The organism is Silvimonas sp. JCM 19000 (assembly GCF_054652575.1).
Window position 1 is genome coordinate 1 of sequence record NZ_BAAIHC010000011.1, and the last position, 56318, is coordinate 56318.

The window sequence follows — 56318 nt, forward strand, 5'->3', positions numbered from 1 at the left end:
GTGCATCTGCCAGAGACTGGTACCGCCAGGGCTTCCACTTTGCTGGTCGGATGCCGCACGTTATCCGGTTACCGCAACGGTCCTGGTGCCAGGCAACCCTTCGAGTTCGCGTAGCCCATACGCCGTCCCCGCTGACAGTCGACAAAAAGCCCCTGCTAGCAGGGGCTTTCAAGCGCACAACATCACGACATGCGACGCTCAGTGTCGGCCATGTCCTTTCAAAGGCTCGTCTCGCAGACCCCACGCCAACACAAAGCCAACGGCGGCCACACATGCGGCGATATAAAACACGCTGTGCAGTGAAGCGCCGAAGGCGTGCAGGTATTGCGCATGCGCAGCAGGCGAAAGTGAATTCAATGCGGCGACCGCGCGCGGTGCGGGCATGCCCTGCGGAAACACATCGGCGAGGCGGCTGTTCAGGCCATGCGTAAACAGCGCGCCGAACAGTGATACGCCCAAGGAGCCGCCGATCATGCGAAACAGGGTCACGCCCGAAGTCGCCACGCCCAGTTGCCTGATGTCGACCGTGTTCTGTACCGCCAGCACCAATACTTGCATCACCATCCCCAGCCCTATGCCCAATAGGCCCGCATAGAGATAGAGCACATTTAAAGGGCTGCTGTCCTGCAATTGCGCCAGCAGCAACATGCCGATGGCGGCAATCAAACTGCCCGCAATGGGAAAGAAGCGATAGCGTCCAATCTTGCTGATTACTCGTCCGCTGATCATCGACGCGAGCAACAGCCCACCCATCAGCGGCAACAATTGCATACCGGCTTCAGAGGGCGTGGAGCCTTTGACCACTTGTAAATAGAGCGGCAAATACGTGACCGAGCCAAACAGTGCTGCACCGATCAGAAAGCCCAATGCACTACATATGACAAAGGTCCGCATGCGGAACAGGCTTAGCGGCATGATCGGCTCGGCCGCCGTGCGTTCTTCATTGATAAACCCGAGCGCGGACATCACACCGACAAACAGGTAGAGCCAGAGCTGGGCGGAAGTCCACGGCAAGCTGGTGCCCGCTTCGGTGGTAAACATGATGAAACAGGTGAGGGCGAGCGCCAGAAAGCCGGCGCCCCAGTAATCGATCTCATGCTTTACACGGGCCACATGCGGCTTGAACACGGCGGCGATCACCGCCAAAGCCAGCAGGCCGAGTGGCAGGTTGATGTAGAACACCCAGCGCCAGGAAAAGTGCTCAACAAAAAAGCCGCCAATCAATGGGCCAATGACGGTTGCGACCCCGAAGATGCCGCCAAACAGACCTTGATAGCGTCCGCGCTCCGCCGGTGGGATGACATCGCCAACCACGGCCATGCTGATCACCATCAGACCACCACCGCCCATGCCTTGCAGCGCGCGGGTCAAAATAAGCTGCGTCATGTTTTGCGACAATCCGCATAGTGCCGAGCCGAGCAGGAACAGCACGATGGCGGTCTGTAGCACAATCTTGCGGCCAAACAGATCGCCCAGCTTGCCGTATAAAGGGACGACGATGGTCGAGCTGAGCAAGTAAGCCGTGACGACCCAGGATAATGATTGAAAGCCGCCCAAGTCGCTTACGATAGTGGGCAAAGACGTCGACACGATGGTCTGGTCGAGCGCCGAGAGCAGCATGACCAGCATCAGCGCGCTCATAAGCACCCAGATGGGCGGGTGGCCAGCGTGCTGTGCCGCTGGGGTCAGGGGGTCTGAAGTTCTGCTGTTCATACAAAGGGCTACCTAATTAATTAACGACGCAATTAATATATGCCTTTGCCCGATATGTCAATTGGATAGAGGCAGCTGTTAATATCCGTCACTCATACTGGAGACACCGTGCAGGACCAGCCCACCAAACCCGCGCGCCGTCCGGGGCGTCCCGCTGCGGCGGCGGGGCAAGAAAACCAGCGAGACCGCCTGCTGGATATCGCTTTGTCGATTTGCGCCAAATATGGCGCGGCCGAGACGACGATTGCCGCTGTGGCTCGCGCCGCCAATATGACGCCAGCGGCCGCGCACTATTACTTCAAGACACGTGAGCAGCTGCTCGACACGCTGCTGGCCGAGCGCTTTATGCCGGTGCGTGCCACCTTCGATGATGTCTTTGAGGCCCATCCCGACGAGCCGTTTACGGTGATCCAGCTGCTGGTTGAGCGCCTGATGAATATCAACTCGCGCTACCCGTGGTTTGGCACCTTCTGGCTGCGCGAGATGATCAGTGAAGACGATATGTTCAAGCAGCGTGTGCAATTGCGGCTGGGGCGCAAACCGCATATCCAGATGCTGGATACCATCAAGCGTTGGCAGCGTGACGGGCTGATCAATGCGCAGATCGAGCCCGTATTGCTGTTCACCACCTTGATCGGCCTGACCGTGCTGCCGTTATCGGCCTCGGCCAAATGGCAGGACGATCCGCTGCGAGCACATCTGGGGCCGCAGCAGATTGCCGACCATGCGCTGGCTTTGTTGCTACGGGGATTGCAGCCGCAGTAATGGCGCCGCTTTGTTACGGCGCGGTTGGCGCGGTGCGATGCAAGCACCAAGCCTGGGCAAGACGGCAAATCTGAAACATTCGCGGCTGACAATAGTCAACACAGACATTTGCTTGGCGCTGCACTATCGTAATTGCGGATATGCAATTTGATGGAATGCCACTGCTGCGCGACGGCCCGCTTTTGCCTTTTCAGGAGATAACCCATGCCCCCCGAATTTGCCCGTTTGAACGCTGCCTACCAGTTGTGGCAAGAAGCTGGCGCAACCTTGCATACCGCGCTGGTCAGCGCGTATAGCGATCCGACCTCGCCCGCGTTGCAAACGCTTGATGAGCTCACCGCCAATGTGGATCTGGCGCATGCCGATTTCACCGCGCTGGCGCGCTCACTGCTCAGCGGTCGGGCCGAGGCACCGTTCGACTGGATTACGGCTCGCCCGCGCTAATGCCCAGGCATTGTGGCCGCCCGCTTTGCACCAAAGTCCGGACCTGCGCGGCGCATTTCAGTGCGTCCGCGTCGGCCAGTGGTTGATGTTTAACATCTTGTGATGTCGTTCACCTCCCGCCCATTACAGTGGTCGTTGTCTCCAGAACACCGCACCACTGACCTGCTTCGACAGCCCTAAGCTTTCTACCGTTATCCTCTAATGCCGCGCCGATTCCTGCGTGCGCGCTCGCCGGTCTGGCCCTTTACATCAATGGTTTCTGGCTCGATTGCGGATGTAGCCGCGCGCGGCCGACTAGATCGACGCAAGGGGCTTGCTCGCAAGAGTCGTCTGTGATTTCATGGCTTCAGCCTTACGCCTTAATGACTAATTAAGTTTTTTCGGGTAATCTGCGTTGCGATGCAGCATGCGATAGTTGTCACCTGAGACTAAGCCCGTCTCCGATTATTGATAGATTTATGCGCGTGCCGCAGGTTCATAAGGCTTAAACCTTGTTCAAAACAGTACCGATCAAACCGGTCCGGGGTGCAAACATGGCGTTCTATCCAGTCTTTTTGTCAGTGGTTTGCGTAATGCGCAACCAGGCTGATATGCAAGAAAAGCTGATCACCGAGGTGGCTGACGCCATTGCTCCCCTCGTGAGTGATTACGAATTGATTATTGTCGACAACGCATCCAGCGATGATAGCGTCGGCACGCTCAAGCGGCTGACCAGCGAGAGCGGGCTGCCCAATCTGCAGGTCTATGCGCTGACCAAAGAAGTTGATCTGGCCACTGCGGCGTGGGTCGGTCTGGAAAACGCCCTGGGCGATTATGTGGTGGTCATCAACCCGCTGCTCGATGACATCCACTTTGTCAGCAATATGCTGGAACACGCGGTCACTGGCGCGGATGTGGTGTTTGCCAATAACGAGCAGAAGCCGACTGAAAACCTGACTTATCAGGCCGCCTTCACCGCGTTTAACGGCATCTACAAATACTTCAATGGCCTCGATCTGGTCAAAGAAGCGCCGCAATACCGGGTGCTGAGCAAGCGCGTGGTCAACTTTATTCTGCAACACCCGCAGCCTGGCATCAGCTATCGCCATCTGCCCGCCACCGGTGGCTTTGCCAAGGCGCGCCTGACTTACAGCTCGGCGCCCAAGCTGCAACATCTGATCCATGGCGGCGGCAGTTTTGATCGCGGCATGCGCTTGCTGGTGGCGACCACCCGCGCGCCCATGCGCTTTGTTACCGCGCTGTCGCTGTTCGGCGCGTTTGCCAACATCATTTATTCGCTCTATGTGGTGGCCATTGGGCTGTTCAAGAGCAATGTGGCGCCGGGTTGGGTCAGTTTGTCGCTGCAACAATCAGGCATGTTCTTCTTGATCTCGCTGGTGCTGTTGGTCCTGGGCGAATACATCCTGAATATGGTGAGCGTTGCCAACGAAGGGCCGCTGTATCACGTGGGCCAGGAGTTCACCAGCGCGCGTATGACCCGTCGCGAAAAGCTGAATATTGAAGAAGTGGCGGCCAAGCCGGCCACCACCGCCTTTACTGCAACCGGAGCGGCAGTGTGATGATGCAAGCCGCCCCGACCGCAAACCATCTCAACTACGATGCGTTGATCATCGGCGGTGGCTTTTATGGTTGCGCCATCGCGATCTACCTCGCGCGGCAGCGCGGGCTCAAGAACATCTTGCTGGTAGAGCGTGAGGGCGCGCTGATGCAACGCGCGTCTTATAACAACCAGGCGCGCGTGCACAACGGTTATCACTATCCGCGTAGTTTCACCACGGCGTATCGCAGCCGTATCAACCTGCCGCAATTTGTGCGCGATTGGCCGTTGGCGGTAAAGAAGGATTTCACCAAGCTTTATCCGATTGCGCGGCGCAATTCCAAGGTAACCGCGCGCCAGTTCGAGCGCTTCTGTCATGAAATCGGCGCCAGCCTGGAACCGGCCGATGTCTCGCTCAAGCAATTGTTTGAACCGCGCTTGATTGAAGAAGTATTCCTGGCAGAGGAATACGCCTTCGACAGCACCACGATTGCCAAATGGGCCGCCGAAGAACTGGCCGACTGCGATATCCAGGTGCTGTTCAACACCTTTGCCAGCGGCATGGTGTCGGTGCCGAATGATCGTGTGATGGTGACGCTGGATGGCCCTGACGAAACCCAGCAAGCCATCACCGCGCGTTATGTCTTCAACTGCACCTACAGCGGCCTGAACCAGATTGGTGGTGAGTACCCGGGCACGGTAACGCGGCTGAAGCATGAAGTAGCCGAGATGGCCCTGATGCGCACGCCGCCGCAGTTAACCAACCTGGGCGTCACCGTCATGGACGGCCCGTTCTTTTCGATGATGCCGTTTCCGGCGCGCGGCCTGCATACGCTGTCGCACGTGCGCTATACGCCGCATCTGAACTGGCCCGACGCCAAGGGCACCAATCCCTACGAACGGCTGGATCAATATCCGCGCGATACCCGCGTGGAACGCATGGTGCGCGATGTCGAGCGGTATATGCCCGCGGTTGCCGATGCCGAATACGTAGATTCCTTGTTCGAGATCAAGACTGTACTGGTCAAGAACGAAGGCGATGACGGCCGCCCGATCTTGTTTGAAAAGCATGCCACCTTCCCCAGCTGCTACTCGGTGCTGGGCGGCAAGCTCGATAACATTTTTGACGTGCTGGAGAAGCTTGATGCCGAAGCCTTCCAATAACGTCGATCCCAAACCGTGGCTGTTCGCGCTGTTTGTGCTCAGCGTATTGCTGATGGCATTTCTGAATCTGCGCGGCACCGGCAGCGTGGAAGATCCGTTTTTGCAGGGCGAATATTTTGCTTCGTCGGCCAGCTTGCTGGCTGCCACGCCGGCAGGCTTTGAGCCGCTGACCATCCACGGCGCGCTCGATTATCTGCCCGCCATGGCGATGCGCGCGGTGTGGGGCCCGACCGATTATTTTGTACCGACGCTGTTGTTGTACAAATTGCTCAAGCTGTTGGCCGGCGCCTTTTTGTTTGTGGTGGCCTATGAAGTTTCGCGCGGCAAGCCGCACCAGGCGTTGTTGGTGCTGGCGGTGGGGGTCATCGCCACGCAACTGGTGGGTTATCGTGATTTGCTCTGGCTGGCCTCGCTCTATATCTGGTTGCTGCTGACCGGGCGCCGCTTGGGTTCCGTGCCGCAGACCTTGTTGCTGATTGCGTTTGGCGCGCTGGTTGGGCTGGGCATGTTCTGGTCGTATGACCGCGGCCTGACCACCATCGTCGCGCTGGGCGGATCCACCTTGTGGCTGGTGGTGCGGGACAAGCGTTTTGCGATTGCGCTGGTGGTGTTTGCCGCCGTGGTGGCCGGCTTGAGTCTGTCGTTTCAGACCTGTTCGCTGGAAAACTACGCCGCCAATATCAAAGTGTTGATGGATACCTCGGCGCAGTGGAGCTACGGCATGCAGCGCTGGCCGGTCATCCTGACGGCGTTGGCGGCACTGGTGAATATCGCCGCGCTCACGGCACTGATTTTTACCGCGCGGCATTCGGTGCGTTTTGCCACGCGACCGCATGCAGGGCCCTTGGTGTTGGGCCTGGTGTTGGCTGCGTTGATGATGTTCAAGATCGGCATCAACCGCGCCGATGCTGACCATATTTACTGGAGCATGTGGGTGCCGGCGCTGATCGCCTTGCTGATTTATGGCCGCGACTTTGCGTTTCCGATGTATTTGCGCGTGGCCACGCTGGTGCTGGTGTTGCTCGCCATCCCCTGCGCGGTCAAGTTTCATCATCCGTGCTTTGTGCTGGTCACCGGCCTGTTGGCGCTGGCCGTTGCCACCAAAGCGCCGACCTTTACCGCAGTGCGCTGGGCATTTTTGTTGCTGGTACTGGCCACGCTGGGCCTGACGCTGTATACCGCAGCGCAGAACTATCGTGCCGGCCAGTATGCCTGGGTGGAAAAGCCCACTGCCTGGGGTGATAACGCGGCAGCCTCGCCCGAAGGCGTGCGCTGGGCGGCCGAGCAAGTGCTGGCCAGCCAGTCGAGCTGTTTGCTTGATCTATCCAATAACGGCGTGATCAACGGCCTGACCCGCCTGCCCAGCTGTACCCGGTTTACCTATCTGGTGTATGCCGGTCCGGCCAATGAAAACGAATTGATCGACGCCGTACGCAGCAGCGCGCCCAAGGCGGTGGTGTATTCCACTACCGAGCCGTCGTATACCGTCGACGGCCGCAGCATGCGCGAACGATTTCCGCAGCTTGATGCTTATCTGGTTACGCAATATCCCGTAGAGAAGTGCAACAAGGGTTATTGCATCCGTTATCAAAGGGGTTGAAATGGACGAACGCAATCAGAACGCCGCACTGATCGGCAGCAGTGGTTTTGTGGGCCAGACGCTGAGCAAACAAGCTCACTTCAGCCATCATTTCCGCTCCACCAATATTGGCAATATCGATGGCGGCACGTTTGATACCGTGGTCTGCTCGGCCGCGCCGGCGCAAAAATGGATCGCCAACCGCGAGCCCGCCGCCGACCGAAAAAATATCGATGGCTTGATCGCACATCTATCGACCATCCAATGCAAGACCTTCATCCTGATCAGCACGGTGGACGTGTTCAAGACCCCGGTCGGCATTGATGAAGACACGCCGGTAGACGAAAACGATCTGCACGCCTACGGCCTGAACCGTCGCTATCTGGAGAAATTTGTCGAAAGCCATTTCGACAATTATCTGATCGTGCGCCTGCCCGGCCTGGTCGGCCCTGGCCTGCGCAAGAACGTCATTTTCGACTTTCTGAACGATAACAATCTGCACGCCATCGATAGCCGCGGCTCGTTCTGCTTTTACCCGATGATCAACCTTTGGTATGACATCCAGACCGCCCTCAAGGCCGGTCTGAAGCTGGTGCATCTGACTGCCGCGCCGGTGACGGTGGCGGAAGTGTCGCTGGACGGTTTCGGCAAGCCGTTCGAGCAGAACCTGGGCAATGCGGCCGCCAGCTACGACATGCAGACGCGTTACGCCGATGTCTTCGGCGGCACCGGCCGCTATCAATACAGCCGCCGCGAATCGATCCAGGCCGTGCGCGCTTATGCGCAATCCGAGCCGGTGACCATCAAGGCCGAGGCCGCAGCATGAGACTGGCTATTTCCAATATCGCGTGGGACGTCAACGAAGACAACGATCTGGCCAGCCTGCTGCAGCGTTATCAGGTGGACGCCATCGACTTTGCGCCGGGTAAATATTTTCCCAAACCCGCCGAGGCGACTGACGCCGAGATCCGCAAGGTCAAAGCCTGGTGGGCCGAGCGCGGTATCGAAATGACCGGCATGCAATCGCTGCTGTTTGGCACCACCGGGCTGAACGTATTTGGCGACGCGGCCTCGCAAGACGCGATGCTGGCGCATTTGCGCGGCGTCTGTCATATCGGCGGCGTGTCGGGTGCCACCCGGCTGGTATTTGGCTCGCCCAAAAACCGTGACCGCAGCGGCCTGAGCGACGCAGAAACCCGCAGCCGCGCGGTCGAGTTCTTTAATCGCCTGGGCGATATCGCCGCCAGCGAAGGCGTGCTGATCTGCCTGGAGCCAAACCCGCCGCTGTATGGCGCCAACTTTATGACCACCAGCGACGAAACCGCCGAGGTGGTGCGTGCCGTTAACCATGCCGCCGTCAAAATGCAGCTGGATACCGGTGCCGTTACGCTTAATCAGGAAAACGTGGCCGATGTGGTCAGCCGCCATATCGACGTGATCGGTCATATCCACGCCAGCGAACCCAGCCTGGTGCCGTTGGGCGATGGCGGTACGCAACACGACGCGGTGTACGCCGCACTCCAGACCGTGCGCCCCGATGCGCTGGTCAGTATTGAAATGGTGGCCACGCAAAACGAGCCGCATTTGACCGCGATTGAACGCGCCCTCGGCGTGGCCGACCGCAGTTATCGCCCGGGGAGGGCCGCGTAAATGAAATGGTTGATTCTGATTCTGGGCATTCTGACCAATGCTTCGGCCAGCGTGCTGATCAAGATGGCCATGCTGCCGCCCCGGCAGTTTCCATCGCCGTCCAACCCGCAAGCCGCGCTCAGTAACTGGCCGTTCTGGCTGGGCCTGGGTCTGTATGGCACCGCCTTCTTGCTGTACGCCGCCGCGCTGGCGCGCTTGCCGCTGAATATTGCGCACCCGGTACTCACCTCGGGGGCGGTTGCCGCCGTCGCCGTGTTGTCGGTGCTGGTGTTTCGCGAGCAGTTTTACTGGACCACGATCACCGGCGTTGTGCTGGTGATTGCGGGTGTCGGCTTTATCACGGCCGGTGTGGCCTGATCGTAGAAGAGAGAAAACCCATGACCACCGCCATCGCCACCACGCCGCTTGCCGCCAGTAAAAACTGGCAGGTACCGGCCTACAAAACGCAGTTCTGGCTGGAACGCCAGCATAAATACTGCATCGTTATTCCGGTCATCAACGAAGGCCAACGCATCATCAGCCTGCTGACCCGCATGTCGCAGCTCAAGCTGGAACAACAGGCCGACGTCATCATCGTCGACGGCGGCAGCACCGACGGCTCGATGGAACACACGCGGCTGCAAACGCTGGGCGTGCGTGGCCTGATCCTCAAGACCGCAGGCGGCAAACTCAGCTCGCAGCTGCGTTGCGCCTATGCCTTTGTGCTGGAACAAGGCTATGAAGGCGTCGTCACCATCGACGGCAACGACAAAGATGACCCGGAAGCCATCCCGCGCTTTATCAAGGCGCTGGATGACGGCATCGACTTTGTGCAGGCGTCGCGCTTTCTGAATGGCGGCGTGGCAGAAAACACCCCGGCATCGCGCGACTTTGCCATCCGCTTTATCCACGCCCCGGCGCTAAGCATCGCCTCCGGTTTCCACTGGACCGACACCACGCAGGGCTTTCGCGCCTATAGCCGCAAGATGATGGTGGATGAGCGTATCGCCATGTTCCGCGACATCTTCACCACCTACGAACTGCTGGCCTATCTGTCTTATCGCGCGCCCAAGCTCGGCTACAAATGCGTGGAATTGCCGACCATCCGCCGTTATCCCAAGGGCGAAGTGCCCACCAAGATCAGCAGCGTGCGCGGCAATCTGAGTGTGCTGGGCGTGTTGTTCAGCGCTTGCCTCGGCCGCTACAACCCCTGATCCCACCCCGCTGGATGCACGCGCTTGCGCCGCCGAGAGCGGGCGCAAATGCAAAGGCCGCAATGCGCATGCATCGCGGCCTTTGTTTTGGTGCGCCTGGCTTAGTCCGCCGGTGGCATGTGCCACAAGCTGCGGTCGTCGCTCAGATTGGTCATGTCGTACAGCGAGTATTGGCGCGCCAGTTTGGCGCCCCCATCGCGGGTGACCGGATTCCAGCGCAGCAGACCGACATCGCCGCCCGAGCGCGCCATCATCGCGTCGAACGGGATGGTCAGGTAGATGCCTTTATCAAAACTGCCTTCGCCAAAGGTCTGGGCCGAGACGTTGGTTTTGGTGGCGTACACGCCAATGACCACGCCATTACGGAAGTGACGGGTCACTTCCAGGGTTACGCCTTTGTCCTTGGCCAGATACTGGCCCACGCTGATATTGGCCTGCACCCCTTGCCAGCGGGTATCCCAATACGCGGTCAGGTGACCGGTGAAGGTCTGGTAATCGCGCATCGAAAAATCCTGATCAAAACCGCGTTGCTTGACGGCATTCAGGTCGACCCCGATCGCCAGGGGGCTGCCATGAGGGCGATACAGCCATTCACCGCCGACACCGGCAAACATGCTTTCCAGCAAGCCGCCATACACGCTGTAGTAGTTGTCGCTGCCCAGCTGACCCACTTTGGTGGCTTGCAGATAGGGCATGGTCACGCGCGATGAGGTCACGTATTCCCGCACATTGGTGCGCACGCGCGGCATATTGCTGGGGGCGTCGTATTTGAACTTGTCGTAGTTATCCAGCAAGCCCACGTTGAGATCGCCCACCACCCACAAGCTGGGGGTAAAGCGGAATTCGACCTGGGCGTTGGCTGATAACTGATACAGCATGAAGGCATCGGGCCCGCCCAGCGACTGGTGCCAGGTGGGGCCGATCGAGTAATCAAAGCGTTTGGGCGTTTGCTCGAACACGCTGGGCAGGCTGCGATCCAGCGCGGCCGGCGCCGGTTCGACACTGGCCAGCGCGGGCACATGCTGGCTGGGCAAACGCGCACGGGTGTGGTCATTCAGCCAGATGGCGCGATCGATGCGGTAGTCCGTGGCCATCAGGCCGTGGCGTAGCGGCAGCAGGTGGAAATGCGTCACCGTGGCCGGGGCGTCCCGGTTGAGGATTTTAACGATGCGATCGATGCCATCTTGCAGGTAGAAGGCGTCGAGATCATCAAACTCAACCAGCAAGACCTGGCCTTGCAGGCGGATGTTCTGCACATGCCAGTGCGTCAGCAACTCGATATCGTCGCGGGTTTGTTTCCAGTCGACGACGGGCGGGGCTGCTGCGGCCGGGGCGGGGCTTGCGTCTGGCGGTGCCGCCACTGCCGGGGCCGGATGTTGCGCCATCGTGGTGGTGATGATGGGCGCTGCCGAAACCGGCGCATTGGGCAGGTCGGTGGCCGGATACACCTGCAGCGTGGGCGCCACTGGATCAAACACTTTGGGCATGGCGGCGTTTTTAAGATTGCCATGCAGGGCCAGCCCCAACATCACGCGTTCGCCGCGCTCATAGGCCACCGTCAGGTCCAGTCCGCCGTTAATGCGATACACCGCGCCGACATTGAGCGGCGAGCGGGTGGGAAACACATCGCCAAACGGCTCGTGTTTGTAATCGTTGCCGTCATATTCGAGCTTGAGGATCAGCGGCGTCCACGGCGTTTGATATTGCACGCCGCCAAACAAGCTGGTCGGGCCACGAAAATACGATTTGGTACTCAGCTCGCCGCCGGTATCCACCGTGCTGGCCGAGCGCGTATCAAACTTGCTGCTGATCAGCGAGAACGGGTTTTTCAGATTGCCGCGCGCGCCCACATAGCCCCAGCCCAGGCCCAGACTCCAGTCCAGATCGCCGGTGCGTTTGCTCGCCACCACATATTCGCCCGAGAACAAACCCGTGCCACCCAGATCGCGCACGCCCACAGACAAATCCGGGGTATACACCGTCTCTTTGAACAGGCGGATTTTGGCGTCGATGCTTTTATCTTTGTACGTCTGATTGCCGCTAAGCGCGACCGAGCCATACAGATGATCGCTCACGTCGGTATAGCGGAAGCCAAACTCCAGCCAGTCCAGCGGCTGCAAGGTAAAGTTGACGCGCGTGTACGGCTGGATATGCGTCACGCTGAGCGAGCCTTCGCCCGCCTGGTTCATGCGTGCCGTCGGCGTTTGCAAAATCCCGACATTGCCCCAGTCGCTACCGGTCACGGGGAAGGCCGTATCGTGCTGCGGCAAACCGGTCCAGAACGCAGTCGCCAACGGCGGCGCGGCCACATCGGGCGCGGGCAGGGCTTTGAAGTCAGCGTCAACGCCGGACACGCCCTGCTGGGCAAAAAACGTGACGATACGTTGCGACAACTCGTCGGGCCAGCCATCGCCGCGATCCGGCGCCCAGATCCAGCTGCCGGGTGCGGGCGGGTCTTGCGCTTCGCGGTTCCACAGTGCCACGCCGTAACTGAGCACCTGGCCGTCCGGCTGCGCGATCCATGCGGTATCGGGTCGCGCCCTGGCGTTACAGGCCACGATGTAATCCCGCACTTGTGCGCCCGGCACATGCGGCAGCCGACATAAGGTGCCGTCGGCGCGGATCACGGTAACGGTATCGGGACGCTCGGGGATGACCACGCGATCGCCGCGTTCCAGATAGGGGTCGGCGTTGCGGTTGGTCTGCAGCCAGTGTGGATCGGTGCTTTTGACGAGCACGCGGCCGGTCGGTGGGCGATCAAGAATCAAGCGCAGCAGCCGGTCGTGCGCGCCACGGCGGGCCGGGTCGGCGCTCTGGCGGTCGCCGACGTCGGCGCGGATGTCCCAGATCAGACGTTGCCATTGCCCGGCCTGGTCCAGGGCTTCGCGCTGCGAAAACCACGCCAGCCCCGGCGTGTACAGCTTGCCCGGTGCCGAGCCCAGCAGCGGCATGCCATTGCGTTGCGCCAGCACCAGCCAGTCGCTGAGATACAGCGGTTGCGATACATGATCATCCACGGCCGCCAGCGCATGCACGGGCAGCAAAGTGGCCAATAGCCATACGGGCCAGGCATGGCGCAGGCGCAGCGAGGCAGAAATCTGGTTCGACATCTTGGAAGTTACCGGTGTCAGGATGGCCAACGCTGCCAACTGATACAGAAAGTGTTGCTGAGACATTGTTCGCCGTAGACCACGCTGGCCTGGCCGTGCTCAAAGGCAACGGCGTAGCGCGCAGCGGGCAGGGCGGCCGGGCCGCTGGAGGTTTCGGCAAACCAGTGCAGATCGGGGATGGGCTTGCCCGCCAGCGGGCTATCGGCGGGGGCAAGCACCGGCGCAATGCGCAGCGTATCGCTCAGGCTGTATTGATAGCCGGGCATGACGTCGCGTTGTCGGGTCAGGGTTTGCGGCGCAGTCAGGCTGGCCCACGCCGGTTGTGCCGACAGGCGCACGGCACGCCATTCCACCGGCATATTGGTGGCGCCGATCAAGCGCCCGTTTTGCAGGCGCAGCGTCTCTTTGCCGCCGCCGGCATACCAGGTCTCGACCGGGCCGGACGGGTCGTTATCGACATAACCCAGCATCAGCACCGTGGCACGCTGGCCCACGGCGACGCGTAAATAGCGAAAGCGCGGATCCAGCGCCACCTTGTCGACACTGGACAAGCCGGACGGCCGGATCAGGCGCACTGCATCGGCCAGGGTCTGGCCGGTACTGGTGCAGCTGCACAGCGGCACGGCGCAGGCCAGGCAAAGCAAACGGGAAAATCGGACAAACATGGCGTTCTTTAATCTTTTCTGCCCACGCAAACGGGGGGCTTACATGTACAAAGGGCTCCTCCAGGGAGCCCTTTGTGGCACAGCGCAATCCCGCAGGAAGGCTTAGCGGGAGCCGGTGGTACCGGTGGTGCCGCTGGTACCGGTCGTGCCGGTGGTACCGCTGGAGGTATTGTTCGAGCCGTTGTTGCTCGACGACGAGTTGGAAGCAGCCACAGCGGCCACAACCACCACGCCCACGCCGATAGCGGCCAGCGTGCCCACGCTCAGGCCAGCAATGCCAGCAGTGCCAGCGGCACCGGAAGCGCCAGCGGCGGCCGAAGTGGCCGGCGTGGTTTGCGCAGGCGCAGCAGCTTCTTCAGCGGCAGAAGCGAAAGCGGGGAAAGCGATCGAGGCAGCGATCAGTGCGGTCAGAAACGATTTGATCATTTTTATCGGGTCCTTTTTAAAATTATCTTTATTGCGGGTGTTCATGCTGCAATGTTTACGTTACTCATTTGTAAGCGTAAGTATCAGCTGAAAGTATATTGAAAAACTTTTGTTGAGACTAGCCTCACACATCGCACCCTCTATCAGTGTTGGCTATCGAATACAGATGAGGCGCAAAGCCGCCTGGCGCGCCATCTGCGGCAGCGTGCCTGGCCGGTTTAACGCAAACGGAAATCGGCAATCAGCGTGCTCAGCTCGGAAGAAATCTGATTGATTTCCGCCACCGCAGCGGGAATCCCTGCAATACGCTTACTGGTTTCGCCGGTGCCCGCCGCAATGCGTTCGATATTGCCCGCCAACTGATTGCTGGCAACAGCTTGCTCGCGCAGGGCCTCCGACATGGACGCGATGTGCTGCACCAGCTCGCGGCTGCTGCTGCGCACTTCGGCCATGCCACTGCCCGCCTGGGTGGCGAGGGCGTTTACCGTCTGGATGCGCTCGGCGTTCTGGCGGATCTCGGCGACCGCCGCCGCGGTGGCTTTTTCGGTTGTGCTGATCATGCCGGTGATTTCGACGGTGGAATTGGCGGTCTTTTCGGCCAGTTTGCGTACCTCGTCGGCCACCACGGCAAAGCCGCGCCCATGCTCACCCGCGCGGGCGGCTTCAATGGCGGCGTTGAGCGCTAACAGATTAGTTTGCTCGGCTATGCCTTTGATGACCTGGGCGATGCCAGCGATGCGCTGGGCGTTAGTGTCGAGTTGCTGCATATAGGTGGCGGCGGCCTGCACGCTGGCGTTGACGGCATCAAAGCGATCGATCACGGCTTCGACGCTGCCGGCCCCGGCCTGGGCGTGTTCGCCCGCGGCGCGTGCCAATGTATCGGTTTCACTGGCACTGCTGGAAATGTGGTTGATGGAGACCGTCATCTGCTCCACCGTCGCCGCCATCGAAGCGCTGGCATTGCTTTGTTCGGCCGCCGCATCGGCCACGGCCACCGCCACACTGGACAAACCCTGACCCGCGCTTTGCAAAGTGGTGGCCGCTGCGGTCAGCCGCGTCACCCAGTCGTGCAATTGCTGCCGCATCTCGGCCATGGATGCCAGCAGACTACGGGTATCGCCCGCGCGTACGGGCACCTGCACCGCCAGGTTGCCCGCCGCCACTTGCCGCGCAATCGACGCCGCGTGCGCTGGCTCGCCACCCAGTTGCCGAAAAATCGCGCCGCCGGTAAGCCATAGCAACACCCCCAGCACCGCCAGCGCCACCACGCTGATCAACACGCTCTGCAACACCATCTGCCGACGCGCCCCATCAAAATGCTGATCGGCCGCGATCGCATCATCGACCAACGATTTGGCGACCACATCCAGATTTTTTTGCAACTCGTCGCGTATGCCATCGATATCGTTATCCACGCTGCGGATAGCGGCAAAATCCATCGGCTCGGCCGCCAGCAAAGGGCGGTAGCGTTTTTCATAGGTATCGATATAACGGTCGAGCGCCGCCTGCGCCTGTTGCGCCGCCTGTTGCGCTGCGGGGGTAATGGCGTAACTGGCGGCTTGCTGCAGGGTTTTGCTGGCGTTGGTTTTGGCGGCAGCCCAGTCCCGATCCGAATCGGCCATGTTGTGGTTGATCACGGCGTCGGCAATGATCTGATACAGATCGGCACCCAGCCCGGCGCTGCGCTGGACAAAGCCGGCATGGGCGGCGGCGTCGTTGCCTTCATCCTGTAGCGCGCCCAGCCGCTGCAGGCCGTACAGATTGTCGGCAATGAAAACCAGACAGACCGCCAGCATCAGGCAGGCGATCAGGATCAAACGATTACGCAAAGTCATGCCGGGCATCCTGTGGGGCGGCGCGCCTGCAGCCTATTGGGGCGGGGCGCCGGGCGTTGTTCTGCACCTAAGCATAGTGGGCGGCCTCGCAGAATGCCCGCGCCCGGCAGAACCCCGCGTACACCGCGCAAAAAAAATATTTTGCAAAGTGTTGTCATATCCGGCGCGCTGCGCCGACTCAGTCTGTAGCGAGGCCATTTTTGCTTTCGCGCAACCCTTGTACCCACAGACTGGAGATCACCATGAACAAGCAATTACTCGCCGCATCCGCCCTCGCCGCCATCCTCGGCAGCGCACTGTCCGCCCCGGTATTGGCCGCCGATATGGAGAAGTGTTACGGCGTGGCCAAAGCCGGCCAGAACGACTGCAAGGGCAACGACCATGCCTGCGCGGGCCAGGCCAGCAAAGACAATGACAAAGCCGAGTTCAAGGCCGTACCGGCGGGCACCTGCGCCAAAATGGGCGGCAGCCTCAAGGCCGGTTAAGCGCGCAGTGCAGCGGCCGGTATCAGGCTGGCCGCTGCGCGCCGCGTTGCTTGGGAGCACACGTGATGCATCAATCTGATTTATTGACCGGCCTGGGCCTGCGTTCGCCGCATGTGGCCGACGTGCTACGCCTGCGGCCTGCGGTGGGCTGGTGGGAAGTGCATAGCGAAAACTACTTTGGCGGCGGCGCGCCGATTGCCGCGTTGGAGCAAATCCGCGCGCAGTATCCGGTCAGCCTGCATGGTGTCGGGCTGGGGCTGGGCAGTGTCGACCCACTGGATGCGCAGCATCTGGCGCAATTAGGCGAGCTGGTCCGGCGCATCGAGCCGGTGCGCGTCTCCGAGCATCTGGCGTGGAATCGCCACGCCGGGCAGTTCTTTCCCGATTTGCTGCCGGTGCCGCGTTTGCACGGCGCACTGGACTTGCTGTGCCAGCGCATCGACCAGGTGCAGCAGGCCTTGGGGCGCACGATTTTGCTGGAGAACGTTTCCACGTATATCGAGATGCGTGATGCGGTGTGCAGCGAGGCCGAATTGCTGGCGCAAGTCGCGCGGCGCACCGGCTGTGGCGTGCTGCTGGATCTGAACAATCTGCGGGTGAATGCGCTCAACCTGGGATTGGACCCGCAAGAGGAGATGGCGGCGTTGCCGCGCGACGTGGTCGGCGAAATCCATGTGGCCGGTTATGAAATGGTGGACGGTTGCGCCATCGATACCCACGGCGCGCCGGTCAGTGCCGAAGTGATGGCGCTGTTGCGAGTGGCTTTGCAGCGCTTTGGCCCGCAACCGGTATTGCTGGAACGCGATAGCAATCTGCCGCCCTTGGCCGCGTTGCTGGGCGAATATGCCGCAATCCAGGCGGTGGTGGCCGAGGCGCACATGGAGCCGCAGCCATGTTGAGTTACGCCGCCGCCCTCGCCGAATTGGCCTATGCCTTTAACGATGCTGGATTTGTGCCTGCCGGCGTCAGCACGGCCAGCGCGCCGCGGCTGGATGTCTATCGCAACAATGTGCGGCTCAATCGCATTAACGCCCTGCGCGCGACCTTTGCCCAGGTGGCGGAGCTGGTCGGCGCTGAGTTCTTTAACGGCATGGCGCGCGCGTATGTGCGGGCCACGCCGGCCACTTCGGCCAATCTGCATGACGACGGCGCGCAGCTGGCGGCGTTTATTGCCACGTTTGAACCTGCGCGTAGCGTGCCGTATCTGGCCGATGTGGCACGGGTGGATTGGGCTTTGCATCGGGCATGGCATGCGCCCGATTGCGCGCCATTTGCCGTGGCGCAGCTGCAAACGCTGACGCCGGAACAGTTTGCGCAGCAGCGGGTGCGCTTTGCGCCAGCGGTAGCGCTGGTGGCATCGCCCGAGTGGCCGATCGCCGATTTGCTGGCGATGCATCAAGGCGGCGCCATGGCTGATCCGGATGCAGGGGGCCAGGCCGTGTTGATCTGGCGGGCGGGCACGCAGGTGCAGCACCGCGCGCTGGGCCCGGCGCACGCGGCCGTGGTCCGCTCCTTGCAACAGGGCGCGCCGCTGCACGTGGTGCTGCCTGCGTTGCAGGCCGACGCGACCTTGTTGCCGCTGTTATTTACCGATGGTTTGATTAGCGCGCTGGAGACCGATGATGCTTGCGCTCCGTTTTAACTGGCTGGCGTGGTTATACGCCCGCTTCGAACTCTGTTGTGTCGCGTTGCAACCGGCGTTTGCGCTGGGGGTGCGGCTGTATCTGGCGCGGGTGTTCTGGTTGTCCGGGCTGACCAAATTGCGCAGCTGGGATAGCACCTTGTATTTGTTTACCAGCGAATATCACGTGCCCATCCTGCCGCCCGCGGTCGCTGCGGTGATGGGCGCGGGCGGCGAATTGCTGTTGCCCTTGCTGCTGCTGACGGGGTGGGCAGGGCGCTTTGGCGCCACCGGCTTGCTGATTTTGAATTGCGTGGCGGTGATTTCATATCCAGGCCTGGAAGCGATCCAGATCAAGGATCATGTGCTGTGGGGTATCTTGCTGGTTTATCTGATGGTGCATGGCATGGGCGCGTGGTCGGTGGACGGCTGGTGCATGCGGCGCCGTCTGCGCGTACGGGGGCCAGGCACGCAGTGACCACGCAGTTATCTTGGCAACAAGACCACCATTATCTGACCGGGCTGCGGCGCGACTTGCTGCGCTTTGCCCGGCTGCAATTACGCGATGCCGTGGCGGCCGAAGACGCGGTGCAAGAGGCGCTGACGGCCGCGTACAGCGCGCCACAGCAGTTTGGCGGGCAATCGCAACACAAGACGTGGGTGTTTGGCATTCTGCGGCACAAGCTGGTGGATACGCTGCGCGCACGCTATCGCACCATCAACTTGTCGGCGCTGGAGGCCGAGATTGAAGGCGAGGCGCTGCTCGACGATTTGTTGTTTAAGGCCAATGATCATTGGGCCGCCGACACGCGCCCGCGGCCGTGGCCCAAGCCGGAAACCGCGCTGGCGCAAAAGCAGTTCTGGCTGTTGTTTGAGCTTTGCCTGAACAACCTGCCGGAAAGCACCGGCCGCGTGTTCATGATGCGCGAGTTTCTCGGGCTGGAAACCGATGAGATTTGTGTGGAGCTGGCGGTGTCAGCCAATCATTGCAGCGTGCTGCTGTACCGGGCGCGGCTCAAGCTGCGCACCTGTCTGACCGAGAAGGGCTACGACGGCGAGGATTGCGATGAGTACGTGTAAAAAGATCAGCCGGCTGCTGTCGGACGCGCTGGACCGACCCTTACACACCGGCGAGTGGCTGGAGGTGCAGGCGCACTTGCCGATCTGCCGTGGCTGCCGCGGTTACAAGCAGCAGATCAGCGTGCTGCGCGCCGCCGCGCAGCGGGTACGCGGCGAAGAGCCCGAGCCGCGCTGATCAGTTGCCCGGCTTGATCTTCTCGCTGCCCGACAGCACAAAATGCTCACCATGGATGGTGGAGAACATCGATTCCAGATGCTTGAGCGCCGCCCATTCATTGCGGTTGGCGCCGTCTTTTTCGGGCAGTTGTTCCAGGCAGTGCGCCAGCGAACGCGTGATCAGGTTGATCTCGTAGCGTGTCAGATGTGCGAGTTCCATGGCCGTCCCCAGTCGTGAAAAATCGGATTAAAGCCGACCATACGGCGCACTGTTCCAGTCTGTCTGTCGGTGCGCCGTACTTGTTACGTAGGGAATGGCGCGAGCGGTGGCTTGCTACAGCAAGCTCAATCCTGCAGTTGCTGCAGCAGATACAGCCGCTGGTAGATGCCGTGCTCGATGGCCATCAATTCATCGTGGCTGCCCGCCTCGGCGATATGGCCGTGGTTCAGCACGATAATGCGGTCGGCATCGCGGATGGTGGACAAGCGATGCGCAATCGAAATCAGCGTGACCTTGCCTTTAAGCGCATCCAGCGCGCGCTGCACAATCTGCTCGGTTTCGCTGTCGATATGCGAGGTGGCTTCGTCCAGCAACAGTATGCGCGGCTGGCCGGCCAGCGCGCGCGCGATGGCAATCAGCTGCTTTTGCCCGCTGGACAAGCGCGTGCCGCTTTCGCCCATATCGGTGTCGTAACCGTTTTCCAGCGACAGGATCAGCTCGTGCACATTGGCCGCGCGGGCGGCAGTTTCGATTTGTTCTTGCGACAAACCGCGACCCATGTCGATGTTTTCGCGCGCGCTGGCCGCCAGCAAAAACGGGTCTTGCGGCACCAGCCCCACGCCCGCGCGAAACGCTTCGTCGCTGATGGTCTGCAACGCAATATCGTCGATCGAAATCTGCCCGGCTTGCGGCGTATAAAAACGCAGCAACAGCGATAGCAGCGTGGATTTGCCGCTACCGGTGTGGCCGACGATGCCGTAAAACGCCCCGGCCGGCACATGCAGGCTCAGGTCGTGCAGGATGGTTTGCTGGGTGTTGTAGCCAAAGCGCAGATGATTGAAATTGACCTCGCCGCGCTGGATACGCACATCGCCGCCCGATACCGTGCCGCGCGGTTCTTTCAGCAAATGATTGACGCGCGCGGCCGCCACCACCGCCTGCTGCAACTGGCTGAACTGCAGCATGATCTGGATCAGCGGCTCCACCACGCGCGCGATATAACTGACAAAGGCATACAACACGCCGATTTCCAGCGCGCCAAAGGCCTGCACGCCAAAGCAATAGATCACCAGGGCCAGCACCAGCACATTCATCAGATCTAGCGCCGGGCGCAACAGCCAGGCATTGGCCGACAGCTCTTGCAGGCGCGCGCGGTAATGCGCCTGGTTGATATTGCGAAAGCGGCCGGAGAAGCGTGCTTCGGCATTGGCCGCTTGCAACACACTCATGCCCGCAATCGATTCGGCCACCTGGGCGTTGATCTCGCTGCGCAGCTCGCGCGCTTGCGCCACCGAGGGCGCGCTCCAGCGCTGATACAACCAGATGATCAACACCACGGCCGGAAACAGCATCAGCACGATGCTCATCAAACGCCAGTCCAGCCACGCCATTGCCAACATGGCGCCGACTATCACAATGCAGCTGTCCAGCATCACGAACAACACCTGCACATACAGCGCTTTAACCGATTCGGTGTCGTTGGTGACGCGGCTGACCAGTTGCCCGGTGATGGCTTTGTCAAAGAACGCCATCGGCAGACGGATGACGTGGCTATACACGTCCTCCCGCAGCCGTTTGACCGAGCGCATGGCCACCCCCGCCATCCGCGTCAGTTGCAGATAACGCAGGATGCTGGCGGCGTAGACACAGGCCAGGCAGCCCGCCAGCAGCAAGGCGATGGCGGTCGGGTCATAGCGATGCGGCAACAGGTAGTTGTCGATAAAGTGTTTGCCGAGCAATGGGGACAAGGCTTCGAGCAAGGCGGCAGCGGCCAGCCAGGCCGTACCTATATATAAGTGGCGACGGTCAGGGCGGGCGGCCTGGTTGAGCAAGCTGACCGCATCGCGACGTTCATTGCGCGCAGCCGTGACCGGCGCTGCGGCTGCGGTCTTAGAGTTCATCGAGGCTGGCCTCCAGTTGTTGATAGCGCCACTGGCTGGCGTACCAACGATTGTTTTCGACGAGCTGGCTATGTACGCCATGCTCGGTAATGCGGCCTTCGCGCAGCACGGCAATCTGGTCGGCATCGGCCACGGCAGACAAGCGATGGCTCACGATAATCACGGTGCGGCCCTGGCGCGCGGCGCGCAGATGCGACAGGATTTGCGCCTCGGTCTGGGTATCCACGGCCGACAAGGCATCGTCCAGCAACAGCAGCGGCGTATCGGCCAGCAAGGCCCGTGCGATGGCGATGCGCTGGCGCTGGCCGCCGGAGAGCGCGACACCTTTTTCGCCCACCGGTGTTTCGTAACCCATAGGCAAGCGCTGGATGTCGTCATGCACCGCCGCCAGTTGCGCCACGCGTTCGATCTCGGCGCGGCTGGCTTCCGGCTTCACCAGGGCAATGTTTTCGGCGACCGAGGCCGAGAACAGAAATGGCTCTTGCGGCACCCAGCTGATGGCTTCGCGCAGCGTGTCCAGCGTGTAATCGGCCACGGCCACGCCATTCCAGCGGATCTGGCCTTGTTGCATGCCGTACTGCCGCATCAACAAACGCAGCAAGGTGGATTTGCCCGCGCCGGTGGGGCCGACCAGGCCCAGGGTCTGGCCCGGTTGCAGCGTCAGGCTGACCTTGTCCACCGCGGCATCCAGCTGGCCTGGATACTGAAAATGCACCGCATCGAATTCGAGCGTGCCGGCCTGCAGCTGGGCCGTTGCGCCGTGGTCATCCACCGAACGCGCTTGTGCCAGCACCGGCCCCAGCCGACCCCACGCGGCGCGGCCGCGTTCCAGCAAGGACAAGACCCAACCGGCGGCAAACATCGGCCAGATCAGTTGGCCCAGATACATGCTGAAGCTGGTCATCTGGCCGATGGTGAGCTCGCCATGCCAGACCAGATAGCCGCCCACACCCAGCGCGGTAACCGTGGCGGTGCTGAGCGTCAGGCCAACCGCGGGCTCGAAGGCGGCTTCCCAGCGCTGCGCGGTCAGACTGCTGGCGGCGGCGTTTTCGGCCAGTTGCGACAACTCGCGGCTGTTGCGCGCTTCCAGCCCCAGCACGCGCAAGGTGCGCACGCCGGTCAGCGTTTCCTGGACGTGATCATTGAGCTTGCTGAAGCGGGCCAGCGAATCATCCCAGGCATAGTGGATGCGGTCAGAGATTTTCCAGAACGCCAAGGCCATCAACGGAAACGGCAGCAAGGCGGCCAGTGCCAGGCGCCAGTCTATGCCCAGCGTCATCATGCTGAGCACCAGGATCAAGGTCAGGCTGCCATCAAAGCCAGCCAGCATGGCTTCACCGGCGGCCATTTCGATGGCGTCGATGTCATTGGTGGCGCGCGCCATCAGATCGCCGGTGCGCTGGTTGTGATAGAAGCCAGGGCCTTGCGTGGTGAGCTTGTCGTAGAGTTCGGTGCGCAACTGCACGCCCAGCTGATAGGCCGCGGCAAACAGCTTGAGGCGCCAGCCCGCGCGCAAAAAATAGATGACCAGCCCCATAACCAGGAGTTGGCCTAGTTGTAACAACAGGGCGTTGCCCGACAAACTATGCGTGACAAGGCCATCGATGATGTGACCGATCTTGCGTGGTACCCATACCGACAAGACGGCCACAGCAAACAACATCAGGGCTGAGGCGATATAAGCGCGCCAGTGCTGGCGGATAAACCGCGCCAGCAGTCCGTATAAACTCATTGATTCTTCTACCTTTTGGACGCAGGCGGGGCGGGATGACCGCCAGGGCGTGCGTCCGGAATTCGCGTCGATGTGGCCGGGCTGGATAATCCGGACACGAGTTGCGGTAGAGCCGCGCGTGTGCAAGGCCACACGTGGAATGCCAGGCAGGCCAGGCTACGGAGAGGCCGTATTGCAGCGCTATGCGGCAACGCATAATGTGCGCGTCTGGATTAAATGATCCGTAGCTTGTGTGTCAGACGTGCAGGCGGAGCCGCTGCCCAAGCGCAGCGTGGCTTACCTGCGGTATTGCGCGAGCGCCAGGTGGAAAGGCCCGCGACACACGAGTTGGCTAGTATAGATATCAGAGCTGGAATGCGAAACCGCACCGGCCACAGAACGAATATTCCGCAACACTGGAGTTGCACAGTATGAGTAAGCAAGGTATCCGGTTCTACAACCGGCCCGCCGGGGGCTGGGGCGCGCTCAAAAGCACGCTCAGCACCATTTATGAGCAAGGCATCGTCGGCCGTGGGGTGGCAACCTTGTTGCGCCAGAACCAGCCCGACGGCTTTGATTGCCCCGGCTGTGCCTGGCCAGACAAAAACCATCACTCGACCTTTGAGTTCTGTGAGAACGGTGCCAAAGCCGTGGCCGCTGAAGCCACCGAGCGCCGGGTCATGCGCGATTTCTTTGCGCAGCACAGCGTGACGGATTTGCTGACGCATGACGACTACTGGCTGGAGGCACAAGGCCGCCTGACCGAGCCGATGCGCTACGACGCCGCCACCGACCACTATGTGCCGGTGCAATGGGACGACGCGTTTGCGCTGATCGCCCGACATCTGAACGCGCTCGACCATCCCGATCAGGCGCTGTTCTATACCTCGGGCCGCACCAGCAACGAAGCCGCCTTTCTGTATCAATTGTTTATCCGCGAGTTTGGCACCAACAATCTGCCGGACTGCTCGAACATGTGCCACGAGCCCTCGGGCACGGCCATGAAAGAAGCCATCGGCATCGGCAAAGGTACCGTGCTGCTGGACGATTTTGACGCCGCGGATGCCATCTTTATTTTTGGGCAGAACCCGGGCACCAACCATCCGCGCATGCTGGGCGCGCTGCGCGAAGCCGCCAAACGCGGTGCGCAGATTGTGGTGTTCAACCCGCTGCACGAGCGCGGCCTGCAACGTTTTGCTGATCCGCAAAGCCCGCGCGATATGTTGTCGAGCCAGGGCACAGCACTGGCCACGCGCTATTACCAGCTCAAGATCGGCGGCGATCTGGCCGCGGCCAAAGGCATTGCCAAAGCCGCGTTTGAACTGGGCGCGGTGGATTACGACTTTATCGCCGAACACACGATCGGCTTTGATGATTTCCTGGCCGATCTGCAAGCCGAAAGCTGGGACACGCTGGCGGAAGAATCGGGCCTGAGCGAAGCGCAATTGCGCGAAGCCGGCGCCATCTACGCCGCCAGCGCCGCCACCATCTGCACCTGGGGCATGGGTGTCACCCAGCACAAGCATTCGGTGGCCACCATCCAGACCATCCTTAATCTGCTGTTGATGCACGGTAATATCGGCAAGCCCGGCGCGGGTGCGTGCCCGGTACGCGGCCATTCCAATGTGCAGGGCGACCGCACCATGGGCATCTACGAAAAGCCGGCGCAAGGCTTTCTGGACAAGCTGGGCCGTGCCTTCAACTTTGTGCCGCCGGCCAAACATGGCCACGATGTGATCGGCGCGATCGAAGCCATGCTCAAAGGCGACGGCAAAGTGTTTATCGGCATGGGCGGCAACTTTGCCCAGGCCACGCCCGACACCGTCAATACGCACGCCGCGTTGCAACGCTGCACGCTGACGGCACATGTGACCACCAAGCTCAATCGTTCGCATTTGATCCACGGCTTTGATGCGCTGATTCTGCCGTGTCTGGGCCGGACCGAAGTCGATCAGCAAGCCGCCGGGCCGCAAGGCGTGACGGTGGAAGATTCGATGAGCATGGTGCATATCTCGTCCGGCATGAACAAACCGGCCTCGCCGCATTTGCTGTCCGAGCCCGCCATCATCGCGCGCATGGCCGCTGCCACGCTGCCGCAAAGCCAGATTGCGTGGCTGTGGATGGTTGAGGACTACGACCGCATCCGCGACAAGATTGCCGAAGTCATCGACGGCTTTGAAGACTTTAATGCCCGCGTGCACGTGCCTGGCGGTTTCTACCTGGGCAATAGTGCGCGTGAGCGCGCCTGGGTAACGCCGGAAGGCAAAGCGCGCTTTATGACGCATGCGGTGCCGACTGATCTGCCGATCAAGGCCATCCGCCAACAGCACGCCGACAAGCTGGTGTTCAACCTGATGACGGTACGCAGTCATGACCAGTACAACACCACCATCTACGGCCTGGATGACCGTTATCGCGGCGTGTTTGGCCATCGGCGCGTGGTGTTTATCAACAAGAACGATCTGGCGCGACTGGGCCTGGTGGCCGGGCAGTGGGTGGATATGACCTCGCTGTGGCAAGACGGCGAACGTGTGGCACGTGAGTTTTTGCTGGTGGAATACGACATCCCGGAAGGCTGCCTGGCCAGCTATTACCCGGAAACCAATGCGCTGGTGCCGCTAAGCAGCATGGCCGATCGCGCGCGTACGCCCGCTTCCAAATCAGTGCCGGTGGTGCTGACGCGCAGCGCGCATGAAGCGCAGGTGGCGGCGTAACGGTGGACGAAGATCTGCTGGTCAATCTGGTGGGCACGATCGCCGAGAAAAATGGCGTGTCGGACCACCAGATCGCCAAACGGCTTGGACTGAGCATGAGCCAGCTCAATCGTGCCTTGCTGGTGCTGGCCTCGCCCGAAGCCGAGGGCGGGCTGGCGCTGGTGGAAGCACGCCAGCACGACAAGCGCCGCACTTTGTGGCTGACCGACAAAGGCCACGCGCTGGTGGCAGGGCTGTTGTCATGACCGAGCGCGTGCTCCCGCATGCCGCTGAGGCCAGCGGCAGCCAGGCCGTCAACGCAATCCGCATCGAGCGCGGCCAGGCCCAGACGCTGACGGAGATCGTGGCGGAAGAAACCGCCATCGCGCTGGTGTTCAACGGCATTTCGCACGCGGTGATGATGGCTAGCCCGCTTGATCTGGAAGACTTTGCGCTGGGCTTTGCCTTGTCCGAAGCCATTATTGCCAAGCCGTCTGAACTGATCGATCTGGAAGTCGTGCCCGGCTGCGACGGCATCGCGGTTGAAATCACGCTGGTCGAAGCAAAATTCCAGGCCCTGAAAGCCGTGCGCCGCTCCATGGCCGGGCGCACGGGTTGTGGCTTGTGCGGCTATGAATCGCTGGATGCCGCCATCCGCCCCATCAGTACAGTGAGCAGCCCACAGCAACTGGATGCCGCCGACATCAGCGCGGCCATGGCGCTGTTGCAGCAAGCGCAGCCTTTGAATGCCGCGACCGGCGCCACCCATGTGGCGATGTGGTGGCGGCCGGGGCAAGTGATTGCGCGCGAAGATGTGGGACGACATAACGCGCTGGACAAGCTGATCGGCGCCACGGCCAGACAAACAGATCGCAGCGGCATCATCGTGATGAGCTCGCGGGCTTCGTATGAGATTGTGCACAAGGCGGCAGCGGCGGGGTTCAGCGTGGTGGCCGCCGTGTCTGCCCCCACCGCGCTCGCGATCCGCATGGCCGAACAAGCAGGCATCACACTAATCGGCTTCGCCCGGGGCGAACGCATGACTGTCTACAGTCACCCACAACGCATCCGCCAGGCCGGGCGCTGAGCCCCAAGGGGCCTCGGCCGCTCAGGCGCTAGTGCGGATGGTGGTCTGCGTATAGCTGAACGAGGTGGTGCTGTAGAGCGTGGTGGCGCTGCTGGCCGCGTCCGTGGTCTGATTGGCCGTGCTGCTATCACTACCATCGCTGCTATCGCTATTCGGCATCACCACCTGCACATCGCCCGACGGAATGCCATTGGCACTCCAGCTATCCAGCGTAGCCATGATGGCGTCGTGCGTCTGGTTGCTGATATCGGGCAGCTTGCCGCCAAAATATTGCGCCGCCTGATCAAAGCCGCTCTGGATTGCGTCTTTGATCTGGTCCAGTTTGGACGGGTCAGCCGCAATGGCTGCCTTGGCAAAACTGAGTATCCGCGTGGCCGTATTCTTGACGCCGAATTCGCCGTCTTCCGACACCGCCTGTTTGGCCGCTGCAATGGTCTGCGGATCGGCGCTGATATGTTGCTCGCCACTGACCACTTTGCTGGCGGTCAAGCCCTGCTGTTGCAGGATGTTGCTCAGCATCTGGGTAAATTGCGCCACCTTGTCGTTGGAGTCGGCCAGCATGCTGGCCAGGTCGACGCCCTGGGTGGTGCCATCGCTAGCGGTGGCGCTGGTGGATGCGTTGCTGCTGGCGCTGGCCGTGGGGTTGGAATACGTCAGCGCACTGGCGTCGACGCCCCCACCCAGCGTTACTTTGTCTGGCGACGTGGCACTGCTCGCCGTATCGGTGTTACTGGTCTTGCTGCTGGCAGCGTCGGCCAACTGATTGAGTTTGCTGGCGTAGGTGGCGGACTGCAGATTGATACCGGATAAATTGAGCGCCATGGCGGTCTCCTGGCCTGTAATGCGTTGCAGCGCTTGCCCGATGGCGGCGTGAGTTCAACGCATTATTGATACATGTAATTACAAATAGGTCGGCTGCGCGGCGCAGAAGTTTAGTGCGGACTGATCAAAGGCAAGAAAATTCTTAATTGCCCGAGCGCGCTGATGCCTTGAGCTGCATGCGTTTGACCGCCAGTTGCAACGGCACGCCGTCATCGGGCCGATCGCGGGTAATGACAAAGCCTGAACGCCGATACAAAGCCAAGGCGCGCACATTGCTGGCCAGCACATCCAGGATAACGGCTTGATCACGACGGGCGGGAATCAGCCGGTCTTGCTGCAATTGCGCCAGCAAGGCCGAAAACAAACCCAGCCCCCGCACTTCCGGATGCGTGGCGCAATGCGCCAACAAGGTTTGATGCCGGGTGGGCGCCGGCATTGCATGTTGCATGGCCAGGGCGCGCAGCAGGATGCCGCCGGTATGACGCCAGCCAAAATGCCGCAGCAATTGCAGCAGCAGCGGAAACGCATCAAAGCGGCCCTTGCGCCCGTCGTACACGCCGATCACCGAAACCGGTACATCGCCCATCACGGCCACGTGGTGATGCCGCCAGGAAAAATGCCCAAACCGCGACGCCAATGCCGCTTGCAGAAACGCTTCGCACTGCGGCTGCTTTACCCCCAACAGAAACTGGAATTCTTCCCACGCCGAGGCATAAACCAGCGGCGCCAGCCAGCGCGCGTCTTCCGCCCGCGCGCGGCGAAACAGCAACAGGCCAGGATCAGACAGGGACCGCATCAGCGAAGGAGGAGGCACATAGACGGTGGGCTCAGGCGATGACGGCAGCAAGATAATCGTCCAGGCTCAAGGTCTGCACGCTCACTCGTAGCGGCGCGGAGGCGCTGACGGCCCAATGCAGGTCGCCGTGTTCGCCAAAGGCCATGGTGGTGCCGGTGGGGATGGTATCGGGCGGGCCATACACATGCTCGCGATGGCCGCCTTTGAAAGCGGCTTCGCGCAGCGTCCACAAGGTATAAAAGCGATGCTGCATGGTAAAGCCATCGGAGGCCGCCAGCAGCCAGCCCAGGTCGCCCGCCGAATAAGCCTGTTTGCCCAGCGCGGCCCAGTTACGCGGACGCGGCATTTCGATATCGACCCCACAGGCTTGCTCCGCCACCAGCGCGGCGACCCAGTCGCCACTGTGCGACAAACTGGTAAAGAGTTGCGGTGCTGAAGCAAACACCGGCGCGTCATCGGTTTTTTCAACCAGATCGTCCAACGCCACCGCCCGCCCCAGCGTCTTGCTGGCTGCCGTCAGCAAGGCCAGTCGGCCCAGGGCAAACTGCCGCCGCCGTTGCGGATGCGTCAACGTCGCCAGCCGCGCACGCGTGCTGTCCGACCACGCCAGATCAAGCGTGAGCGGTTGCGACGGGGTGGGCATCAGATAAAGCGTAAGCGCGTGCATGGCCGACAGTTTAGCGCCCCGCAGGCCGCTGCCCAAGCGTTGTGATGCCAGGCTTGATCTGGCTGGATGGAATGGCACTGCCAGTGTATGTATCCGGCGCAGGCGGCACTTGCTTGCCTGCGGCAAATGTTCTGACAGCCCTCGTCCGCACATCCCTCGCACCTGCCAGCCAAGCGCGCTTTTGTTACGGCCAGTGTCCTACCCGGTAACGCGGTCAGCACCGATCACCTGATGCCGAGCGGGTGCGTAGCATGGTTTGCACGTCGCAGCGCAACCCGGATTCAAGCATGCGGGCAGGCGTTGAGTGTTAACAGAACCCTCACAGAGGAGCCGAAATCATGGCTATCAACCAATACGGCAGTTCATCCGATCTGAATCGTGGTTATACCGGTGGCAGTCTGGAGAGCGGCACGCGCGATGCAAATATCGTGGGCTCGCCCGAATCGTTTGTGAATGACGGCCCTGGGCCGGATCTGATGCTGGCCAGCTCGCTGGAAGGCGATGACGTGTACAACCCGGCCGGTGAAAAACTGGGCGATATCAAGGGCATCATGCTCGACGTCAAACAAGGTCGTATCGCTTATGCAGTGCTGTCCTTCGGCGGTTTCCTCGGCATCGGTGACAAGCTGTTTGCCGTGCCGTGGCAAGCGCTGACGCTGGATGTGGATAACAAACAGTTTCTGCTGAACCAGGACAAAGAATCGCTGAAGAACGCCCCCGGCTTTGACAAGGACCATTGGCCGAGCATGGCCGATAGCACCTGGGCCAACGAAATCAATACGTTCTATCGTAGTGAGCCGTACTGGCACTAAGCCTGGGTTTGCGCCGCCGCAGCGCGCCGCTTTGCCGGCGGCACTGCAACGGTCGAACTTTGTAGTCGCACCAACAACGGCGCCTGGAGCGCCGTTGTTGTGTCCGCTCGCGCTTATATATAAAGACGGAGGTCGCAATGACAGACGTTATCAAACTGGCAGAATCCAAAGTACAGGTCGCCGATCATATCTATGACTTTGCCACCGGCCTGGCCGCGCAGAGTTTTGTGACGTGCATGCAAAGTCACGACCTGGCGTACTGCCTGGCCGAGCATCCACCGGTGGATGATTTTCCCGTGCGCCAGGATCTGGATGTGCTGGCCGGAGACGGCGCCGGCTGAATGGCGCGCCCGGCAAACCGCCAGTTAACTGCGGCCGCGGGCGATCATGGCTATCATGCGTGCTGACGTAGGGAGCACACGCATGACTGGCAACACCCGGTTGCCCGCAAGGGGCCGCTGATGAGAATTCTTCCACACAGCTCGTTTCGCTGGTGGTCACTCGGTATTTTCATGCTGAGCGTTGCACTGCTGGGCGGCAGCTCAGTCAACGCGCTACTGGCGCTGGAACGCCTGGGCGTGCAAAGCCGCATGCAGATGCAGGCCGCCGCCACGCTGGGCGAAGAAGTGCAAAAGCTGCAGGAACGCACGCTGGCCATGGATCGCGGCGCGCGGCAGTTTTTGATTCTGGATGACTCCACGTTCCGTGATCGTTATATGGATGCCTGGCGCGATGCCCGCACTGCGGTGCAGAACGTGCGCAGCAGCATGGGCAGCGACGCCACCGTGTTTGACGACTGGGTGACCCATGGCGAACGCGCCGGGTCGGTGCTGGCGCAATCGTGGAAAAACGTGCACAGCCAGCAGAAGTACCTTTATGCCCAGCTGGAAGGCCTGCATCAGAACAATGATGAAATCCAGGCGCTGGCCAAGCGCTGGCTGGCCACACGTAACGACACCTTCAGCAAGGAACTGGATCAGCAGCGTGAACTGCTGACCTGGCAAATCGGCATAGTGATCGGCGTGACCGTGGCTCTGGCAATCGGCTGGAGCGTTGGCTTTGCCCGGCCATTGCGGCATATCGCCGGGGCCATCAACCGGCTGGGCGAAAACCGCCTTGCCGACGCCGTCGTTATTCAGGGCCCGAGCGATTTGCGCCAGCTGGGCAACCAGCTGGACTGGTTACGCAAACGCTTGCTGGCGGCCGATGCCGAAAAAACCCGCGTGCTGCATCACGTGTCGCATGAGCTTAAAACGCCATTGGCGGCGCTGCGCGAAGGCGTGGCTTTGCTGGACGAAGGCATCGTCGGCGCGCTGCAACCGCAGCAACGCGAAATCACCGGCATCCTCAAAGAAAACGTGCTGACCTTGCAGGCGCGCATCGAAGACTTGCTGCGCTATCAAACCATTGCGTTCCAGGCGCGTCGGCTGACCCGCGACCGTACTGATGCGCTGGCCGTGGTACAACGCGTGGCGGACGAACAGCGGCTGCAATGGCTGGCCCGCAAGCTGGTGGTCCATGTTGACGGCGAGCCGGTCATCACGGTGCTGGATACCGACAAAGTGGCGATGGCAGTGGGCAATCTGCTCTCCAATGCCATCCGTTTCAGCCCCGAGGACAGCGAGATCCAGCTGCGCGTGCGCCATGCTGATGGCGCCCTGGAAATCGACTGTATCGATAGCGGCCCGGGCGTGCCTGAAGCAGAAGTTGCGCGGATCTTCGAACCTTTCTATCGTGGCAGCAGTCAGCCATCCACCAGCGCGCCGGGGCACGGGATCGGACTGTCGATTGTGCGCGAACTGGTCGAAGCGCACGGTGGCACGGTGCGTTTGCTTAACGCCGGCCCTGGCGCTCATTTCCGGATCCGTATACCTGATGAAACACCCTGATTTTCGACTTTTATTGACGGCCCTGGTCGCGGCCGTGTTGTTGGCGGCATGTGCCGCGCCGCCCAAACCCAAAACAGAACCCAAGCCCCAGCTTGCCCCGGTCGCGCCAGCACCGCTGGACCCGATGCGGGCGCTGACGGTGTTCTATGTACAAACGCGTGACCTGTCCGCCAGCGAATTGAACAAACGCGCGCTGGAACTCGCCAATGGCATCCAGACGCCGGATGTGACCTTGCGCCAGGCCATTTTGTTAGGCCACACGCATAATCCGGTCGATACCGCGCGTGCCATCATGCTGACCGAAAGTGTGATCAAAGCCGATAACGCGCTTAAACCCTATGCCCAGTTGCTGAACGCAATGTGGACCGAACGGCGCAAGCTGGAAGACCAGATCGACAAGCAAAGCCAGGCTGGCAAAGATGCGCAAAAACGCGCCGACCAGCTCAAGCAGCAACTTGATGCGCTCAAGGCGGTCGAGCGCGATCTGGCGACCAAGCCAGTGCCGGGGGCCAGCAAAGGAGAATGAGTTATGGAAAAACCGCACATCCTGTTTGTCGACGATGACGCCGACATGCTGCGGTTGATGGCCTTACGCTTGCAGGCGGCCGGTTATCGCGTGTCTACCGCCGCCTCGGCCGAAGCCGCGCTGGCGCAAATCGGGCATGAACGGCCCGAGCTGGTGATCAGCGATGTGCGCTTGCCCGGCCAGGATGGCATGGCGCTGTTCGAGCAATTGCGCCAACGCTACGCCGGTTTGCCGGTGATCATGCTGACCGCCCACGGCACCATTCCCGATGCGGTCGAGGCGATGGAACGCGGCGTGTTCTGCTATCTGACCAAACCGTTTGATGCCCGCGTGTTGCTGGACAAGGTGGCACAAGCCCTCAGCGTGGCGGCCCCGGCCCAAGCCGCGCAAACCAGCGAGACCGCCTGGCGCGCCGGCATTATCAGCCGCAGCCAGATCATGGAAGAACTGCTGGGCGAAACCCGGCTGGTCGCCGCCTCGGACGCCAGCGTGCTGGTGCAGGGCGAGAGCGGCGTGGGCAAGGAATTGCTGGCCAAGGCCATCCACCGCGCCAGTCCGCGCGCCAAAGGCCCGTTTGTAGCGGTCAATTGCGGCGCCATCCCCGAGCAGTTGCTGGAGTCCGAATTGTTCGGCCATATCAAAGGCGCGTTCACTGGCGCCTTGAGCAACCATCGCGGTTTATTCCAGACCGCCCACGGCGGCACCCTGTTGCTGGACGAAATCGGCGACATGCCGTTGCCCTTGCAAGTCAAACTGCTGCGCGTACTGCAAGAGAAGGCGGTGCGGCCGGTGGGCGCCAGCGAAGCGGTGGCGGTGGATGTGCGCATCGTCTCGGCAACGCACCGCGATCTGGACGCCGCCATTGCCCAGGGACTGTTCCGCGAAGATCTGTATTACCGGCTGAATGTGGTGTCGCTGACGCTGCCGCCGTTGTCCGAGCGGCGCGAAGATATTCCGTTGCTGGCGGCGCATTTTCTGGCGCAAGTGGCGGGCAAATATAACAAGCCCGTCACCGGCTATGCCCCGGATGCCATGGAGGCGCTGCTGGCAGCGTCGTGGCCCGGTAACGTGCGCCAGCTGTATAACGTGGTGGAACAGGTTTGCGCACTGGCCAGCGCGCCGATTATTCCGCTCGGTCTGGTGCAACGGGCATTGCGGCTGCCGGCGCAAGGCATCCTTAATTACAACGAAGCTAAAACCCGCTTTGAGCGCGACTATCTGACCCAGTTGTTGAAAGTGGCGGACGGCAATGTGACCGACGCCGCACGTATGGCCGGGCGCAATCGCACGGAGTTCTACCGTCTGCTGCAAAAAAACGGTCTGGACCCCGCATTGTTCCGCCAGCCGGGTGAGGGCGTCGCTGGTTAGCGACAACGCCAGCCCGCGAATTTGCTGGGATGGCGGTGTGGTCGATAAACGGCGTCGCCATATAGCGACACAAAAGCGTGGGATACGCCACATTCTTGCGACACCCCAGCTACGCCGGTCGGCAAACTGTTGATTTTGCTAGTAAATGAGAAGCTGGCACGGCAATTGCATAGTAGGGCTCAGCCTCACCGAGGTTTTACAGTTCTAACCCAAACCAAGGAGCCTTTATGCAAATGCGCAAAACGCTGACTAGCCTCGCTTTGATTGCCGCAGCCCTGATTGGTGGTATGGCATACGCCGGGGATTCGTCTTCCGACGCCCCGACCGCCAGCGCCCCTGCGGGCTCCGGCTCTTAAACTCTTGCAGCAGATTGTGCCGCGTGTGTGCTTGCGTCCCGGAAAGCCATCCATACCCGTTGCATGATCTGGTCACACTGCTTGAGCTGTAGTTTTCCCGTGACCGACTGACGTCCTCCAGTAATTTCTGGCAAGTCTTGGCTGGAGGACATGGCACCTCATTGAGCGTGCGGGCCCGTACTATGTACGGGCCTTTTTTTTTGCGGAGAGGGTCTACTGCGCGGACGCAGCTTGCGTCCCGGCGGTACTCGGGATCCGCACGTACCTACCGTACGCTTACGGTCCCTCCGTTCCGGCGGTACGCAACCTGCGACCGCTCGCTACGACCAAAGGAGGTCCCTGTGGGACGCCCGAAGCATTGCAGTTGATGCCGCGAGGCACTCGCTTCGCTCGCTGTCGCGGGGCGGGGATGCGAGCGCGCTTCGCTGCTCGCGGCCGGCCGCTGTTCCATAGGGTGGGTCGAGACCCACCATTCAAAGCTGCTTGCTATTGCGGTTCGCTTGGCGTGCCACTTTGGGTGGTGGGTCTTGACCCACCCCATGCCACGTTCAAACCCCGTCGAACAGATCGCCTTGCACGTAGCGTTGCGGCATGGGCTCCAGCTGATCGGGGTGGCAGAGCGCGCTGGCGCGTACGCCGAGCAGGCGCATGCGTTGCTCCAGCGGCACGCGTTTAAGGCATTCGCGGGCGGCGTGGAGGATTTCGGCGGGGGTCTGGACGGGGGCGTCCAGCGAGATGTCGCGGGTGACGATGTGGAAATCGGAAAAGCGCAGTTTGATGCCGATGGTGCGGCTGACATAGCCTTTGCGTTCCAGATCGGCGCCCAGCCGTTCGCACAGGCGGATCAGGATATCGGACAGCGCGGCGCGGTCCTGGCGGGCGTGCAGGTCGCGCTCAAACGTGGTTTCGCGGCTGATGGATTTGGGTTCGCTGTAGGTGACCACGGGGCGGTCGTCGATGCCGTGAGCGGCGCGGTGCAACCAGTCGCCGTAGCTGCGGCCAAAATGTTGCAGCAGCGCCTGCGCGTCGTAGGCGGCCAGTTGGGCGATGGTTTCGATGCCCAGCGCCGCCAGTTTCTCGGCGGCTTTGGGGCCGATGCCGTTGATTTTGCGTACCGACATCGGCCAGATGCGCGTTGGCAAATCAGCGTGCGTCAGCACGGTAATGCCGTCGGGCTTGTCGAGTTCGGAACAGATTTTGGCCAGCAGCTTGTTGGGTGCGATGCCCACCGAACAGGTCAGGCCCGTCGCCTGGGTGACGGCTTGCTTGAGCATGCGCGCCAGCGTAACGGAATCCTCGGTATGGCTGCTTAGATCGAGATAAATCTCATCGATACCACGATCTTCGATATCGGGCGCAATCACGGCCACGGCGCGTTTGAACAGTCCCGAATAATGGCGGTAGGCATCGAAATCGGCGGGTAACAAAATCGCATCGGGCGCCAGCCGCGCCGCCTTCATCGTGCCCATTGCCGAGAACACACCCAAGGCGCGCGCCTCGTAAGTGGATGTGGTGACCACGCCACGGCCCACATAATCCCGCATGCGCGTGTAATGCCAGTTGCCGTCTTTATCCTGCACCGGCGCATGCGTGGAGCGCCCGCCGATCACCACCGGCTGGCCGCGCAGATGCGGATAACGCAGCAGTTCCACCGACGCGTAAAACGCATCCATATCCAGATGGGCAATGCGGCGGGCGGCCGACGCGGGCGGGGAATCAGAACCGGGCTGCATCATGCAGTAAGGGGTGATGGCGAATGGCGATATTGTACGATCGTTCTATATCACGCGCCATGCCGTTTGCCGGGGCGGCCTGGCGCGACGAACCTCCATTGCCCATGATCTTCAGGGCAATGAGCGGGTGATCGAACCGGCACTGGATTTCCGTTTTGCAGCAACGGCGTATCGACTCAGGTGTATTGGCCCGCAAATCAGCAGCCATGCAACGATACCGATGCTAGGCACGCAGCAGATATTGCGTGTGAACAGTCGCCACATGCCTGACACTTCTGAGCCCAAAACGGTGCTAGCACTCCGCTGCTCGATTATGTCGGTGTGTTTCGCGCGGAGCTGATGGCCCGCATCTACTGCGCTCGATGGCAATTGACCGGCGGACTTTCTTGATACGATGACCGGACAACATTTTGTTGCCGGCCTGCTTGCGCAGATTGAAGCCGGCACCTACGCCTGGCGAGTCCCACCTATGCAGCCGAATCACATCAACGTCGAAATCGATGCCTGGATCATCCAGGATGGTAACTACGGCGAATTCGCCGTTGGAGACGGGCTCACACTTGCATTCGAGTTTGTTGCTGAGTCCGTGTTCAAGACGACAAACGTTAAACGAAGCATCAAACAAATCGATGGCGCCACCTACGAGGTCTGCGCGCAGATCATCCACTACACGCCGACAGTGTGGGCGATCGACTTTGGCATCTCGGTGTACCAGGAATTAAAACCACCTGAGGGCTACCAGGTTGGCGACTGGATCACCTGTGAGGTCCTGCTGCGCGTCGATCCGTTTTTCTATAGAGAGCGTCTTCAATGGCTTTCCGGCATGCCGGACTTATTCAACGAGTGGCAGGTTGCCGGAATTGATCTGGAGACAACAGCCTGGATCGAGTCCAGACTCGAAAATGGCAGTGCCTGTTTTACTCGTGGCGCTCAACGTAGCTGGCGCACGGTAGAGCACACCGATGCCTGGCATGATGACGGTGGTATGGCGAATTACCGGCTCTCGCTCGCAAGGATGCCGGAATGATCCTGTTTCTTGATTTCGATGTACTCATAACTAGTACCCTCGTTGACAGGACGAACATGTAGTTTATAAATGGACTAGCGATTACATTTATCGTCGTTCATAACGGCTCGAGACCTTCTTGGTTCGGCTCCATGAACTAGGATGGGTGTCGGCGATGTAGCTTGAATGAGAGACTTGCTGCTCATTTGCCCACAGTTCACTGCGCGGCTTCCACAGCCATTCTTGTCCCGATGCGGACCAGCCTTGTTATTGCCGGCTCCAGTTCAATCCAGACAGGTGGAAGTTCACCGTCCCACTTGAACTCGGAGATGCTTGAGCCGGCCAGCACCGTCAGTTTGTTTGACACGCCATCAAGGACAACATAGTCCTGCCCCATCACGGCAACCCGAGCATTAACCAAGGCACCAAATATGGCCTCAGCATCGCCGGGGGCCAGCGTTGCCTTCCTTGGCGCATTTCGGCTGATGGAATGCCACGGCTCAATTTCCATCCAGCTGCCTGCCTGAATCTCCACAGAATATTCGTCTTCCTGACTCGGGTCAGTCTTGCTTGAAATACGCAGGGCGAAGCCGTCACCAAACGCAGGGAAATGTTCAAAAGCAATTGAATGGAGGTTTTTCATCGTCGTTTGCGTAGAGATCGTGCTTTCAACAAGCGGGGTTCGTATTCGTTCATACGAACGAGCGAAAAAGGCATTGCCACCGGGTATGACTTTGTGTCGCTCGACGTTTGAATGCGGCGCGCGGCGCAATGGCGTGGGCCGCCGCATGCCGCTTATTCGACCGGGATTTCTTCGCCCAGCGGTTCTTTCAGCCATTCGCGTAAATGCGTTTGCACCTCGGTGAGCGCGGCGCCAGCCACAATCTCGATATCTTGCGACTCGGCGCGGCTGGCTTCCTTGAGCGTCGGCAGGCACAAGCTGGCCAGCATGGCCTCGGCGTGCATCCCGGCCAGGCCCGATACGCTATCGAGTTTGAACAGCGTCTGCGCGCCTATGCCTTTATCGGGCGAGCCCGCATTGGTGGTTTTGGCCTCGATCATATAGGCGTGGTTGTTGCACAAGATGGCAACATCGAACTCATTGGTCACGCCATTGGGCAAACGCACGCGCACGCTGGCGGCGGCATCCTGGATCGGCAGTTCGCCCACCAGCGCTTCAACTTGTTTGAGCAACCACCATTCCAGCCAGCCGCCGCCCAGAAACTGGCGCGATTCAAACTGGGTCAGGCGCAAGCGCAAATCGGGCAGGATGCAGCACAGGCCGGTTGCGCGCAGCGCAGTGAGCAGGCTGGCGTGATTGGGGATGGCGGCACGGGTTTCAAATTCCGGAGTAAGGCTGCTGCAGACCGTGTTGAGCCGGCCAATTAGCCCGGCATGTTGCACGGCCAGATGCGCCAGCACGTCGGCGGCGGCATCCATTTGCGGTTTGGGGCGATGCAGGCGGCGGCTGTAGCCGATGATTTCCATGCCATATACGCCAAAGTAGCTTTCCAGCGTCAGCTTGTCGGCCACATTGCCGTGGTCGCCCGGTAGATCGGCGGGCGCGTGCGCCAACCAGTGGATCTGGTCGCTGAACGGGTTGACCACAAAGGCGGGCACTTGCGTTTCCAGTGCCACTTCGTGCGCAATCGCCGAATGGACCGGATTGGCCCCGGACAAATTGAACAACACAGCATGGTCGGCCGCCACCACCAGCTCTTTCAGCCGCACGCGGATGGGCTCGGGGTTCCACGCATGCGGCAAGGTCAGCACTTGCGCTTGCAGGCGGGCGTCACGGCAGACGCTGGCGATATAGTCGGCACGACTGGTCTGGCTGGCGTCGGCCAGCAGGGTAACGTGGCTGACTTTAAAGCGGGCATCCAGCGCGGGCGTAATCAGGTCGGGCTCGGGCGCGTCGGCGAAGGCGATCAGGTGGCGGTCCATGCGGCTTTCCAGTTGATATGACTTCAGCATATAGGCCAGATGCCGTCTTGTCCTTACGCGCCTGGCTGAAAAGCGTGCTTGCCATTCGGCCTACGTGCTGCCAGAATCCGCCCCGTTGTCATTGGGGAGTAGCCATCGTTCAGCACTATGTTGAACGAGTTCACGTCAACAAACTTGAAGCCGCTTGCTTCATGGCGTGAACAGTATCCAGCACCGCGCTGGATGGCCCGGCGAGACCTTTGGCCACGACGTGTTTGCCTGCCGGGCAAGCCACGTCGTTGCGCCATTGGTTATCTGCTTGCCCGGCCCATACTAATAATGCTGCTTACCGTCATCCTGTTTTTCCTCTCCGCCATCGCCATTTATCTGGCCTGTGAATACTTTGTGAACGGCATCGAATGGTGCGGCCGCCACATGAAGCTGGGTGCCACCGCGGTCGGCACCGTGCTGGCGGCTTTTGGCACTGCCTTGCCCGAAAGCGCGGTCACCTTCACCGCCGTCGCCTTTGGCACTACCCCTGAGCAAAAAGATATCGGCGTCGGTGCCGCCATGGGCGGCCCGCTGGTGCTGGCTACCGTGGCCTATGCCGTGGTCGGGCTGGCGTTGTGGGCCAATCGACGCAAGCTCAAGCGCGGCGATGCCACCGTGCGCGTGGACCATCAACGGCTGGCGCAGGATCAGATTTCTTTTCTGGTCATCTTTATCTTCAAGGTCGCGCTCGGCCTGGTGGCTTTTGCCATCAAACCGTGGCTGGGCGTGTTGTTCCTGGCGGCGTATGGCCTGTATGTCTGGCGTGAAATCACCACCGCCGAAACGGCGCCGGAAGAAGAAGAGCTGGAAGAACTGAAGCTACGCCCGCATAACGCGACCATGGGCTGGGCCGCCACGCAATCGTTGCTGGCGCTGGCGGTCATTGCCGTGGCGTCGCATACCTTTGTGGCGCAGCTGGAGCATATCGGCACGTTTATGGGCATTTCGCCGCATATCATCGCGCTGCTGCTCAGCCCGGTGGCCACCGAATTGCCGGAAACCATGAACGCGCTGATCTGGGTGCGCCAGGGCAAAGAGCGGCTGGCGCTGGCCAATATCTCGGGCGCGATGATGATCCAGGCCACCATCCCCAGCGCGCTGGGTCTGTTCTTTACGCCGTGGCGCTTTGATAACCCGCTGCTGGTGTCGGGCCTGGTCACCGCCTGTGCCATCGTGCTGCTGTGGAATCTGTTCCGCCGCGGCAGCGTCGATGCCCGTACCCTGGCGTCGATTGGATTGCTGTACCTGGTGTTTGCCGGCTATGTCGCCTGGCATTTCTACGGCTAAGCGGTTTTGCCGCCAGCGGGCCGACGGCAGCGCCTAAACGCCGCCGTCGCCTTTCTTGAACGGATGCTGTGCTGCCAGTTGCTCGGCCCACTCATCCACCGCCTGGCGTTCCTGGCGTAAAAAGCGGCCGATGGCATCGCGAAACGCCGGGTGCGCCAGCCAGTGCGCCGACCAGGTGGTGACCGGCATAAAGCCGCGCGCCAGTTTGTGTTCGCCTTGCGCGCCGCCTTCAAACAGATTGAGTCCGCGTTCCAGCGCAAACTCCAGGCCCTGGTAATAGCACAATTCAAAGTGCAGGCCCGGCACAAAGCCGGCGCTGTCCCACACCGCGCCCCAATAGCGGCCATATAAAGCATCCGGCCCCACCAGATCGAACGCCGCGGCAATCGGCTGGCCTTCGCGATAAGCCAGCACCAGCAAACAGGCGTCCGGTTGCGCGGCATGCAGGCGCAAAAAGAAATCCAGGTTTAGATAAGGCGTGGAGCGATGTTCGCGATAGGTGTGTTGATAGCAGCGGATAAAAAAGCGCCAGTCGGCCTCGCTGATGTCCGCGCCTGCTTTGCGCTCGACGGTGACGCCTGCTTCACGCACATAGCGACGTTCCTGTTTGATTTTCTTGCGCTTGTCATGGCTCATGCTGCCCAGAAAATCATCAAACGACGTCCATGCGGGATCGCGTTGCCAATGAAATTGCACTTGCTCGCGCAATTGCATGCCGTGCTGATTGGCAAAGCGTGCGTCCTCCGGCGTCGGAAACAAGATATGCAGTGAGGAATCGCCCAACTGGCGCGTCAGTTCGATTGCGCCTTTGATCAGCGCGGCGCGGCTGGCGTCGTCGCGTGCCAGCAAGCGGTTGCCGGGTAAAGGGCTGAACGGCACGGCGCTAACCAGGCGCGGATAGTAGTCGAGGCCTTGTTGCTCATAGGCACGTGCCCAGGCCCAGTCAAACACGTATTCGCCCCAGGAATGCGCTTTGCGATACAGCGGCATCGCGCCGATCAACTGGCCGTTTTCTGCGGCATCCCACAAGGTCAGATGGCAAGGCTGCCAGCCGGTGTCGGCGTTGACGCTGCCGCTTTGCTCCAGCGCATCCAGAAAGGCATGTTGCAGGCCTGGATGCGGGCCCGCCAGCGCATTCCACGCGGCGGGGGCGATATCGGCGATGCGGTCATACACACGAATCATGCAAAACTCCGGGCTGACAATCAGGGGTGCGCGGTAGCGACCGACGGCCGCGCCACGCGATAAAATCAGGCCGTCCCGCCGCTCAACATATCTGGAGGCAGTATGCCCAACACACTCAGAGTCGGCCTCGTCGGCTACGGTTACGCCGGCAAGACCTTTCATGCGCCGCTGCTCGGCACCGCTCCCGGCATTACGCTGGCCGCAATCGCCAGCAGCAAGCCCGACGTAGTGCTGGCCGACTGGCCCGAGGTGACGGTTTATCCAACACCTGAAGCATTGATCGCGGCAGCGGAGATTGATCTGGTGGTCATCGCCACCCCCAACGACACCCATGCGCCTTTGGCCAGTGCGGCGTTGGCGGCCGGCAAACATGTGGTGGTCGACAAACCCTTTACCCTAACTGTGGCCGAAGCCGAAGCCTTGCAAGCCCAGGCCGCACAAGTCGGTCGCGTGTTGTCGGTATTTCATAACCGGCGCTGGGATGCAGATTTTCTTGGGCTGCAGCAATTGCTGGCCAGTGGCCGCCTTGGCCGCGTTACCGAATTCACCAGCCGCTTTGATCGCTATCGTCCCGAAGTGCGTCAACGCTGGCGCGAAGCCGCCACCATCGGCGCGGGCATCTGGTACGACCTCGGCCCGCATCTGATTGATCAGGCACTGACACTGTTCGGCCTGCCGGATGCCATCAGCGCCGACCTGGCCTTGCGGCGCGACGGCGCACAAGCCGTGGACGATGCGCTGGCGGTGCTGCATTACCCGGGCAAGCGCGTGGTGTTGGGGGCCAGTTGCCTGGTCAGTGCGGGATCGGCGCGTTATGTGGTGCATGGCACGGCAGGCAGCTTTGAAAAATACGGCCTGGATGTGCAAGAGGACCAGATGAAGGCGGGCGGCAAGCCGGGCATGGATGACTGGGGCGTTGATCACCAGCCGGGGCGGCTGTCGCATTGGCACGGTGACCAGGCGGTGCGCGAAGACATCTATATGCCAGCGGGCGATTACACCGCGTATTACACCGGCGTGCGCGATGCCATTAATGGCGCGGGCCCCAATCCGGTGACCCCGGCGCAAGCGATCGCGGTGATGCGCATGATCGAAGCAGGCACGCTGGCCAGTCAGACCGGCCAGCGCGTGACGCTGAAGTAAAACGGCTTAGCTGGCGAAGTAGTCGGGCGCATTGCCCGGCTTCCACTTGATATTGCAACCTATGCTGGGCAACTGCTGCTGCACTGGCGGCTGCCCCGCCACCAGCGCGGCGACGGCCGCTTTCAACGTCGCCCCGTTTGCGGCCTGGCCGCTGCCGGGGCGGGTTTCATCAAACTGGCCGCGATACACCAGTTCCAGATCGCCGTTAAACAGAAAGAAATCAGGCGTGCATGCGGCGCCAAAGGCATGCGCGGCGGCCTGGGTTTCATCGTAGAGATAAGGAAAGGTGTAGCCGAGTTCGTGTGCGGCCTCGACCATCTTGCTGGGCGCATCTTCCGGATGGCTTTCAATGTCATTGCTGCTGATGGCCACCATGCCGACGCCGTCTTCGGCCAGTTCCGCCCCGAGCGGGGCCAGTGCCGGATTGATGTGTTTTACATACGGGCAATGATTGCAGATAAAGGCCACCAGCAAGCCTTTGGGCCCCGCCACGCCAGCCAGGTCATACAGTCGGCCATCGCCATCGGGCAGGGTAAATTCGGGGAGGGACGTATTCAGCGGCAACATCGTGGATTCGGCTCGTGCCATGGGTTTCTCCGGTCGGTAAAACGATCACTCGTTAGTCTAGCCAGAAAAACACCATGGCAGCGGCCAGCCGCTTATTCGGCCCAGTGCACCACGCCGGTGTAGGCGGTCAGCAGCACGATAATGCCGAAGGCGATGCGATACCAGGCAAATGCAATAAACGTGTGCGTGGCAATAAAGCGCAGCAAGGCGCGCACGGCGATAAACGCACTGATGGCTGCGGCAACAAAGCCCACCGCAAATACGCCAAAGTCGGCCATATCGAGCACATGGCGCAGTTTCCACATGCTGTAAACCGAGGCGGCGGTCAGCGTGGGTATGCCTAGGAAGAACGAGAACTCAGTGGCCGCCTTGCGCGACAAGCCCAGAAACAGACCACCAATAATGGTCGCGCCCGAACGGCTGGTGCCCGGGATCAGCGCCAGACATTGGGCAAAGCCCACCTTGAGACCGTCCTTCCACGTGATGTTGTCGACCTCTTGTACCCGCACACGATGCTGGCGTTTTTCGGCCCACAGTATCAGCAAGCCACCAATAATAAAGGCCAGCGCCACCGGCACCGGCTTGAACAGATGCGCTTTGATGGTTTCGCTCAGCAGCTTGCCGAGGACGGCGGCCGGGATAAACGCAACGATCACCGCCAGCAGCAGATTGCGCTCACGGCCGGGACGGGTGGCGCCAGCAAAGGTCTGGGCCAGCTTGGCACGGTATTCCCAGACCACGGCCAGGATGGCGCCCAACTGGATAAAGATCTCATATACGTCGCGCTTTTCTTTTTGATCAGGCCAGAAATTGATCAAGTCGCCCGCCAGAATCAAATGACCGGTGCTGGAGATAGGCAAAAATTCGGTCACACCTTCGACCACCCCCATGATCAGGGATTTAAGTAGCAGTACAACGTCCATGGGCAATTTCCAGATTGGGATTTATTAAAAATTATTGGCGGGCTAGCTTAGTCAGCGCATAGGGCTGGCGCACGGTTTCGGGTAAGCAATTGCGGTGCCAGAACAGCTTGTAGAAAGCATCAGCCGCAAAGATGACAGGAAATCGGGGGCGGGGCAAATGCGAAAACCGCGCCAGGCCGCGTTACAGCTTGATTGCAGCGTGATGGAGATCTGAGAGTAAATTTTCACATACTGATGATGGAACTCAGCCAGGGCGGCTGCGTCTGAACGTTCATGTGCGATCAATTCGCGCATTTTTGCTCATCTCCTCCCTGATTAGAGGGCGTCGCCGATACCGACGCCCCTTTTTTTTGGCTGTTGGGCTTCCACAGCGCGCGCATCTTGCGTCCCGGCGGTGCTCGCAATGCTCATGGCCCTCATGGCCACTCCGCTTGCTCCGCTCCGGCGGTACGCAACCTGCACGCACTGTGAAAGCCCCGATGCGTTGCGGGTACACCGTCTGTTTGCTTGGGTTGGCATTCTTTTTGGGCGGGGGCAAGGCGCTTCGCTTTTGCCTGTGGGGGCGCTCACGTGCTGGGTACTGAATCTATGATTTGTGGCGGTTGACCAGCTTGTTGATGGCTTCCAGCAGGGCGGGGTCGTCGACGGTGTGTTTGAGGTCGTCGAAGGCCTGGCGGGCGCCTTCGGACAGGTGCAAGGCCTTGGGCGGTATCGGTTTTTGCTCGCGGAGCGTGGCTTGCACCCGGGGCAGGATTACGGTAGCTTGCCAGCCAGCCTGGGCTAGCGTCTCGATCAGGTCGGGCGCAGCGTAGCGCAGGCGGGTGGCGGCGGCGGCGTTGTTCACGCCCACCACCAGCGTGGTGCCTGACCAGGCCACCCCCAGACAAGCCTGGGCGGTGGCGGGCGGCAGCTGCTTTCTGATCAATTCGAGCACGCGGTTATAGTCCGCAACGCGGTCAGATAAACGCACCAGCGCGCGATTTTCACCGATGAACCCGGCGTGGGACTTGCGGCGTTTCATCAAATCTTCAGATTCCGTTCAGGCATTCAGGGAGTATCGCCTTGAATATTATTCTTTTATCCAACCGGCGATCCACTGCCGTGTCGCTCGGCCCGCGTCAGTTGGCGTTGGCGCTGGCGGGACTGGCCGTGCTGTTGCTGGCGCTGGGCGTGGGCATCGGCATGGCGGTGGGGGGCGGTGGTTCGGCGCCACGTCTGTGGCCGCTGATCAAGCCTTTGCGCCAGGCCGAGCTGGACACGCTGGCCATCAAACTGGGTGAGTTGCAGGCCCGGTTGATCCGGCTGGATGGGCTGGCGCAGCAGGTCGGCACCAAGGCCGGTATCGAGGTCAAACCCTATCTGAGCAACCAGCCCGCGCCACCGCGTGGCGGGCCGGATACGCGGGACCGACCCTTGTCGGCGGCGGAGTTGCTGGAGCAGTTGAACGCGGCCAATGACCGGGCTAACGGCTATATCGGGCAGTTCAGCCTGGCTGAGTCGATGTTGCTGCGGCCCACCAACACGGCCTTGCCGACGTTGGCACCGTTGACCACGGGTTTGCAGTCATCCAGCTTTGGCTGGCGCATTGACCCGTTTAACGGCCACCAGGCGTTTCATGAGGGATTGGACTTTGCGGTGCCCCTGGGCACACCGATCCGCGCAGCCGGGGCCGGCACGGTGGTGTATGCAGGCTTTCATCCTCAGTATGGTAATATGGCCGAGATCGACCACGGCAATAATCTGACCAGTCGCTACGCCCACAGCAGCAAGTTGCTGGTGAAGGTCGGGGACCATGTCGAAGCCGGTCAGATCATTGCAGATGTAGGCAGTACGGGGCGTTCCACCGGGCCGCATCTGCATTTTGAAATCAGGTATAAAGGTGTGGCGCAAAATCCGCTGCGCTTCCTGGCGCACAACAGTATCGATACTGCAGCCAACCAGGGCCCGAACGATTAAGCAGGATTAATTCTGCCGCACAGTGCTGGAAACCGTGCATTTTGTCCGCATCTGTCGTTTCAGCGTGTATCGCGGCACAGCTTCCATGCATACTGCGCAAGGTTTTGACACGGCGGCGAGGGAAACCTGCCGCCGTTGTCTTAGAGCCGTCGACCAGTCACACAGGCCCCATGCCGGGCCGACCAGTCACGGTATACAGATCAGGAATACTGAGAAAAATTGAGGTCGCCGCAAGGCGCACTAGCCGGTAACAGGAAATGATCTCCAATCTGCTCAAGAAAGTTTTTGGTAGTCGCAACGACCGTCTGCTCAAGCAATATGGCGCAATCGTGTCCCGCATCAACGCGCTCGAAGCGCAAACGCAAGCCCTCAGCGACGACGGCCTGCGCGCCAAGACCGCAGAGTTCCGCGAGCGTATTGCCAAGGGCGAAAGCCTGGACGATCTGCTGCCCGAAGCCTTTGCCGTTTGCCGCGAAGGCGCCAAGCGTGCGCTGGGCATGCGCCATTTTGATGTGCAGCTGGTCGGCGGCATTACGCTGCATCAGGGCAAGATTTCGGAAATGCGCACCGGTGAAGGTAAAACCCTGGTGGCCACGCTGCCGGCTTACCTGAATGCGCTGTCCGGCAACGGCGTGCACGTGCTCACGGTCAACGACTATCTGGTGCAGCGCGACGCCGCCACTATGGGCAAGCTGTACAACTTTCTGGGGCTGACCTGCGGCGTGAACATCGCCCAGATGGCGCACGACGAAAAGCAACAAGCCTACGCCTGCGACATCACCTACGGCACCAACAACGAATTCGGCTTTGACTATCTGCGCGACAACATGGTGTACACCGCCGACGAGCGCGTGCAACGCCCGTTGAACTACGCCATCGTCGATGAAGTGGATTCGATCCTGATCGATGAAGCGCGCACCCCGCTGATCATTTCCGGCCCGGCTGAAGACAGCACCGAAATGTATATGGCGATGAACACGGTGCCGCCGCAACTGGTACGCCAGCAAACTGAAGAAGGCGAGGGCGACTATTGGGTCGACGAGAAAGCCAATTCGGTGCTGCTGTCAGAAGCCGGCCACGAAAAAGTCGAGCAGATCCTTACGCAAATGGGCCTGCTGCCGGAAGGCGACAGCCTGTATGCCGCGCAGCACATCAGCCTGGTGCACCATCTGTACGCCGCCTTGCGCGCGCATTCGCTGTTCCATAAAGACCAGCATTACGTGGTGCTGGATGGCGAAGTGGTCATCGTGGACGAATTTACCGGCCGCCTGATGTCGGGCCGGCGCTGGTCCGAAGGTCTGCACCAGGCCGTCGAAGCCAAGGAAGGCGTCGAGATCAACCAGGAAAACCAGACCCTGGCCACGATCACGCTGCAGAACTACTTCCGCATGTACAACAAGCTGTCCGGCATGACCGGTACGGCTGATACCGAAGCCTACGAATTCCAGCAAATCTACGGTCTGGAAACCGTCATCATCCCGACCAACCGGCCGATGGTGCGTCAGGACCGGCAGGATCAGGTCTTCAAGACCGCCAACGAGAAATACAACGCCATCATCACCGATATCAAAGGTTGCGTAGAACGCGGCCAGCCGGTGCTGGTGGGTACCACCTCGATTGAACAGTCGGAATTGCTGAGCGGCTTGCTCAAGCAAGCCAACATTGCGCACAACGTGCTGAACGCCAAGCAACATGCGCGTGAAGCCGAGATCGTGACGCAAGCCGGTGCCAGTTCGCAGGTGACCATCGCCACCAACATGGCCGGTCGCGGTACCGATATCGTGCTGGGCGGCAGTATCGAACGCAGCGTGCGCGATATCGAAGAAGACGAAAGCCTGGACGATGCCGCCAAAGCGGCGAAGATCGCCACGCTGAAGGCCGAATGGCAAGTGCTGCATGACAAGGTGCTGGCCGCAGGCGGTCTGCACATCATCGGCACCGAGCGCCACGAATCGCGCCGGATTGATAACCAGCTGCGCGGCCGTTCGGGCCGTCAGGGCGATCCGGGTTCCAGCCGTTTCTATCTGTGCCTGGAAGACCCGTTGCTGCGCATCTTTGCCGGTGACCGCGTCGCGTTTGTGATGGACAAGCTCAAGATGCCGGAAGGCGAGCCGATCGAAGCCGGCATCGTCAGCCGCGCCATCGAATCCGCGCAACGCAAGGTGGAAGGCCGCAACTTCGATATCCGCAAGCAATTGCTGGAATACGATGATGTGTCCAACGAACAGCGCAAAGCCATCTACCAGCAACGCAATGAACTGCTGGAATCGGCCGATACCTCGCAAACCATCGCCGCCATGCGCGATGGCTTCTTCGAAGACCTGTTCCTGCAATACGTGCCGGCGCAGTCGATGGAAGAACAGTGGGATCTGCCGGGTCTGGAAAAAGCGCTGGAAGAATTTGGCGTGCACGCCCCGGTTACGCAGTGGATGGCCGACGACAAGACGCTGTCGGACGAGCAACTGCAAGAGCGCGTGATTGCTGCGGGCGCAGAAACCTACGAAGCCAAGGTGGCGGAAGCGGGTGCCGATACCTTCCGTCAATTTGAGCGTGCCGTGCTGCTGCAGCATATGGACCAACACTGGCGTGAGCATCTGTCGGCGCTGGACCATCTGCGCCAGGGTATCCATCTGCGCGGTTATGCGCAAAAGAACCCGAAGCAGGAATACAAGCGCGAGGCCTTCGAGCTGTTCTCGGACCTGCTCAACCGCATCAAGCGCGATGTGGTGCAGATTGTGATGAGCGTGAAGGTACGCAGCCAGGCCGATGTGGAAGCCGTCCAGCCGCAAGCGGTTTCGGATATGCAGTTCCATCACAACGATCTGGCCGCAGTATTGGCATCGGGCGATGAAGAACGCATCAAGGAAGCGCTGATGTCGGCCGCTTCGGCGCAACCGACGCTGAGTGGTACCGGTGTATCGGCTTCCGATGTAGCGCGCCAGTTCCCCGGCGTGGCCCGCAACGACTTGTGCCCCTGCGGCTCGGGCAAGAAGTTCAAGCACTGCCACGGCCAGATCAGCTAAGCGATCTTTGCTTTCAGTAATACAAAAAAAAGGACAACTGCGGTTGTCCTTTTTTGCGTCCATAGGGTGGGTCTGGACCCACCTTGCAAAGTGGCATAACAAAGCGCCGTGGTGACGCGAATGGCGCTGGTTGGTGGGTCATGACCCACCCTATGCGTTGCTGGATCAGATATCGCAGAAGTTATACCGGCGCCAGCTCAAACAACTGCGCCACCGCATGCTGATACCACGGCGACGGGTACGCCTGGTTCTCGTTGTACGCCGCCAGTGTCAGCTTGATATCGTGGTCGTCTTCGCTGGCGATGGCGCAGGCAAACAGTGCTGGCCAGTCCGGCAGCGCATCGGCCGTGCGCGGTAGAAGGTGGGGTACCGGCGGGGCGCCGATGCTGGCCCATGTCACGCAAAACGCGGTCCAGATGGCGGGCATCAGCGCGCGCCCCAATGGCGCGGGCAGATGGTCCAGCACCGTGCGCAGCGCGTTGACGCCAGTGACCAGATGCAGCGCCGTAAAGTTGCGCGTGCTGGCGTACAGCGCAATGGCCGCGTGCGCCAGATCTTGCAGCAGGGTGTTGTGGGCGGGCGCTGCGGTCAGCACGCGGACAAAGTTTGCATCGGCCACCACGCCGCGCAAGCGCCGGATGATCATGCCTTCCGGCAATTCCAGATGGCTAAGCGCAGGGGCCATATATGCCAGCTGCTCGGCCACGCTACCCGGTTGCGCGGCCACAGCCGGGCTCAACTCAATCGGCAGATAGCTGCTCACATAGGAAGCCAGCCCGGCCGCGATTTCGCCGCAGTGGCCCACATCCAGGCCATGCGCCAGCCGGATCAGCGCATGAAACGCCGCAGTGGCCGGGGCAAACGGCACGCCGGTAAACACCTCGCTCATCACCGCCGCCGCGCCTTCCCGCGCAATGCGCTGTTCAAAATACAGGCTCAACGCCAGAAACTGCCCGGTCTGCCCCGGGCAATCCGCCCAATGGGCGGGCACGCTGGGCGCGGCCGGGATGGTGACGGCGCGCGCGGCACGGTGCTGTTGATCAAACGCAAGCAAGCGCGTTTCATCCGCGCCCAGGCTGTACAGCGCGCTCAGCGCCATGGGCAAATGATTGCTGAAACCGCGTACGGACGCGATGCCGCGATTGGCATCGAGCAGTGCAAACAAAGTGGATGTGGGCGTCATGGCAGATCTCCGCATTTGATGTGGCGCCACTCTACAAGTTAAAGTTAACTTTAATGCAAGTGGCATATCAAACCGGTGGTCGGCGGGGCAAGGAGAAAATAACGATGCAACCAGGCGGGCTGATCAGTATCAGCGAACTGGCCAAACGTGCAGGCGTCGCGGCCAGCGCGCTGCGCTTTTATGAAGCTCAGGGATTGATCTGCAGCGTGCGCACGGCCAGTGGCCAGCGCCAGTTTGTGCGCGACACCTTGCGCCGCGTGGCATTTATCCGCGTTGCGCAAAGCGTGGGCTTAAGTCTGCAGGAAATCACCGAAGCGCTGGCGACCCTGCCCGCGCAACGCACGCCGACGCGCGCCGATTGGGACGAGCTGGCGCAGCACTGGCAAAGCCGTTTGCAGGCGCGCATTGATACGCTCACGGCGTTACGCGATCGGCTGGGGGCATGCATAGGCTGCGGTTGCCTGTCGATGCAGCATTGCCATCTGTACAACCCCAACGACATCGCCGCCGCACAAGGCAACGGCCCACGCTATTTAATCGGTGACGCCAGCGAACGGCCAGCATCCGCGCTGGGGGATAACCCGCATGGCTGCGTTTAATTGACGGGCGCAAAATGCGCGCTGCCGCGTCTGAATATTAGAAACCATTGATGCAGGCGTGCTCGCCCGCTTGTGCAGCAAACCGACTCCGAACGCCCGGTTCTGGCCGACCAGGGGTGGTCCTGGTTTTAATCCTGCCGCTGATCAGGCCTACTAACGGCATGCGCTAAGGCATTTAGCGCGCTCTGAATACCTTATCGGGAGACCGCCATGTATCGTCATCTGAACAAATCCAGCGCTCAACACAGCAAGCAAACCGAGATGGTAATCACCGTGACGTTGTGGATGCCGCTGGCCATCGCCGCCATCTGGTACGTCGAAACGCGCACTGGCCTGTTCAGTAGCCTGTTCCGCGCCGCGCACTAGGCAGCTATTTCCGCTTGCGCGGTTACGCCTGCCGCAATCCCTACTCCACGCCTGTCCGTGCTCTGCCGGATGGGCGTTTGTATTTGCGCCGCGCTTAGTGCATCGAATCGCGATAGTGGTCGAGTTCTGCATCGACATCGGGGTCATACAGATCTGCAAACGCGTCATCTTCCAGGATGATGCGGCTCAGTTCTTCCATTTGCAGCGGCTGGCGTTGGTTCTGGGATTGCGGGTTGTTTTGTACGGTATTCATGATGTTGGGCTCCTCGTTGAAACTGGAGCCAATGTACCTGCGGCAGCCCCGCCGCCCGCATCGGTGTAGCGACGTAATCCTGCGTCAGACAAAGCAGCATGCGCATGTGCATAGCTGGCCTGGAACACAGCCAGACAAGCCGCCTGCCAGCCCGTCAGATTCGGGCCGCAGGTCTTTTGCTATCAGGCGTTTTCGCGCGCAATGCGGCACAGCGCGGCAAAGCAGTCCGGGTCCAGCGCGCTGCCTACGGAGCGCTGCATGATAGCCAGCGTCTCTTCGATCGGCGTTGCGCCGCGGTAGGGCCGGTCGGCGCTGATGGCGTCAAAGATGTCGGCGGTGGTGATGATGCGGGTTTCCAGACTGATCTGGGCGGCGCTCAGGCGGTTGGGATAACCGGTGCCATCCAGCCGCTCATGGTGCGCACCGGCCATCGCGGCCAGTTCGTGGAAAGCACCGATGCGCGCCAGGATCTCCTCGGTAAAGCGCGCATGTTGCTGCACCGCCTGCCATTCCGGCCCGTCCAGCTTGCCCGGCTTATCCAGTATCGAATTGCTGACGCCCAGTTTGCCCACATCGTGCAGCAAGGCCGCGCGGCGCAACCAGCGGCGGCGCGGCTCGGGCACGCCCAGTGCGGCCGCGATGGCGTCGGTATACAAGCCCACACGCTGGCTATGGCCCGAGGTAAACGGGCTTTTGGAATCGACAATCTCGCCAAACGCTGCGGCGATATCGTCCAGATAATCTTCGTCCAACCGGACGGCAAACTGCGCCGGCTCCAGCTTGAGCACGGTTTCTTCGATATGCGCTGATTCAAGTTCCAGCCAGAAGGCCGGATCGCGCGCGACGGCTTCAAAGGCGGTGCAGAGTCGCGGATCAAACCATTTGCCCTTGCGACGGCGCACCTCGCGCAGGGCGGCTTTGGCGCCATGGCTTAAGTGGTACACATCGATGACTTGCGCCAGCAAGGCAATGCGCGCGCCCAGCGGAATCGCCTCGCCCGCCAGCTGCGCCGGGCGGCCACCGCCATCCCAATGTTCGTCCAGCGCGCGAATGCCGCTCGCGATGGTCTCGTTAAAACGCAATTTGCGCGCGATGCTGGCGCCGCGATCACAGCGCGTGCTGATCAGCTCTTGCGCCATATCGCCGCCGTTCTTCATTACATTCAGGATGGCGTTCAGGCGCTCACCCCACGGCGCGTTTTTGCCGGTGTGGGCAAACACAAAGCCGAGGATTTGCGGCAGGCCGGTGCCAGCGGTTTTGAAATCACGCTTGAAGCCGAGATCGTCAGTCAGATACAGCTCGCAAATGCGCGCGGCATTGCTGCTACACCCCAGATCCTTGAGCAGCAGCGTGTAATACAGATCCCATTGTTCACGCTCGGGCACGCCCATTTGCCGTGCAATTGACAGGCCAATCCAGCACACGCGGATGCAATGGCCTGCGGGCTGGCCTTCAGTGATATCCAGTGCATAGCTCAAAGACGCCATGAGCTCGGAGAGCTTCATCTCGCCCACTTCAGGCGCAAAAGACGTGGTGACGAAGGCATTCATGGGCGTGTACTCGCAAGGCGGGATCGGCTGACGGGCCGCGCTGATCGCCGCGGCGTCTTTTTCTTACGCCCCGACTATCGCATATTTTGCAAAGCACCGCGCCCTCGTAGCGCTACGGGGCTGATCTGTATAACAATTTTAAAAAAGAATGCGCCAGCCCTCGGGAGAGAGGTGGCGCACAAATGAGGAGACAACATTTCGAACAAAGAAAGACGATTCTCTGCGCATAGGGTGGGTCTAGACCCACCAATCAAAGCGCTATGCGAGCAGCTGCCAGCCTGACGCACCACTTGTTGTGGGTCACGGTGCGCGCCCGGAGTCCCGCTTTATAAAACTTCCCTACACCTCATTCTTTTCCGGCTTCAAAAACCACCCGCGCTTCGGGTAGGGTGCGTTACCCCCTCGGGGGGGCTTGTCCTCGCTTGCGGGGGCAACGCACATTTTGGTTATGCCGTGGACGCCGGACGGCCCCGGATGGGGCCGGGACCTTTGGCCCCGAATTGTGCGTTGCCCCAAGGGGTAACGCGCCCTACACCTCATGCTTTTCCGGCTTCAAAAACCACCCGCGCTTCGCTGAGCATATGGCGCTGGCCGTCAATCAGCAGCGGCAGCGGCTGTTGCCAGCCTTCCACCTCCACCTGGTATTGCGCGCCGTTACGTTGCACGGTGACGGTGGTGACCACCTTGCCGCCCAGATCGCGCAGCGTGGCGGTGGCGCTGGCGCCGTCGTCCAGCGCGTACAGATGCAATTCAACTTCACGCGCATAGTCGTAATCAGGCCGTTGATCTTGCGTGCCGATGGCCAGCAACGTGTTGGGCCGTACGTACAGCGGCAGGCTCATAAAGCCGTGCTGTTGCCGCAGCCAGCGGCCGCCTTGCACTGCCTCGCCGCTAAACAGATGGGTCCATGTGCCCGGCGGCAAATAGAACTCCACATCGCCTTCGGCATTGAACACCGGCGCCACCAGCAGATGGCCGCCCAGTAAATACTGGCGGTCCAGAAAATCGCAGGCACGGTCGTCCGGAAACTCCAGCATCATCGCGCGCAGCGTGGGCGTGCCGTGTTCGACCGCCTGTACCGAGGCATCAAACAGATACGGCATCAGCCGGCTTTTCCACTCGGTAAAGTGGCGCACCACCGCCACGGCCTCGTCATCAAACAACCACGGCACGCGATACGATTTGCTGCCATGCAGCCGGCTATGGCTCGATAACAGGCCAAACGCGCTCCAGCGCTTGTACACATCAGCCGGGGCCGTGTTTTCAAAGCCGCTGATGTCGTGGCTCCAGAAGCCAAAGCCGCTCAGGCTCAGCGACAAACCGCCGCGCAAAGTCTCGGCCATCGATTCGTACGTCGCGCTGCAATCGCCGCCCCAATGCACCGGCAATTGTTGGCTGCCGGCCGTACCGGAACGGGCAAACAGCACCGCCTCGCCCGCGCCGCGTTTTTCTACCAGCACATCAAACACCACCTTGTTGTACAGATAGCTGTAGTAGTTGTGCATCTTCTGCGGGTCGGAACCGTCGTGATACACCACGTCCGTGGGGATGCGTTCGCCAAAGTCGGTCTTGAAGCAATCCACGCCCATATCCAGCAAGCGGCGCAGATGCCCGGCGTACCACTCGCAAGCATCCGGATTGGTAAAGTCGACGATGCCCTGGCCCGGCTGCCAGCGGTTCCATTGCCACACGTCGCCATCGGGCTGCTGTAGCAGGTAGCCTTTGGCCTTGCCCTCAGCAAACAGCGGCGACGGTTGCGCGATATACGGATTGATCCACACGCAAATCTTCAGCCCGCGCGCCTTCAGCCGCGCCAGCATGCCGACGGGGTCGGGGAAGGTTTCGCGGTTCCATTCAAAATCGCACCAGTGGAAAGCCTTCATCCAGAAGCAATCAAAATGGAACACATGCAGCGGAATCTGCCGCTCGGCCATGCCATCGATAAAGTGGTTCACCGTGGCTTCGTCGTAATCCGTGGTAAACGACGTGGTCAGCCATAGCCCGAACGACCACGCCGGCGGCAGCGCGGGGCGGCCGGTCAGTCGGGTATAGCGGTCCAGCACCTGCTTGGGGGTGGGGCCGTCGATCACAAAATATTCCAGCGCCTGGCCCGCCACGCTGAACTGCACTTTGGTGACCTTTTCGCTGCCCACTTCGTACGACACGTTTTCGGGGTGATTTACAAACACGCCGTAACCGCGATTGGTCAGATAGAACGGGATGTTTTTGTACGCTTGCTCGGTACTGGTGCCGCCATCGCGGTTCCAGCTTTCCACCACCTGGCCGTTTTTAACGAAGGCGGTAAAGCGCTCGCCCAGGCCGTAGACGTTTTCCCCCACGCCCAGGTCCAGGCGCTCAAACATAAACGGCGCGCCGCCTTGCGTGGTGTCGATGACTTGGCCGCAACCGCGAAAACCGCTGCCGGTAATGCGTTTGCCATTGCGCAAAAAATCGATGCCCCAGTCGCCGGTTTTGGCGATGCGCACCGTTAGATTGCCGCTGGTCAAGCTGGCCACATCGGCAGTGTTGGTGGTGCTGATCTGTGGCGCGCTGTGGTTAAGCGCAAAGTGCGGGCCCACATCCCGCGTGCCTTCAAAGTGGCTGATGCGCACGCCAATCACGCCTTCCTGCGGCGAAAAAAAGCGCAGCGTAATCAGCCCGGTATCCAGCTGACCAGCGCGGCTGGCCACGTCGCGCGGCGCGGCATACACCAGCAAGCCTTGCTCGGTGACGTCCACGCTGTGGATTTGCACTGCGTACATGACATTCAGGCCGTCTTTGATCAGCCAGTTGCCGTCACTGATTTTCATGATCGATTCCAGAGAAAAGTATTGGTCGAGTCGGTCGGAAACGTTTCCGACCGTGGCCGGATTGATCGTGTAAAAAAGCCGCCGCGAAGTTACAGCGCCAGTTCCGTCGTCTTGTCGAACACATGGATTTGCTGGGGCGCGATATACAGCTTGAGCACATCGCCCGCAGCGGCCTTGACCGTGCCTGGATGCGCCACCAGCACGGGCTGCGGCGCGCCATCGACATTGAGCGCAATAAACGTCATCGAGCCGGTGCTTTCCACGCTGTCGATTACGCCTTGTACGCTCTGGCCCTCGCCTTCCAGCCGCAGATGTTCGGGCCGCAGGCCAATCCACACCGGCTGGCCGGGGGGTAGCGCGCGGCCCAGTTCGAGCTGTTGCCGCGCGGCGCCGCCGAATGTCACGCATCGGGCATCGGGCCCGACCACGCCTTCGATAAAATTCATTGCCGGCGAACCAATAAAGCCCGCCACAAACTTGTTGGCCGGT

Annotated in this window: 55 protein-coding genes and 1 riboswitch (1 of these 56 running past the window's edge); of the genes, 31 read left to right on the forward strand and 24 right to left on the reverse strand. The window is 60.8% G+C overall.

Annotated elements, in window-relative coordinates; genetic code table 11:
* Positions 1–198: 198 nt before the first annotated feature.
* Positions 199–1641: an MDR family MFS transporter gene (locus ACYQ1A_RS11460; protein WP_499362148.1), complete on the reverse strand. Its 1443-nt coding sequence runs from the start codon at positions 1639–1641 to the stop codon at positions 199–201.
* A gap of 180 nt (positions 1642–1821) precedes the next feature.
* Here ACYQ1A_RS11460 and ACYQ1A_RS11465 point away from each other — a divergent pair, with 180 nt between their 5' ends.
* The 9 genes from ACYQ1A_RS11465 to ACYQ1A_RS11505 all read left to right on the forward strand — a co-directional run bounded on the left by ACYQ1A_RS11465 (position 1822) and on the right by ACYQ1A_RS11505 (position 10045).
* Complete coding sequence (locus tag ACYQ1A_RS11465; protein WP_062223898.1) at positions 1822–2478, forward strand: TetR/AcrR family transcriptional regulator; 657 nt, start codon at positions 1822–1824, stop codon at positions 2476–2478.
* Between the two features lie 204 nt (positions 2479–2682).
* Positions 2683–2922: a hypothetical protein gene (locus ACYQ1A_RS11470; RefSeq protein ID WP_062223897.1), complete on the forward strand. Its 240-nt coding sequence runs from the start codon at positions 2683–2685 to the stop codon at positions 2920–2922.
* A 533-nt stretch (positions 2923–3455) separates the two neighbouring features.
* Positions 3456–4481 (forward strand): glycosyltransferase, encoded by a 1026-nt coding sequence (locus ACYQ1A_RS11475; RefSeq protein ID WP_499362149.1) that lies wholly within the window; start codon positions 3456–3458, stop codon positions 4479–4481.
* Complete coding sequence (locus tag ACYQ1A_RS11480) at positions 4481–5623, forward strand: NAD(P)/FAD-dependent oxidoreductase (protein ID WP_499362150.1); 1143 nt, start codon at positions 4481–4483, stop codon at positions 5621–5623. Before ACYQ1A_RS11475 ends, ACYQ1A_RS11480 begins: the two co-directional genes overlap by 1 nt.
* Positions 5604–7223, forward strand: coding sequence for a hypothetical protein (locus tag ACYQ1A_RS11485; RefSeq protein WP_499362151.1), 1620 nt, complete (start codon positions 5604–5606; stop codon positions 7221–7223). The genes ACYQ1A_RS11480 and ACYQ1A_RS11485 overlap by 20 nt, the downstream gene beginning before the upstream one ends.
* Before the next feature lies 1 nt (position 7224).
* The gene (locus ACYQ1A_RS11490; RefSeq protein WP_499362152.1) at positions 7225–8028 is read left to right on the forward strand and encodes an NAD-dependent epimerase/dehydratase family protein; all 804 of its coding nucleotides are present in this window, start codon (positions 7225–7227) and stop codon (positions 8026–8028) included.
* Positions 8025–8852, forward strand: a complete 828-nt coding sequence (locus tag ACYQ1A_RS11495) for a sugar phosphate isomerase/epimerase family protein (RefSeq protein WP_499362153.1) — start codon at positions 8025–8027, stop codon at positions 8850–8852. The genes ACYQ1A_RS11490 and ACYQ1A_RS11495 overlap by 4 nt, the downstream gene beginning before the upstream one ends.
* On the forward strand, positions 8853–9209 hold the full coding sequence (locus ACYQ1A_RS11500; protein WP_062223887.1) for an EamA family transporter: 357 nt from the start codon (positions 8853–8855) through the stop codon (positions 9207–9209).
* Between the two features lie 20 nt (positions 9210–9229).
* On the forward strand, positions 9230–10045 hold the full coding sequence (locus ACYQ1A_RS11505) for a glycosyltransferase family 2 protein (RefSeq protein ID WP_499362154.1): 816 nt from the start codon (positions 9230–9232) through the stop codon (positions 10043–10045).
* Positions 10046–10146: 101 nt separating this feature from the next.
* On the opposite strand, the gene ACYQ1A_RS11510 is transcribed toward ACYQ1A_RS11505, so the two are convergent.
* The 4 genes from ACYQ1A_RS11510 to ACYQ1A_RS11525 all read right to left on the reverse strand — a co-directional run bounded on the left by ACYQ1A_RS11510 (position 10147) and on the right by ACYQ1A_RS11525 (position 16081).
* Positions 10147–13221: a YjbH domain-containing protein gene (locus tag ACYQ1A_RS11510; RefSeq protein ID WP_499362155.1), complete on the reverse strand. Its 3075-nt coding sequence runs from the start codon at positions 13219–13221 to the stop codon at positions 10147–10149.
* Positions 13173–13820, reverse strand: a complete 648-nt coding sequence (locus tag ACYQ1A_RS11515) for a hypothetical protein (protein WP_499362156.1) — start codon at positions 13818–13820, stop codon at positions 13173–13175. The genes ACYQ1A_RS11510 and ACYQ1A_RS11515 overlap by 49 nt, the downstream gene beginning before the upstream one ends.
* Positions 13821–13922: 102 nt before the next feature.
* Complete coding sequence (locus ACYQ1A_RS11520; RefSeq protein ID WP_062225555.1) at positions 13923–14246, reverse strand: hypothetical protein; 324 nt, start codon at positions 14244–14246, stop codon at positions 13923–13925.
* 218 nt (positions 14247–14464) lie between these two features.
* Positions 14465–16081, reverse strand: coding sequence for a methyl-accepting chemotaxis protein (locus tag ACYQ1A_RS11525; RefSeq protein WP_499362157.1), 1617 nt, complete (start codon positions 16079–16081; stop codon positions 14465–14467).
* Positions 16082–16323: 242 nt separating this feature from the next.
* Between ACYQ1A_RS11525 and ACYQ1A_RS11530 the strand changes: the two genes are divergently transcribed.
* The 6 genes from ACYQ1A_RS11530 (at position 16324) to ACYQ1A_RS11555 (ending at position 19442) form a co-directional block, all read left to right on the forward strand.
* Entirely contained in the window at positions 16324–16566 is a 243-nt protein-coding gene (locus ACYQ1A_RS11530; protein ID WP_053939090.1) for a BufA1 family periplasmic bufferin-type metallophore, read from the forward strand.
* Between the two features lie 65 nt (positions 16567–16631).
* Positions 16632–17465 (forward strand): MNIO family bufferin maturase, encoded by an 834-nt coding sequence (bufB, locus tag ACYQ1A_RS11535; protein WP_062225540.1) that lies wholly within the window; start codon positions 16632–16634, stop codon positions 17463–17465.
* Complete coding sequence (locus ACYQ1A_RS11540) at positions 17459–18208, forward strand: HvfC/BufC family peptide modification chaperone (protein ID WP_499362158.1); 750 nt, start codon at positions 17459–17461, stop codon at positions 18206–18208. The genes bufB and ACYQ1A_RS11540 overlap by 7 nt, the downstream gene beginning before the upstream one ends.
* Entirely contained in the window at positions 18186–18665 is a 480-nt protein-coding gene (locus tag ACYQ1A_RS11545) for a DoxX family protein (RefSeq protein WP_499362159.1), read from the forward strand. The genes ACYQ1A_RS11540 and ACYQ1A_RS11545 overlap by 23 nt, the downstream gene beginning before the upstream one ends.
* Entirely contained in the window at positions 18662–19267 is a 606-nt protein-coding gene (locus ACYQ1A_RS11550; protein WP_499362160.1) for a sigma-70 family RNA polymerase sigma factor, read from the forward strand. Before ACYQ1A_RS11545 ends, ACYQ1A_RS11550 begins: the two co-directional genes overlap by 4 nt.
* Entirely contained in the window at positions 19254–19442 is a 189-nt protein-coding gene (locus ACYQ1A_RS11555) for a zf-HC2 domain-containing protein (RefSeq protein ID WP_499362161.1), read from the forward strand. Before ACYQ1A_RS11550 ends, ACYQ1A_RS11555 begins: the two co-directional genes overlap by 14 nt.
* Here the strand turns inward: ACYQ1A_RS11555 and ACYQ1A_RS11560 are convergent, their stop codons facing one another.
* The 3 genes from ACYQ1A_RS11560 to ACYQ1A_RS11570 form a co-directional block, all read right to left on the reverse strand.
* On the reverse strand, positions 19443–19643 hold the full coding sequence (locus ACYQ1A_RS11560; protein WP_499362162.1) for a hypothetical protein: 201 nt from the start codon (positions 19641–19643) through the stop codon (positions 19443–19445).
* A 125-nt stretch (positions 19644–19768) separates the two neighbouring features.
* Positions 19769–21544: an ABC transporter ATP-binding protein gene (locus ACYQ1A_RS11565; protein ID WP_499362163.1), complete on the reverse strand. Its 1776-nt coding sequence runs from the start codon at positions 21542–21544 to the stop codon at positions 19769–19771.
* Positions 21534–23276 (reverse strand): ABC transporter transmembrane domain-containing protein, encoded by a 1743-nt coding sequence (locus tag ACYQ1A_RS11570; RefSeq protein ID WP_499362164.1) that lies wholly within the window; start codon positions 23274–23276, stop codon positions 21534–21536. The genes ACYQ1A_RS11565 and ACYQ1A_RS11570 overlap by 11 nt, the downstream gene beginning before the upstream one ends.
* 410 nt (positions 23277–23686) lie before the next feature.
* Here ACYQ1A_RS11570 and ACYQ1A_RS11575 point away from each other — a divergent pair, with 410 nt between their 5' ends.
* From ACYQ1A_RS11575 to fdhD, 3 genes are read left to right on the forward strand one after another with little or no spacing between them, the layout of a single operon-like run.
* Positions 23687–25969, forward strand: a complete 2283-nt coding sequence (locus ACYQ1A_RS11575; RefSeq protein ID WP_499362165.1) for an FdhF/YdeP family oxidoreductase — start codon at positions 23687–23689, stop codon at positions 25967–25969.
* Positions 25970–25971: 2 nt separating this feature from the next.
* Positions 25972–26214, forward strand: coding sequence for a helix-turn-helix domain-containing protein (locus tag ACYQ1A_RS11580; protein ID WP_499362166.1), 243 nt, complete (start codon positions 25972–25974; stop codon positions 26212–26214).
* Positions 26211–27035, forward strand: coding sequence for a formate dehydrogenase accessory sulfurtransferase FdhD (gene fdhD, locus ACYQ1A_RS11585; protein ID WP_499362167.1), 825 nt, complete (start codon positions 26211–26213; stop codon positions 27033–27035). Before ACYQ1A_RS11580 ends, fdhD begins: the two co-directional genes overlap by 4 nt.
* A gap of 21 nt (positions 27036–27056) precedes the next feature.
* On the opposite strand, the gene ACYQ1A_RS11590 is transcribed toward fdhD, so the two are convergent.
* The 3 genes from ACYQ1A_RS11590 to ACYQ1A_RS11600 all read right to left on the reverse strand — a co-directional run bounded on the left by ACYQ1A_RS11590 (position 27057) and on the right by ACYQ1A_RS11600 (position 29320).
* Complete coding sequence (locus tag ACYQ1A_RS11590) at positions 27057–27857, reverse strand: hypothetical protein (RefSeq protein ID WP_499362168.1); 801 nt, start codon at positions 27855–27857, stop codon at positions 27057–27059.
* A 142-nt stretch (positions 27858–27999) separates the two neighbouring features.
* Positions 28000–28704: a GNAT family N-acetyltransferase gene (locus tag ACYQ1A_RS11595; protein WP_499362169.1), complete on the reverse strand. Its 705-nt coding sequence runs from the start codon at positions 28702–28704 to the stop codon at positions 28000–28002.
* Positions 28685–29320, reverse strand: a complete 636-nt coding sequence (locus ACYQ1A_RS11600) for a 4'-phosphopantetheinyl transferase family protein (protein ID WP_499362170.1) — start codon at positions 29318–29320, stop codon at positions 28685–28687. The genes ACYQ1A_RS11595 and ACYQ1A_RS11600 overlap by 20 nt, the downstream gene beginning before the upstream one ends.
* Before the next feature lie 338 nt (positions 29321–29658).
* Between ACYQ1A_RS11600 and ACYQ1A_RS11605 the strand changes: the two genes are divergently transcribed.
* The 6 genes from ACYQ1A_RS11605 (at position 29659) to ACYQ1A_RS11630 (ending at position 34271) form a co-directional block, all read left to right on the forward strand.
* Positions 29659–30132 (forward strand): PRC-barrel domain-containing protein, encoded by a 474-nt coding sequence (locus ACYQ1A_RS11605; protein WP_499362171.1) that lies wholly within the window; start codon positions 29659–29661, stop codon positions 30130–30132.
* A gap of 137 nt (positions 30133–30269) precedes the next feature.
* The gene (locus ACYQ1A_RS11610; RefSeq protein ID WP_062224040.1) at positions 30270–30473 is read left to right on the forward strand and encodes a hypothetical protein; all 204 of its coding nucleotides are present in this window, start codon (positions 30270–30272) and stop codon (positions 30471–30473) included.
* 120 nt (positions 30474–30593) lie between these two features.
* A complete protein-coding gene (locus ACYQ1A_RS11615) occupies positions 30594–32021 on the forward strand; it encodes a sensor histidine kinase (protein WP_499362172.1) in 1428 nt (475 codons plus the stop codon).
* Positions 32008–32547, forward strand: a complete 540-nt coding sequence (locus ACYQ1A_RS11620) for a hypothetical protein (RefSeq protein WP_499362173.1) — start codon at positions 32008–32010, stop codon at positions 32545–32547. The genes ACYQ1A_RS11615 and ACYQ1A_RS11620 overlap by 14 nt, the downstream gene beginning before the upstream one ends.
* Positions 32548–32550: 3 nt before the next feature.
* Positions 32551–33915: a sigma 54-interacting transcriptional regulator gene (locus ACYQ1A_RS11625; RefSeq protein ID WP_499362174.1), complete on the forward strand. Its 1365-nt coding sequence runs from the start codon at positions 32551–32553 to the stop codon at positions 33913–33915.
* 227 nt (positions 33916–34142) lie between these two features.
* The gene (locus ACYQ1A_RS11630; RefSeq protein WP_499362175.1) at positions 34143–34271 is read left to right on the forward strand and encodes a hypothetical protein; all 129 of its coding nucleotides are present in this window, start codon (positions 34143–34145) and stop codon (positions 34269–34271) included.
* Positions 34272–34819: 548 nt separating this feature from the next.
* Here the strand turns inward: ACYQ1A_RS11630 and dinB are convergent.
* The gene (dinB, locus tag ACYQ1A_RS11635) at positions 34820–36007 is read right to left on the reverse strand and encodes a DNA polymerase IV (protein WP_499362176.1); all 1188 of its coding nucleotides are present in this window, start codon (positions 36005–36007) and stop codon (positions 34820–34822) included.
* 391 nt (positions 36008–36398) lie between these two features.
* Between dinB and ACYQ1A_RS11640 the strand changes: the two genes are divergently transcribed.
* Positions 36399–37031 (forward strand): hypothetical protein, encoded by a 633-nt coding sequence (locus tag ACYQ1A_RS11640; RefSeq protein WP_499362177.1) that lies wholly within the window; start codon positions 36399–36401, stop codon positions 37029–37031.
* 196 nt (positions 37032–37227) lie between these two features.
* On the opposite strand, the gene ACYQ1A_RS11645 is transcribed toward ACYQ1A_RS11640, so the two are convergent.
* Together ACYQ1A_RS11645 and ACYQ1A_RS11650 are read right to left on the reverse strand one after the other, a co-directional pair.
* Positions 37228–37653 (reverse strand): hypothetical protein, encoded by a 426-nt coding sequence (locus ACYQ1A_RS11645; RefSeq protein WP_499362178.1) that lies wholly within the window; start codon positions 37651–37653, stop codon positions 37228–37230.
* A gap of 152 nt (positions 37654–37805) precedes the next feature.
* Positions 37806–38984, reverse strand: coding sequence for a Card1-like endonuclease domain-containing protein (locus tag ACYQ1A_RS11650; RefSeq protein ID WP_062222727.1), 1179 nt, complete (start codon positions 38982–38984; stop codon positions 37806–37808).
* Positions 38985–39065: 81 nt separating this feature from the next.
* Positions 39066–39183, forward strand: a riboswitch (yybP-ykoY riboswitch).
* Positions 39184–39272: 89 nt separating this feature from the next.
* Between ACYQ1A_RS11650 and ACYQ1A_RS11655 the strand changes: the two genes are divergently transcribed.
* A complete protein-coding gene (locus ACYQ1A_RS11655) occupies positions 39273–40271 on the forward strand; it encodes a sodium:calcium antiporter (RefSeq protein ID WP_499362179.1) in 999 nt (332 codons plus the stop codon).
* Between the two features lie 33 nt (positions 40272–40304).
* On the opposite strand, the gene ACYQ1A_RS11660 is transcribed toward ACYQ1A_RS11655, so the two are convergent.
* The gene (locus tag ACYQ1A_RS11660; protein ID WP_499362180.1) at positions 40305–41456 is read right to left on the reverse strand and encodes a GNAT family N-acetyltransferase; all 1152 of its coding nucleotides are present in this window, start codon (positions 41454–41456) and stop codon (positions 40305–40307) included.
* Between the two features lie 102 nt (positions 41457–41558).
* On the opposite strand from ACYQ1A_RS11660, the gene ACYQ1A_RS11665 reads away from it, so the two are divergent.
* A complete protein-coding gene (locus ACYQ1A_RS11665; RefSeq protein WP_499362181.1) occupies positions 41559–42599 on the forward strand; it encodes an oxidoreductase in 1041 nt (346 codons plus the stop codon).
* 6 nt (positions 42600–42605) lie between these two features.
* Here the strand turns inward: ACYQ1A_RS11665 and ACYQ1A_RS11670 are convergent, their stop codons facing one another.
* The 4 genes from ACYQ1A_RS11670 to ACYQ1A_RS11685 all read right to left on the reverse strand — a co-directional run bounded on the left by ACYQ1A_RS11670 (position 42606) and on the right by ACYQ1A_RS11685 (position 45110).
* Positions 42606–43187 carry a thioredoxin family protein gene (locus ACYQ1A_RS11670; protein WP_062222725.1) on the reverse strand — a complete coding sequence of 194 codons (582 nt, stop codon included), beginning with the start codon at positions 43185–43187 and terminating at the stop codon, positions 42606–42608.
* A gap of 71 nt (positions 43188–43258) precedes the next feature.
* On the reverse strand, positions 43259–44089 hold the full coding sequence (locus ACYQ1A_RS11675) for an undecaprenyl-diphosphate phosphatase (RefSeq protein WP_499362182.1): 831 nt from the start codon (positions 44087–44089) through the stop codon (positions 43259–43261).
* 51 nt (positions 44090–44140) lie between these two features.
* Entirely contained in the window at positions 44141–44383 is a 243-nt protein-coding gene (locus tag ACYQ1A_RS11680) for a hypothetical protein (protein ID WP_499362183.1), read from the reverse strand.
* 292 nt (positions 44384–44675) lie between these two features.
* Positions 44676–45110, reverse strand: coding sequence for a DciA family protein (locus ACYQ1A_RS11685; protein ID WP_499362184.1), 435 nt, complete (start codon positions 45108–45110; stop codon positions 44676–44678).
* A 41-nt stretch (positions 45111–45151) separates the two neighbouring features.
* On the opposite strand from ACYQ1A_RS11685, the gene ACYQ1A_RS11690 reads away from it, so the two are divergent.
* Together ACYQ1A_RS11690 and secA are read left to right on the forward strand one after the other, a co-directional pair.
* Complete coding sequence (locus ACYQ1A_RS11690; RefSeq protein ID WP_499362185.1) at positions 45152–46045, forward strand: M23 family metallopeptidase; 894 nt, start codon at positions 45152–45154, stop codon at positions 46043–46045.
* Between the two features lie 257 nt (positions 46046–46302).
* On the forward strand, positions 46303–49068 hold the full coding sequence (gene secA / locus ACYQ1A_RS11695) for a preprotein translocase subunit SecA (RefSeq protein WP_499362186.1): 2766 nt from the start codon (positions 46303–46305) through the stop codon (positions 49066–49068).
* Between the two features lie 181 nt (positions 49069–49249).
* Here the strand turns inward: secA and ACYQ1A_RS11700 are convergent, their stop codons facing one another.
* Entirely contained in the window at positions 49250–50251 is a 1002-nt protein-coding gene (locus ACYQ1A_RS11700; protein ID WP_499362187.1) for a questin oxidase family protein, read from the reverse strand.
* A 104-nt stretch (positions 50252–50355) separates the two neighbouring features.
* On the opposite strand from ACYQ1A_RS11700, the gene soxR reads away from it, so the two are divergent.
* Together soxR and ACYQ1A_RS11710 are read left to right on the forward strand one after the other, a co-directional pair.
* Positions 50356–50850 carry a redox-sensitive transcriptional activator SoxR gene (gene soxR, locus ACYQ1A_RS11705; RefSeq protein WP_499362188.1) on the forward strand — a complete coding sequence of 165 codons (495 nt, stop codon included), beginning with the start codon at positions 50356–50358 and terminating at the stop codon, positions 50848–50850.
* A 210-nt stretch (positions 50851–51060) separates the two neighbouring features.
* Positions 51061–51216 (forward strand): hypothetical protein, encoded by a 156-nt coding sequence (locus tag ACYQ1A_RS11710; RefSeq protein ID WP_499362189.1) that lies wholly within the window; start codon positions 51061–51063, stop codon positions 51214–51216.
* Between the two features lie 94 nt (positions 51217–51310).
* Here the strand turns inward: ACYQ1A_RS11710 and ACYQ1A_RS11715 are convergent, their stop codons facing one another.
* The 4 genes from ACYQ1A_RS11715 to ACYQ1A_RS11730 all read right to left on the reverse strand — a co-directional run.
* The gene (locus ACYQ1A_RS11715; protein WP_499362190.1) at positions 51311–51469 is read right to left on the reverse strand and encodes a hypothetical protein; all 159 of its coding nucleotides are present in this window, start codon (positions 51467–51469) and stop codon (positions 51311–51313) included.
* Between the two features lie 182 nt (positions 51470–51651).
* Positions 51652–53019, reverse strand: a complete 1368-nt coding sequence (locus tag ACYQ1A_RS11720; protein WP_499362192.1) for an HD-GYP domain-containing protein — start codon at positions 53017–53019, stop codon at positions 51652–51654.
* A gap of 536 nt (positions 53020–53555) precedes the next feature.
* Entirely contained in the window at positions 53556–55829 is a 2274-nt protein-coding gene (gene yicI, locus ACYQ1A_RS11725) for an alpha-xylosidase (protein WP_499362194.1), read from the reverse strand.
* A gap of 89 nt (positions 55830–55918) precedes the next feature.
* On the reverse strand, positions 55919–56318 hold the 3' portion of the coding sequence (locus tag ACYQ1A_RS11730) for an ABC transporter ATP-binding protein (protein WP_499362196.1). 683 nt of this gene lie beyond the right edge of the window; only the last 400 of its 1083 coding nucleotides appear in the window; its start codon lies beyond the right edge, outside the window — the gene reads right to left on this strand; its stop codon occupies positions 55919–55921.

Bases quoted from the DNA above. Each gene is read 5' to 3' on its own strand.
- dinB (WP_499362176.1), bottom strand. From the start codon at position 36,007: ATGATGCAGCCCGGTTCTGATTCCCCGCCCGCGTCGGCCGCCCGCCGC.
- ACYQ1A_RS11515 (WP_499362156.1), bottom strand. From the start codon at position 13,820: ATGTTTGTCCGATTTTCCCGTTTGCTTTGCCTGGCCTGCGCCGTGCCG.
- ACYQ1A_RS11605 (WP_499362171.1), top strand. From the start codon at position 29,659: ATGGCTATCAACCAATACGGCAGTTCATCCGATCTGAATCGTGGTTAT.
- ACYQ1A_RS11720 (WP_499362192.1), bottom strand. From the start codon at position 53,019: ATGAATGCCTTCGTCACCACGTCTTTTGCGCCTGAAGTGGGCGAGATG.
- ACYQ1A_RS11670 (WP_062222725.1), bottom strand. From the start codon at position 43,187: ATGGCACGAGCCGAATCCACGATGTTGCCGCTGAATACGTCCCTCCCC.
- ACYQ1A_RS11495 (WP_499362153.1), top strand. From the start codon at position 8,025: ATGAGACTGGCTATTTCCAATATCGCGTGGGACGTCAACGAAGACAAC.
- ACYQ1A_RS11555 (WP_499362161.1), top strand. From the start codon at position 19,254: ATGAGTACGTGTAAAAAGATCAGCCGGCTGCTGTCGGACGCGCTGGAC.
- ACYQ1A_RS11685 (WP_499362184.1), bottom strand. From the start codon at position 45,110: ATGAAACGCCGCAAGTCCCACGCCGGGTTCATCGGTGAAAATCGCGCG.
- ACYQ1A_RS11675 (WP_499362182.1), bottom strand. From the start codon at position 44,089: ATGGACGTTGTACTGCTACTTAAATCCCTGATCATGGGGGTGGTCGAA.
- ACYQ1A_RS11655 (WP_499362179.1), top strand. From the start codon at position 39,273: ATGCTGCTTACCGTCATCCTGTTTTTCCTCTCCGCCATCGCCATTTAT.
- ACYQ1A_RS11500 (WP_062223887.1), top strand. From the start codon at position 8,853: ATGAAATGGTTGATTCTGATTCTGGGCATTCTGACCAATGCTTCGGCC.
- ACYQ1A_RS11615 (WP_499362172.1), top strand. From the start codon at position 30,594: ATGAGAATTCTTCCACACAGCTCGTTTCGCTGGTGGTCACTCGGTATT.
- ACYQ1A_RS11545 (WP_499362159.1), top strand. From the start codon at position 18,186: ATGATGCTTGCGCTCCGTTTTAACTGGCTGGCGTGGTTATACGCCCGC.
- yicI (WP_499362194.1), bottom strand. From the start codon at position 55,829: ATGAAAATCAGTGACGGCAACTGGCTGATCAAAGACGGCCTGAATGTC.
- ACYQ1A_RS11590 (WP_499362168.1), bottom strand. From the start codon at position 27,857: ATGGCGCTCAATTTATCCGGTATCAATCTGCAGTCCGCCACCTACGCC.
- ACYQ1A_RS11710 (WP_499362189.1), top strand. From the start codon at position 51,061: ATGTATCGTCATCTGAACAAATCCAGCGCTCAACACAGCAAGCAAACC.
- ACYQ1A_RS11460 (WP_499362148.1), bottom strand. From the start codon at position 1,641: ATGAGCGCGCTGATGCTGGTCATGCTGCTCTCGGCGCTCGACCAGACC.
- fdhD (WP_499362167.1), top strand. From the start codon at position 26,211: ATGACCGAGCGCGTGCTCCCGCATGCCGCTGAGGCCAGCGGCAGCCAG.
- bufB (WP_062225540.1), top strand. From the start codon at position 16,632: ATGCATCAATCTGATTTATTGACCGGCCTGGGCCTGCGTTCGCCGCAT.
- ACYQ1A_RS11620 (WP_499362173.1), top strand. From the start codon at position 32,008: ATGAAACACCCTGATTTTCGACTTTTATTGACGGCCCTGGTCGCGGCC.
- ACYQ1A_RS11660 (WP_499362180.1), bottom strand. From the start codon at position 41,456: ATGATTCGTGTGTATGACCGCATCGCCGATATCGCCCCCGCCGCGTGG.
- ACYQ1A_RS11700 (WP_499362187.1), bottom strand. From the start codon at position 50,251: ATGACGCCCACATCCACTTTGTTTGCACTGCTCGATGCCAATCGCGGC.
- ACYQ1A_RS11630 (WP_499362175.1), top strand. From the start codon at position 34,143: ATGCAAATGCGCAAAACGCTGACTAGCCTCGCTTTGATTGCCGCAGCC.
- ACYQ1A_RS11680 (WP_499362183.1), bottom strand. From the start codon at position 44,383: ATGCGCGAATTGATCGCACATGAACGTTCAGACGCAGCCGCCCTGGCT.
- secA (WP_499362186.1), top strand. From the start codon at position 46,303: ATGATCTCCAATCTGCTCAAGAAAGTTTTTGGTAGTCGCAACGACCGT.
- ACYQ1A_RS11625 (WP_499362174.1), top strand. From the start codon at position 32,551: ATGGAAAAACCGCACATCCTGTTTGTCGACGATGACGCCGACATGCTG.
- ACYQ1A_RS11470 (WP_062223897.1), top strand. From the start codon at position 2,683: ATGCCCCCCGAATTTGCCCGTTTGAACGCTGCCTACCAGTTGTGGCAA.
- ACYQ1A_RS11540 (WP_499362158.1), top strand. From the start codon at position 17,459: ATGTTGAGTTACGCCGCCGCCCTCGCCGAATTGGCCTATGCCTTTAAC.
- ACYQ1A_RS11505 (WP_499362154.1), top strand. From the start codon at position 9,230: ATGACCACCGCCATCGCCACCACGCCGCTTGCCGCCAGTAAAAACTGG.
- soxR (WP_499362188.1), top strand. From the start codon at position 50,356: ATGCAACCAGGCGGGCTGATCAGTATCAGCGAACTGGCCAAACGTGCA.
- ACYQ1A_RS11610 (WP_062224040.1), top strand. From the start codon at position 30,270: ATGACAGACGTTATCAAACTGGCAGAATCCAAAGTACAGGTCGCCGAT.
- ACYQ1A_RS11475 (WP_499362149.1), top strand. From the start codon at position 3,456: ATGGCGTTCTATCCAGTCTTTTTGTCAGTGGTTTGCGTAATGCGCAAC.
- ACYQ1A_RS11565 (WP_499362163.1), bottom strand. From the start codon at position 21,544: ATGAACTCTAAGACCGCAGCCGCAGCGCCGGTCACGGCTGCGCGCAAT.
- ACYQ1A_RS11575 (WP_499362165.1), top strand. From the start codon at position 23,687: ATGAGTAAGCAAGGTATCCGGTTCTACAACCGGCCCGCCGGGGGCTGG.
- ACYQ1A_RS11640 (WP_499362177.1), top strand. From the start codon at position 36,399: ATGACCGGACAACATTTTGTTGCCGGCCTGCTTGCGCAGATTGAAGCC.
- ACYQ1A_RS11600 (WP_499362170.1), bottom strand. From the start codon at position 29,320: ATGCACGCGCTTACGCTTTATCTGATGCCCACCCCGTCGCAACCGCTC.
- ACYQ1A_RS11510 (WP_499362155.1), bottom strand. From the start codon at position 13,221: ATGTCTCAGCAACACTTTCTGTATCAGTTGGCAGCGTTGGCCATCCTG.
- ACYQ1A_RS11645 (WP_499362178.1), bottom strand. From the start codon at position 37,653: ATGAAAAACCTCCATTCAATTGCTTTTGAACATTTCCCTGCGTTTGGT.
- ACYQ1A_RS11480 (WP_499362150.1), top strand. From the start codon at position 4,481: ATGATGCAAGCCGCCCCGACCGCAAACCATCTCAACTACGATGCGTTG.
- ACYQ1A_RS11490 (WP_499362152.1), top strand. From the start codon at position 7,225: ATGGACGAACGCAATCAGAACGCCGCACTGATCGGCAGCAGTGGTTTT.
- ACYQ1A_RS11570 (WP_499362164.1), bottom strand. From the start codon at position 23,276: ATGAGTTTATACGGACTGCTGGCGCGGTTTATCCGCCAGCACTGGCGC.
- ACYQ1A_RS11665 (WP_499362181.1), top strand. From the start codon at position 41,559: ATGCCCAACACACTCAGAGTCGGCCTCGTCGGCTACGGTTACGCCGGC.
- ACYQ1A_RS11520 (WP_062225555.1), bottom strand. From the start codon at position 14,246: ATGATCAAATCGTTTCTGACCGCACTGATCGCTGCCTCGATCGCTTTC.
- ACYQ1A_RS11650 (WP_062222727.1), bottom strand. From the start codon at position 38,984: ATGCTGAAGTCATATCAACTGGAAAGCCGCATGGACCGCCACCTGATC.
- ACYQ1A_RS11560 (WP_499362162.1), bottom strand. From the start codon at position 19,643: ATGGAACTCGCACATCTGACACGCTACGAGATCAACCTGATCACGCGT.
- ACYQ1A_RS11525 (WP_499362157.1), bottom strand. From the start codon at position 16,081: ATGACTTTGCGTAATCGTTTGATCCTGATCGCCTGCCTGATGCTGGCG.
- ACYQ1A_RS11530 (WP_053939090.1), top strand. From the start codon at position 16,324: ATGAACAAGCAATTACTCGCCGCATCCGCCCTCGCCGCCATCCTCGGC.
- ACYQ1A_RS11715 (WP_499362190.1), bottom strand. From the start codon at position 51,469: ATGAATACCGTACAAAACAACCCGCAATCCCAGAACCAACGCCAGCCG.
- ACYQ1A_RS11485 (WP_499362151.1), top strand. From the start codon at position 5,604: ATGCCGAAGCCTTCCAATAACGTCGATCCCAAACCGTGGCTGTTCGCG.